Origin of the sequence: Mediterraneibacter sp. NSJ-151, assembly GCF_022487435.1 — a bacterium.
GTDB lineage: Bacteria > Bacillota > Clostridia > Lachnospirales > Lachnospiraceae > Schaedlerella > Schaedlerella hominis.
In genome coordinates, this window is record NZ_JAKVPP010000019.1 from 1 (window position 1) to 55,970 (window position 55,970).

Annotated in this window: 67 protein-coding genes, 14 tRNA genes and 1 pseudogene (1 of these 82 running past the window's edge); 6 read left to right on the forward strand and 76 right to left on the reverse strand. The window is 39.5% G+C overall.

From position 1 onward, the window contains the following. Positions 1 to 201 precede the first annotated feature (201 nt). The 20 genes from LQE94_RS14630 to LQE94_RS14725 form a co-directional block, all read right to left on the reverse strand. Entirely contained in the window at positions 202 to 1,626 is a 1,425-nt protein-coding gene (locus tag LQE94_RS14630; RefSeq protein WP_240578073.1) for a permease prefix domain 1-containing protein, read from the reverse strand. Positions 1,627 to 1,641: 15 nt separating this feature from the next. Then, positions 1,642 to 1,974 carry a PadR family transcriptional regulator gene (locus LQE94_RS14635; protein ID WP_240578042.1) on the reverse strand — a complete coding sequence of 111 codons (333 nt, stop codon included), beginning with the start codon at positions 1,972 to 1,974 and terminating at the stop codon, positions 1,642 to 1,644. Positions 1,975 to 2,226: 252 nt separating this feature from the next. After that, a tRNA-Lys gene (locus tag LQE94_RS14640) sits at positions 2,227 to 2,299 on the reverse strand. Between the two features lie 58 nt (positions 2,300 to 2,357). After that, positions 2,358 to 2,431: transfer RNA gene (locus LQE94_RS14645), tRNA-His, on the reverse strand. Between the two features lie 5 nt (positions 2,432 to 2,436). Next, positions 2,437 to 2,510 (reverse strand) — tRNA-Arg (locus LQE94_RS14650). A 49-nt stretch (positions 2,511 to 2,559) separates the two neighbouring features. Continuing rightward, positions 2,560 to 2,630 (reverse strand) — tRNA-Gly (locus LQE94_RS14655). A gap of 4 nt (positions 2,631 to 2,634) precedes the next feature. Next, positions 2,635 to 2,709, reverse strand: a tRNA-Pro gene (locus LQE94_RS14660). Positions 2,710 to 2,773: 64 nt separating this feature from the next. Further along, positions 2,774 to 2,854: transfer RNA gene (locus LQE94_RS14665), tRNA-Leu, on the reverse strand. 61 nt (positions 2,855 to 2,915) lie between these two features. Next, positions 2,916 to 2,988, reverse strand: a tRNA-Lys gene (locus LQE94_RS14670). 31 nt (positions 2,989 to 3,019) lie between these two features. Beyond that, a tRNA-Gln gene (locus tag LQE94_RS14675) sits at positions 3,020 to 3,091 on the reverse strand. Between the two features lie 59 nt (positions 3,092 to 3,150). After that, positions 3,151 to 3,224 (reverse strand) — tRNA-His (locus LQE94_RS14680). A gap of 5 nt (positions 3,225 to 3,229) precedes the next feature. Continuing rightward, a tRNA-Arg gene (locus LQE94_RS14685) sits at positions 3,230 to 3,303 on the reverse strand. A 48-nt stretch (positions 3,304 to 3,351) separates the two neighbouring features. Continuing rightward, positions 3,352 to 3,422, reverse strand: a tRNA-Gly gene (locus tag LQE94_RS14690). A 4-nt stretch (positions 3,423 to 3,426) separates the two neighbouring features. Then, positions 3,427 to 3,501: transfer RNA gene (locus LQE94_RS14695), tRNA-Pro, on the reverse strand. Between the two features lie 304 nt (positions 3,502 to 3,805). Then, complete coding sequence (locus tag LQE94_RS14700; protein ID WP_117990146.1) at positions 3,806 to 4,291, reverse strand: metallophosphoesterase family protein; 486 nt, start codon at positions 4,289 to 4,291, stop codon at positions 3,806 to 3,808. Beyond that, complete coding sequence (locus LQE94_RS14705) at positions 4,288 to 4,902, reverse strand: XTP/dITP diphosphatase (RefSeq protein WP_117990145.1); 615 nt, start codon at positions 4,900 to 4,902, stop codon at positions 4,288 to 4,290. Before LQE94_RS14705 ends, LQE94_RS14700 begins: the two co-directional genes overlap by 4 nt. A 2-nt stretch (positions 4,903 to 4,904) precedes the next feature. Further along, positions 4,905 to 6,071, reverse strand: a complete 1,167-nt coding sequence (locus LQE94_RS14710) for a THUMP domain-containing class I SAM-dependent RNA methyltransferase (RefSeq protein ID WP_022075044.1) — start codon at positions 6,069 to 6,071, stop codon at positions 4,905 to 4,907. Positions 6,072 to 6,318: 247 nt separating this feature from the next. Beyond that, positions 6,319 to 6,513, reverse strand: a complete 195-nt coding sequence (locus tag LQE94_RS14715; protein WP_118725070.1) for a hypothetical protein — start codon at positions 6,511 to 6,513, stop codon at positions 6,319 to 6,321. Between the two features lie 630 nt (positions 6,514 to 7,143). Continuing rightward, positions 7,144 to 7,608, reverse strand: a complete 465-nt coding sequence (locus tag LQE94_RS14720; protein WP_240578043.1) for a DUF1700 domain-containing protein — start codon at positions 7,606 to 7,608, stop codon at positions 7,144 to 7,146. Positions 7,609 to 7,715: 107 nt separating this feature from the next. Then, positions 7,716 to 8,495, reverse strand: coding sequence for a hypothetical protein (locus LQE94_RS14725; RefSeq protein WP_022074485.1), 780 nt, complete (start codon positions 8,493 to 8,495; stop codon positions 7,716 to 7,718). Positions 8,496 to 8,937: 442 nt separating this feature from the next. On the opposite strand from LQE94_RS14725, the gene LQE94_RS14730 reads away from it, so the two are divergent. Beyond that, positions 8,938 to 9,011: transfer RNA gene (locus LQE94_RS14730), tRNA-Arg, on the forward strand. A 150-nt stretch (positions 9,012 to 9,161) separates the two neighbouring features. Here LQE94_RS14730 and trpS read toward each other — a convergent pair. The 10 genes and pseudogenes from trpS to LQE94_RS14780 form a co-directional block, all read right to left on the reverse strand. Next, positions 9,162 to 10,247: a tryptophan--tRNA ligase gene (gene trpS, locus LQE94_RS14735; protein ID WP_240578044.1), complete on the reverse strand. Its 1,086-nt coding sequence runs from the start codon at positions 10,245 to 10,247 to the stop codon at positions 9,162 to 9,164. A gap of 26 nt (positions 10,248 to 10,273) precedes the next feature. After that, on the reverse strand, positions 10,274 to 10,951 hold the full coding sequence (locus LQE94_RS14740) for a phosphatase PAP2 family protein (protein ID WP_240578045.1): 678 nt from the start codon (positions 10,949 to 10,951) through the stop codon (positions 10,274 to 10,276). 120 nt (positions 10,952 to 11,071) lie between these two features. After that, on the reverse strand, positions 11,072 to 12,001 hold the full coding sequence (locus LQE94_RS14745) for a diacylglycerol/lipid kinase family protein (RefSeq protein WP_118737262.1): 930 nt from the start codon (positions 11,999 to 12,001) through the stop codon (positions 11,072 to 11,074). A 17-nt stretch (positions 12,002 to 12,018) separates the two neighbouring features. After that, the gene (locus LQE94_RS14750) at positions 12,019 to 12,621 is read right to left on the reverse strand and encodes a TetR/AcrR family transcriptional regulator (protein ID WP_186865308.1); all 603 of its coding nucleotides are present in this window, start codon (positions 12,619 to 12,621) and stop codon (positions 12,019 to 12,021) included. Positions 12,622 to 12,761: 140 nt separating this feature from the next. Beyond that, a pseudogene (mutY, locus tag LQE94_RS14755) lies at positions 12,762 to 13,817 on the reverse strand (A/G-specific adenine glycosylase); the annotation flags it as partial. 221 nt (positions 13,818 to 14,038) lie between these two features. Further along, entirely contained in the window at positions 14,039 to 14,785 is a 747-nt protein-coding gene (locus tag LQE94_RS14760) for an amino acid ABC transporter ATP-binding protein (protein WP_118725076.1), read from the reverse strand. Then, entirely contained in the window at positions 14,775 to 15,464 is a 690-nt protein-coding gene (locus LQE94_RS14765) for an amino acid ABC transporter permease (RefSeq protein WP_118725077.1), read from the reverse strand. The genes LQE94_RS14760 and LQE94_RS14765 overlap by 11 nt, the downstream gene beginning before the upstream one ends. A gap of 28 nt (positions 15,465 to 15,492) precedes the next feature. Beyond that, the gene (locus LQE94_RS14770) at positions 15,493 to 16,266 is read right to left on the reverse strand and encodes a basic amino acid ABC transporter substrate-binding protein (protein ID WP_240578046.1); all 774 of its coding nucleotides are present in this window, start codon (positions 16,264 to 16,266) and stop codon (positions 15,493 to 15,495) included. A 190-nt stretch (positions 16,267 to 16,456) separates the two neighbouring features. After that, positions 16,457 to 17,284 (reverse strand): undecaprenyl-diphosphate phosphatase, encoded by an 828-nt coding sequence (locus LQE94_RS14775; protein WP_022074476.1) that lies wholly within the window; start codon positions 17,282 to 17,284, stop codon positions 16,457 to 16,459. Beyond that, on the reverse strand, positions 17,278 to 18,117 hold the full coding sequence (locus LQE94_RS14780; protein WP_240578047.1) for a Cof-type HAD-IIB family hydrolase: 840 nt from the start codon (positions 18,115 to 18,117) through the stop codon (positions 17,278 to 17,280). Before LQE94_RS14780 ends, LQE94_RS14775 begins: the two co-directional genes overlap by 7 nt. 142 nt (positions 18,118 to 18,259) lie before the next feature. On the opposite strand from LQE94_RS14780, the gene LQE94_RS14785 reads away from it, so the two are divergent. Beyond that, positions 18,260 to 19,444, forward strand: coding sequence for a cell wall hydrolase (locus LQE94_RS14785; RefSeq protein WP_240578048.1), 1,185 nt, complete (start codon positions 18,260 to 18,262; stop codon positions 19,442 to 19,444). 92 nt (positions 19,445 to 19,536) lie between these two features. Here the strand turns inward: LQE94_RS14785 and LQE94_RS14790 are convergent, their stop codons facing one another. The 42 genes from LQE94_RS14790 to selA all read right to left on the reverse strand — a co-directional run bounded on the left by LQE94_RS14790 (position 19,537) and on the right by selA (position 47,710). After that, a complete protein-coding gene (locus LQE94_RS14790; protein ID WP_118725081.1) occupies positions 19,537 to 20,292 on the reverse strand; it encodes an aminoglycoside phosphotransferase family protein in 756 nt (251 codons plus the stop codon). Positions 20,293 to 20,696: 404 nt separating this feature from the next. Then, positions 20,697 to 23,315 (reverse strand): bifunctional acetaldehyde-CoA/alcohol dehydrogenase, encoded by a 2,619-nt coding sequence (gene adhE, locus LQE94_RS14795; RefSeq protein WP_240578049.1) that lies wholly within the window; start codon positions 23,313 to 23,315, stop codon positions 20,697 to 20,699. A 203-nt stretch (positions 23,316 to 23,518) separates the two neighbouring features. Continuing rightward, the gene (locus LQE94_RS14800; protein WP_022074471.1) at positions 23,519 to 24,055 is read right to left on the reverse strand and encodes a bL17 family ribosomal protein; all 537 of its coding nucleotides are present in this window, start codon (positions 24,053 to 24,055) and stop codon (positions 23,519 to 23,521) included. Positions 24,056 to 24,171: 116 nt separating this feature from the next. Continuing rightward, positions 24,172 to 25,131, reverse strand: a complete 960-nt coding sequence (locus LQE94_RS14805) for a DNA-directed RNA polymerase subunit alpha (RefSeq protein WP_022074470.1) — start codon at positions 25,129 to 25,131, stop codon at positions 24,172 to 24,174. Between the two features lie 59 nt (positions 25,132 to 25,190). Further along, the gene (gene rpsD, locus LQE94_RS14810) at positions 25,191 to 25,784 is read right to left on the reverse strand and encodes a 30S ribosomal protein S4 (RefSeq protein WP_022074469.1); all 594 of its coding nucleotides are present in this window, start codon (positions 25,782 to 25,784) and stop codon (positions 25,191 to 25,193) included. Between the two features lie 33 nt (positions 25,785 to 25,817). Then, positions 25,818 to 26,213: a 30S ribosomal protein S11 gene (gene rpsK / locus LQE94_RS14815; protein ID WP_022074468.1), complete on the reverse strand. Its 396-nt coding sequence runs from the start codon at positions 26,211 to 26,213 to the stop codon at positions 25,818 to 25,820. A gap of 36 nt (positions 26,214 to 26,249) precedes the next feature. Further along, positions 26,250 to 26,618, reverse strand: coding sequence for a 30S ribosomal protein S13 (rpsM, locus tag LQE94_RS14820; protein ID WP_022074467.1), 369 nt, complete (start codon positions 26,616 to 26,618; stop codon positions 26,250 to 26,252). A 362-nt stretch (positions 26,619 to 26,980) separates the two neighbouring features. Next, a complete protein-coding gene (gene rpmJ, locus LQE94_RS14825) occupies positions 26,981 to 27,094 on the reverse strand; it encodes a 50S ribosomal protein L36 (protein ID WP_003497809.1) in 114 nt (37 codons plus the stop codon). Positions 27,095 to 27,212: 118 nt separating this feature from the next. Continuing rightward, a complete protein-coding gene (gene infA, locus LQE94_RS14830) occupies positions 27,213 to 27,431 on the reverse strand; it encodes a translation initiation factor IF-1 (RefSeq protein ID WP_005613024.1) in 219 nt (72 codons plus the stop codon). Positions 27,432 to 27,507: 76 nt separating this feature from the next. Further along, positions 27,508 to 27,759, reverse strand: a complete 252-nt coding sequence (locus LQE94_RS14835) for a KOW domain-containing RNA-binding protein (RefSeq protein ID WP_022074466.1) — start codon at positions 27,757 to 27,759, stop codon at positions 27,508 to 27,510. Between the two features lie 3 nt (positions 27,760 to 27,762). Then, complete coding sequence (locus tag LQE94_RS14840; RefSeq protein ID WP_118737267.1) at positions 27,763 to 28,407, reverse strand: adenylate kinase; 645 nt, start codon at positions 28,405 to 28,407, stop codon at positions 27,763 to 27,765. A 108-nt stretch (positions 28,408 to 28,515) separates the two neighbouring features. Further along, positions 28,516 to 29,868 carry a preprotein translocase subunit SecY gene (gene secY / locus LQE94_RS14845; RefSeq protein ID WP_240578050.1) on the reverse strand — a complete coding sequence of 451 codons (1,353 nt, stop codon included), beginning with the start codon at positions 29,866 to 29,868 and terminating at the stop codon, positions 28,516 to 28,518. Continuing rightward, complete coding sequence (rplO, locus tag LQE94_RS14850; RefSeq protein ID WP_022074463.1) at positions 29,868 to 30,308, reverse strand: 50S ribosomal protein L15; 441 nt, start codon at positions 30,306 to 30,308, stop codon at positions 29,868 to 29,870. The genes secY and rplO overlap by 1 nt, the downstream gene beginning before the upstream one ends. 27 nt (positions 30,309 to 30,335) lie before the next feature. Continuing rightward, on the reverse strand, positions 30,336 to 30,518 hold the full coding sequence (rpmD, locus tag LQE94_RS14855) for a 50S ribosomal protein L30 (RefSeq protein ID WP_022074462.1): 183 nt from the start codon (positions 30,516 to 30,518) through the stop codon (positions 30,336 to 30,338). Positions 30,519 to 30,562: 44 nt separating this feature from the next. Beyond that, on the reverse strand, positions 30,563 to 31,072 hold the full coding sequence (gene rpsE / locus LQE94_RS14860) for a 30S ribosomal protein S5 (protein WP_022074461.1): 510 nt from the start codon (positions 31,070 to 31,072) through the stop codon (positions 30,563 to 30,565). Positions 31,073 to 31,087: 15 nt separating this feature from the next. Continuing rightward, positions 31,088 to 31,456 carry a 50S ribosomal protein L18 gene (rplR, locus tag LQE94_RS14865; RefSeq protein WP_022074460.1) on the reverse strand — a complete coding sequence of 123 codons (369 nt, stop codon included), beginning with the start codon at positions 31,454 to 31,456 and terminating at the stop codon, positions 31,088 to 31,090. Between the two features lie 18 nt (positions 31,457 to 31,474). Then, the gene (gene rplF, locus LQE94_RS14870) at positions 31,475 to 32,017 is read right to left on the reverse strand and encodes a 50S ribosomal protein L6 (RefSeq protein WP_022074459.1); all 543 of its coding nucleotides are present in this window, start codon (positions 32,015 to 32,017) and stop codon (positions 31,475 to 31,477) included. Between the two features lie 217 nt (positions 32,018 to 32,234). Continuing rightward, a complete protein-coding gene (rpsH, locus tag LQE94_RS14875; RefSeq protein ID WP_022074458.1) occupies positions 32,235 to 32,636 on the reverse strand; it encodes a 30S ribosomal protein S8 in 402 nt (133 codons plus the stop codon). An 18-nt stretch (positions 32,637 to 32,654) separates the two neighbouring features. After that, positions 32,655 to 32,840, reverse strand: a complete 186-nt coding sequence (locus LQE94_RS14880) for a type Z 30S ribosomal protein S14 (RefSeq protein WP_004074866.1) — start codon at positions 32,838 to 32,840, stop codon at positions 32,655 to 32,657. 13 nt (positions 32,841 to 32,853) lie between these two features. Beyond that, positions 32,854 to 33,393 (reverse strand): 50S ribosomal protein L5, encoded by a 540-nt coding sequence (rplE, locus tag LQE94_RS14885; protein WP_022074457.1) that lies wholly within the window; start codon positions 33,391 to 33,393, stop codon positions 32,854 to 32,856. Between the two features lie 23 nt (positions 33,394 to 33,416). Then, positions 33,417 to 33,728, reverse strand: coding sequence for a 50S ribosomal protein L24 (gene rplX, locus LQE94_RS14890; protein WP_022074456.1), 312 nt, complete (start codon positions 33,726 to 33,728; stop codon positions 33,417 to 33,419). A gap of 13 nt (positions 33,729 to 33,741) precedes the next feature. After that, complete coding sequence (gene rplN, locus LQE94_RS14895) at positions 33,742 to 34,110, reverse strand: 50S ribosomal protein L14 (protein ID WP_118725086.1); 369 nt, start codon at positions 34,108 to 34,110, stop codon at positions 33,742 to 33,744. 75 nt (positions 34,111 to 34,185) lie between these two features. Next, on the reverse strand, positions 34,186 to 34,443 hold the full coding sequence (gene rpsQ / locus LQE94_RS14900; protein WP_022076247.1) for a 30S ribosomal protein S17: 258 nt from the start codon (positions 34,441 to 34,443) through the stop codon (positions 34,186 to 34,188). 16 nt (positions 34,444 to 34,459) lie between these two features. Then, on the reverse strand, positions 34,460 to 34,660 hold the full coding sequence (rpmC, locus tag LQE94_RS14905; protein ID WP_022076246.1) for a 50S ribosomal protein L29: 201 nt from the start codon (positions 34,658 to 34,660) through the stop codon (positions 34,460 to 34,462). Continuing rightward, complete coding sequence (gene rplP / locus LQE94_RS14910; RefSeq protein WP_117990124.1) at positions 34,650 to 35,087, reverse strand: 50S ribosomal protein L16; 438 nt, start codon at positions 35,085 to 35,087, stop codon at positions 34,650 to 34,652. Before rplP ends, rpmC begins: the two co-directional genes overlap by 11 nt. Then, entirely contained in the window at positions 35,087 to 35,743 is a 657-nt protein-coding gene (gene rpsC / locus LQE94_RS14915) for a 30S ribosomal protein S3 (protein ID WP_117990123.1), read from the reverse strand. The genes rplP and rpsC overlap by 1 nt, the downstream gene beginning before the upstream one ends. Positions 35,744 to 35,754: 11 nt before the next feature. Then, positions 35,755 to 36,141, reverse strand: a complete 387-nt coding sequence (gene rplV, locus LQE94_RS14920; protein WP_005612994.1) for a 50S ribosomal protein L22 — start codon at positions 36,139 to 36,141, stop codon at positions 35,755 to 35,757. 33 nt (positions 36,142 to 36,174) lie between these two features. Further along, the gene (rpsS, locus tag LQE94_RS14925; protein ID WP_009267280.1) at positions 36,175 to 36,456 is read right to left on the reverse strand and encodes a 30S ribosomal protein S19; all 282 of its coding nucleotides are present in this window, start codon (positions 36,454 to 36,456) and stop codon (positions 36,175 to 36,177) included. A 25-nt stretch (positions 36,457 to 36,481) separates the two neighbouring features. Then, the gene (rplB, locus tag LQE94_RS14930; protein ID WP_117990122.1) at positions 36,482 to 37,324 is read right to left on the reverse strand and encodes a 50S ribosomal protein L2; all 843 of its coding nucleotides are present in this window, start codon (positions 37,322 to 37,324) and stop codon (positions 36,482 to 36,484) included. Between the two features lie 163 nt (positions 37,325 to 37,487). After that, the gene (gene rplW, locus LQE94_RS14935; protein WP_022075339.1) at positions 37,488 to 37,787 is read right to left on the reverse strand and encodes a 50S ribosomal protein L23; all 300 of its coding nucleotides are present in this window, start codon (positions 37,785 to 37,787) and stop codon (positions 37,488 to 37,490) included. After that, complete coding sequence (gene rplD / locus LQE94_RS14940) at positions 37,787 to 38,407, reverse strand: 50S ribosomal protein L4 (protein ID WP_022075338.1); 621 nt, start codon at positions 38,405 to 38,407, stop codon at positions 37,787 to 37,789. Before rplD ends, rplW begins: the two co-directional genes overlap by 1 nt. A gap of 29 nt (positions 38,408 to 38,436) precedes the next feature. Continuing rightward, positions 38,437 to 39,117: a 50S ribosomal protein L3 gene (gene rplC, locus LQE94_RS14945; protein WP_117990121.1), complete on the reverse strand. Its 681-nt coding sequence runs from the start codon at positions 39,115 to 39,117 to the stop codon at positions 38,437 to 38,439. Between the two features lie 94 nt (positions 39,118 to 39,211). Further along, positions 39,212 to 39,529, reverse strand: a complete 318-nt coding sequence (gene rpsJ / locus LQE94_RS14950) for a 30S ribosomal protein S10 (protein ID WP_022075336.1) — start codon at positions 39,527 to 39,529, stop codon at positions 39,212 to 39,214. A 1,039-nt stretch (positions 39,530 to 40,568) separates the two neighbouring features. Further along, positions 40,569 to 40,805 carry a DUF3343 domain-containing protein gene (locus tag LQE94_RS14955; RefSeq protein WP_022075334.1) on the reverse strand — a complete coding sequence of 79 codons (237 nt, stop codon included), beginning with the start codon at positions 40,803 to 40,805 and terminating at the stop codon, positions 40,569 to 40,571. A gap of 40 nt (positions 40,806 to 40,845) precedes the next feature. Beyond that, positions 40,846 to 41,049, reverse strand: a complete 204-nt coding sequence (locus tag LQE94_RS14960) for a sulfurtransferase TusA family protein (RefSeq protein WP_022075333.1) — start codon at positions 41,047 to 41,049, stop codon at positions 40,846 to 40,848. Positions 41,050 to 41,069: 20 nt separating this feature from the next. Then, positions 41,070 to 42,164: a YedE family putative selenium transporter gene (gene yedE / locus LQE94_RS14965; RefSeq protein WP_240578051.1), complete on the reverse strand. Its 1,095-nt coding sequence runs from the start codon at positions 42,162 to 42,164 to the stop codon at positions 41,070 to 41,072. A 17-nt stretch (positions 42,165 to 42,181) separates the two neighbouring features. Continuing rightward, a complete protein-coding gene (locus tag LQE94_RS14970; protein ID WP_240578052.1) occupies positions 42,182 to 43,330 on the reverse strand; it encodes an aminotransferase class V-fold PLP-dependent enzyme in 1,149 nt (382 codons plus the stop codon). A gap of 125 nt (positions 43,331 to 43,455) precedes the next feature. Continuing rightward, positions 43,456 to 44,505: a selenide, water dikinase SelD gene (gene selD, locus LQE94_RS14975; protein ID WP_240578053.1), complete on the reverse strand. Its 1,050-nt coding sequence runs from the start codon at positions 44,503 to 44,505 to the stop codon at positions 43,456 to 43,458. 19 nt (positions 44,506 to 44,524) lie between these two features. Beyond that, positions 44,525 to 45,133, reverse strand: a complete 609-nt coding sequence (yedF, locus tag LQE94_RS14980) for a sulfurtransferase-like selenium metabolism protein YedF (protein ID WP_118737271.1) — start codon at positions 45,131 to 45,133, stop codon at positions 44,525 to 44,527. A gap of 19 nt (positions 45,134 to 45,152) precedes the next feature. Next, positions 45,153 to 45,250 (reverse strand) — tRNA-Sec (locus LQE94_RS14985). Between the two features lie 104 nt (positions 45,251 to 45,354). Further along, positions 45,355 to 46,257: a selenium metabolism-associated LysR family transcriptional regulator gene (locus LQE94_RS14990; protein ID WP_118725090.1), complete on the reverse strand. Its 903-nt coding sequence runs from the start codon at positions 46,255 to 46,257 to the stop codon at positions 45,355 to 45,357. 43 nt (positions 46,258 to 46,300) lie between these two features. Then, positions 46,301 to 47,710, reverse strand: coding sequence for an L-seryl-tRNA(Sec) selenium transferase (gene selA, locus LQE94_RS14995; RefSeq protein WP_240578054.1), 1,410 nt, complete (start codon positions 47,708 to 47,710; stop codon positions 46,301 to 46,303). A gap of 204 nt (positions 47,711 to 47,914) precedes the next feature. Here selA and LQE94_RS15000 point away from each other — a divergent pair, with 204 nt between their 5' ends. The 4 genes from LQE94_RS15000 (at position 47,915) to hydF (ending at position 53,741) form a co-directional block, all read left to right on the forward strand. Continuing rightward, positions 47,915 to 48,775: a class I SAM-dependent methyltransferase gene (locus LQE94_RS15000; RefSeq protein WP_118725092.1), complete on the forward strand. Its 861-nt coding sequence runs from the start codon at positions 47,915 to 47,917 to the stop codon at positions 48,773 to 48,775. 26 nt (positions 48,776 to 48,801) lie between these two features. Further along, entirely contained in the window at positions 48,802 to 51,003 is a 2,202-nt protein-coding gene (locus LQE94_RS15005; RefSeq protein WP_240578055.1) for a DNA topoisomerase III, read from the forward strand. A 106-nt stretch (positions 51,004 to 51,109) separates the two neighbouring features. After that, entirely contained in the window at positions 51,110 to 52,531 is a 1,422-nt protein-coding gene (gene hydG, locus LQE94_RS15010) for a [FeFe] hydrogenase H-cluster radical SAM maturase HydG (RefSeq protein WP_240578056.1), read from the forward strand. Between the two features lie 10 nt (positions 52,532 to 52,541). Then, entirely contained in the window at positions 52,542 to 53,741 is a 1,200-nt protein-coding gene (gene hydF, locus LQE94_RS15015) for a [FeFe] hydrogenase H-cluster maturation GTPase HydF (RefSeq protein ID WP_240578057.1), read from the forward strand. A gap of 69 nt (positions 53,742 to 53,810) precedes the next feature. Here the strand turns inward: hydF and LQE94_RS15020 are convergent, their stop codons facing one another. The 4 genes from LQE94_RS15020 to LQE94_RS15035 all read right to left on the reverse strand — a co-directional run. Further along, complete coding sequence (locus tag LQE94_RS15020) at positions 53,811 to 54,020, reverse strand: helix-turn-helix domain-containing protein (RefSeq protein WP_240578058.1); 210 nt, start codon at positions 54,018 to 54,020, stop codon at positions 53,811 to 53,813. Between the two features lie 8 nt (positions 54,021 to 54,028). After that, the gene (locus tag LQE94_RS15025; RefSeq protein ID WP_240578059.1) at positions 54,029 to 54,256 is read right to left on the reverse strand and encodes an ATP-binding protein; all 228 of its coding nucleotides are present in this window, start codon (positions 54,254 to 54,256) and stop codon (positions 54,029 to 54,031) included. A 203-nt stretch (positions 54,257 to 54,459) separates the two neighbouring features. Beyond that, positions 54,460 to 55,032 (reverse strand): helix-turn-helix transcriptional regulator, encoded by a 573-nt coding sequence (locus LQE94_RS15030; RefSeq protein ID WP_240578060.1) that lies wholly within the window; start codon positions 55,030 to 55,032, stop codon positions 54,460 to 54,462. 154 nt (positions 55,033 to 55,186) lie between these two features. After that, positions 55,187 to 55,970 carry the 3' portion of a helix-turn-helix domain-containing protein gene (locus LQE94_RS15035; RefSeq protein WP_240578061.1) on the reverse strand. The gene runs 113 nt beyond the window's last position, so only the last 784 of its 897 coding nucleotides appear in the window; its start codon lies beyond the right edge, outside the window; the stop codon is at positions 55,187 to 55,189.

The following is a 55,970-nucleotide window of genomic DNA, read 5'->3' on the forward strand; positions in this document are numbered from 1 at the left end:
TTATACCTCTACAGGCACAAAAAATCAAGAGTTACACATGTTTTGTATAACATGCATAACCCCCGATAAAATCTGATCTTTTTATGTTTTTAAAAATCCTTCATGAAACAACCCTGCAGGGACGGGGATGAACCAATGGGGACGGGGATAAGTGGCTTTTTACTTACGTAAAAAGCCACTTATCCCCGTCCCCATTGGTTCTTATCCTCTTTCCTTCTCAAAAAATCTTTTTTTCCATCCAGGAACATTCTTTTTTCGGATTACCGGTTCCGGTGCTGTTTTCTGATACCTGCAGATACTAAGCAGTAATCCAAGCAAAATATAAGAAGCCAGGATTCCTGATCTTTCCGTCCCAAAAAATGGACAGTAGATTCCCATCTCACCAACTCCACCCAGATTCTCTAAGATAAAAACAATTGCCTGAATCAGGAACAACGCCGTGCATCCTGTTCCCATCACCATTCCAAGCTGGTTCTTCTGATTTAACGAAATCTTGGCAAACCGAAGAATCAGAACTACCAGACAAAGAACCAACAGAATACCTGCCAGGATTCCGTAAGCAGCTACCACACTGGCAAGCAGATGGACTCTTCCGTCTACGTATGTCAGAAGTTCTTTAAACTGCGGATTGCCATGAAATGCTGAGCTTCCGGAAATCATTTCCCGAATCACATTGACTCTTGGGAAATCTACTGCATAATCACCGATCGAGAAAATAGCCGCTATACGCTCTTTCTGGTAAGCCATGCCAAAACACCAGATGCCTCCTGCAAGCAGTACCGGTATCAGAACAACAACTACTCCGATTCCCGTAAGTACTGCTTTTTTACAAACCTGAAACCAGCCTTTGTAAACAGCCGCCGCCAAAACCACACAATAAACCACTTCCAGTATCATTGCCGCGATCAGGCTCTGGCATCTTATGATCAGAAAATAAGACGGAATGATCATCCAGAGGATTGCCTTTAAAATTCCTCGGTATCCCTGACCTCTGTAACTATATAATACCGCTGCAAACAACGGAATTGTCAGCCAGAGCAAATCAATCAGATTCAATACAATATTTCCGAAAGGCATTATGATATATCTTGTTGTCCCATACATTTTCGCACCGGCGACCTGCAGTCCAATGAAAAGTAACACCTGATATGCGATCAAGATTGGTTTTGCATAAACCGCAATCCTCGTATAATCCATATAGCAAATGCCGATCATCAGCACAAGTCCGAGTAAAAGTGCCGGCAGTTCCAGAGATGTATGCCAGCTCGATGACGCTCCTACCCAGAACAATTCTTCTGTTTTTCCCGCACTCTGCTCAATACCTAAAACGGTCTGATACATAACACTTCGTAAAAGATAGCCTGCAAGACTTAACCCAACAATCAGCGCAATCATTCCCCACGCCATTGTCGGCCGGTGGATTCTGTCCATCTCAAGCCCGACTTCTACCGGATCTCCCATCTCTCGAATCGCAGCTTCTTCCGCTTCTGTCTGACCCATTCCCTCACCTAGGAATTCTGCTTTCTGATCCTCAATGTGATCATTGATTTCCTGTTCTATCGTCCCTCTTGCCATCTTACAGCGAATCTGTTCTGTTAATATATGCAAATACTCCTCTCGTCTCATCAAACCTCACCCCTTCTAACAAACCGCTACATTTAACACATTCACTACAGCTGATGAATAAATTTCCCACTCTTCTTTCTTCTCTGCTAAAACTTTCCTCCCAGTTTTCGTAATACTGTAATACTTACGGACCTTGCCGCCAACCTCTTTCTCATAGACCGTCAGATATTTCTTATCTTCCATCCCATGAAGTAATGGATATAATGTTCCTGCCTTTAATTCAAATACGTTCTGTGATTTCTCCCTCAAGGTTTCAATCATCTCATAACCATACATATCCTTTTCAGATAAAAGCTTTAATAACAACATTGTTGTGCTTCCTGATACCAGACTTCTGTCAACTGCCATAATACTTCCTCCTTCTGATTTTACGTTAACTGTATACGTCTTAACATTCCCACTGCGAAATGAAACTCATCTTGCAGTAGATGTATCGGTTATCTATATATCTTAGCCTGATTATATATCGACTATCTATATATGTCAATAAAAGAATCCTCAATTCTTTACATTTTCAATATATAAAAAACAAACAGGCAGTAATTGTAAGCTAGCAACAAAAAAAGACCAATGAATACAATCATTGATCTTTTCCTACAGTGAGCGTGCGGGGATTCGAACCCCGGACAACTTGATTAAAAGTCAAGTGCTCTACCACCTGAGCTACACGCCCATATTAAATTATTTTGATTAACCGAACTTGTATAATCGGCAAATTTTCTTTTGAAAAGGGTGGGTAGTGGGACTCGAACCCACGATATCCGGAACCACAATCCGACGCGCTAACCAACTGCACCATACCCACCATACCGAGCCTGGGGGGATTCGAACCCTCGACCTACGGCTTAGAAGGCCGTTGCTCTATCCAGCTGAGCTACAGACTCATATCATATTCCCCTTTTCTCTGGTTTCCTACGAAAATTCCGTAAGAAAAGCGGGTGATGGGAATCGAACCCACGTATCCAGCTTGGAAGGCTGGTGTTCTACCATTGAACTACACCCGCAAAGTCGGGGTGACAGGATTCGAACCTGCGACCTCCTGGTCCCAAACCAGGCGCTCTAGCCAAGCTGAGCCACACCCCGATATTAACATTTTTATTCAGATTTGCATCATTCTTATGAACTCTATGCCACAAATCTGGCTTAGTGCGGATGACAGGACTTGAACCTGCACGTCGTAAACACTAGATCCTAAGTCTAGCGCGTCTGCCAATTCCGCCACATCCGCATATCTCCTCTAATATGTGATGGAGAAAAAAATAGAACAAACAGCACACTGCTTGTTCCAGTGAGCGTGCGGGGATTCGAACCCCGGACAACTTGATTAAAAGTCAAGTGCTCTACCACCTGAGCTACACGCCCTCATAAAACTATCCTAATTATTCAGGTAAAACTGGGCTAGCTGGATTCGAACCAGCGAATGCAGGAGTCAAAGTCCTGTGCCTTACCGCTTGGCGATAGCCCATCAAAGACTTCTATCGACACCGCTTATTTAACTGGTGTTTCATCCATTCTTAAGAAAAGGGTGGGTAGTGGGACTCGAACCCACGATATCCGGAACCACAATCCGACGCGCTAACCAACTGCACCATACCCACCATACCGAGCCTGGGGGGATTCGAACCCTCGACCTACGGCTTAGAAGGCCGTTGCTCTATCCAGCTGAGCTACAGACTCATATCATATTTCCCTTTTCTCTGGCTTCCTACGGAACTCCGTAAGAAAAGCGGGTGATGGGAATCGAACCCACGTATCCAGCTTGGAAGGCTGGTGTTCTACCATTGAACTACACCCGCAGAGTCGGGGTGACAGGATTCGAACCTGCGACCTCCTGGTCCCAAACCAGGCGCTCTAGCCAAGCTGAGCCACACCCCGATATTGTGCTTTGTTTCCGTCTCATCCGTAAGACAAGAGTTATTATATTGCAAGGAAAAGGAAAAGTCAACACCTTTTTTTATTTTTTTTATTTTTTCTTTTGTGGTGTACCATGGTTGAAATATATGGAACACCGAGAAAATTTACTTTCCTTCTATCTAATGTATCTATATCCTGCTCTTTCATTCATCAAGCACGCGATAACGTACTGTAAGAAAACATCAGATATGTATTTCCCGCTGACGGAGTCTGACAAAAATTCATATCTGATGTTTCTTATAAGACCTTATCGCTACTTAATACCCTAAATATCAAGATAACGCTCTTCAAAATTCATCTTCCCATCCGGTTTCACATCAAGAAGCATATAACTTCCCTTTCTTCCAATCTGTCTTGGGTACGACAGACTTCCCGGATTAAGAAGCGTAATTCCATCTTTCTGTTCAAAATACGGTTGATGCGTATGCCCGAACATTACAATATCCGCGCCTCGCACCTTTCCTTCTTCGAGAATCTGCTCTTTTGTCATAGATACAGAATAATTATGCCCATGCGTAATAAATGCTTTTTTCTTTCCTATATAGAACTCATCCTCTCGTGGCAGCTGTGAAAAAAAATCATTATTTCCTGCCACAATATGTTTTTCACATTCTACTACTGCTTCAATATAATCTTCTCCACCCTCTACATCACCAAGGTGGATAAACATATCAATTTTGCCTGCCTCTTCCAGTGCCCGATCAAGATTGTAATGTTTTCCATGTGTATCACTGACAATTAATACTCTCATTCTGTTACCTTTCCGTATTTCTTTTCAATCACTTCACGCATTTTACGAAGTGCTTTCCCTCTATGGCTCAATTCATTTTTCATCTCCGGATCCATCTGAGCTGTTGTACATTGACACTCCGGATAATAGAAAATCGGATCGTAACCGAATCCATTTTCACCCATAATTTCATGTGCAATTCTTCCCTCAATAGTTCCTCTGGCTGACTCTACTGCCCCATCAGGGAACACAGCACAAATAACACATACAAAACGTGCAGTACGCTTCTCATCCGGAACGCCTTTCAATTTGTCCAGCAACAGATTATTTTTAATATCATAAGAAGTATCTTCTCCCGCAAAACGAGCCGAATAAACACCGGGAGCTTTATCCAGATAATCAATTTCCAATCCAGAATCATCTGCCAGAATAATATCATTTGGCAAATGTTTCGCAATTGCTCTTGCTTTAATCTCTGCATTTGCTTCAAATGTCTCTCCGTCTTCTACGATATCTTCCTCAATTCCTAATTCCTTCATCGAATAGATTGGCATTCCCAAATCTTCCAGTATCATACGGATTTCTTTCATCTTATTTTGATTTCCTGTTGCAAAAACAATTCTTCTTTCCATGTTTACGCCTCTCCTTCGTTCTTTACAGTACGTTTCGGTGGTCTTGGTCCAATAAACTGATAAAAATATGTCTTCAACATACCGTTATAAATCTTTCTATTCTTATCTGCTTTTCTTCCAAAATATCGTTCTGTATCTTCATAGCTTGTAATCATATAGGCAGACCAGCTATCCAGCTTCTGAAAACTTTCCCCAAATTCACTGTATAACTTCGGAAGTGCCTCTTTTTCTTCAAGACGCTCTCCATAAGGTGGGTTCGTAATTACAAATCCATATTTTTTCGGATGCCTAAGCTCACTGACCGGTCTTTGCTGGAAATGTATCAAATGTGCAACACCTGCATCTTCTGCATTTTGTCTTGCAGCACGAATCACATCTGCATCAATATCATATCCCTGAATATCCACTTCGATATCATCATTTACCAATTCATTTGCCTCATCAATCGTATCATACCACAGCTTTTTCGGAATCAGATTCGTCCAGCTTTCTGCTGTAAATGAACGATTCATTCCCGGAGCGATATTGGCAGCCATCATTGCCGCCTCTATTGGAAATGTTCCACTTCCGCAAAATGGATCTACAAGAATTCTGTCTTTCTTCCATGGTGTAAGCATGATCAATGCTGCTGCCAGCGTCTCCGTAATCGGTGCTTTACTTGAAAGCTGACGATATCCTCTCTTATGCAGAGATACTCCCGATGTATCAAGACCGATTGTCACAACATCCTTCATTAAGAATACACGCACCGGATAAGATGCTCCTGTTTCCTCAAACCATTTTTTATGATATTGTATTTTCATTCTCTCAACCATCGCTTTTTTCATAATAGACTGAATGTCCGATGGACTGAACAATTTACTTTTTACCGAAGCGGCCTTTGTAACCCAGAATTTTCCATCCGCAGGAATATAATCCTCCCATGGCAGGCTCTTTGTTTTTTCAAATAATTCATCAAATGTTCTCGCTTCAAATTCGCCAACCTTCAGCAAAATTCTTTCCGCTGTTCTTAAAAATACATTTGCACGGCAAATTGCCTCAGCATCTCCTATAAATGTAACCCTTCCATCTTCTACTTTTGAAATCTCATATCCAAGATCTATGATTTCCCTTTTCAGAACTGATTCCAGGCCAAAATGACAAGGGGCAATTAATTCTACTCTCTTCATTCGTTCCTCCACATCTAAATACATGCTTTTTTATGTGTGTTTATTTTGTTACTGTTCACTCCCAATGAACTGTAAACCCATTTTACTATAAAAAAAGGACATAGTAAAGATTTCGCTTTATTCCTTCACAACCTTTACCATGCCCTTATTCATTTGTTACTGTGAACAGTAACATCCATTTTACATTTACTTATAGGAAATCACACGCCAAGTCTCACGGATGTTCGACTTGGATCTGATTCTCTACCTAATAGTTATCTCTTACATCATATGCATTTTTGCTCTGTGTATTTGATGCATTCTTATTTTTGGAATTTACACTATTTTTACTCTGTGTATTCGATGCATTCTTGTTCTTGGATGATGTGTTACTTGTATTTTTGTTCTGTCCATCTGAAACATCATTTCTACTTGTTTTTGGGTCACTATAATTTTTTGTCATTGTTTTTTCCTCCTAAAATATTGGTACATTGCTATTATGTCTTTTTCCGCAAATATTATTCTCAACTTTATATATATCTTTTATTTTTCACTCTTTTTCCTTTTTTTCCATATTTTGTCAAACTTTTCATGTTTTACTTGCATTTTTGAAAACTGTATATTATACTTAAACTCGTAGAAAGTTCACTTTCTACAACCCCTTATTAATTATTTATACTCCCCTCAAAAGACCGATGGCTCCCCCATCGGTCTTTTATCGTTTGAACAAAGAATGTGCAAAGCACATTCTTGCACCTGCGGCGGTTGCTTGCGACACCTACATTGTACGCCGCAGTGTGCATCCTTAGCGGAGCGGTTTTTTATATTAGGAAAGTACTTTCCTAATTTCAAGAATGCCTCTGCATTCTTGCTGCGAGATGCGCGTCATGCAATGCATGACATACTTCTTCTGCGCATCTCTGCAATCCTGCCGGAGGCTATATCAGATGGGGGATTGACTCCCACCACTGATACTGATTTGTTACTCGCCACCTACAGAGGTGGGAGTCATCTCACATCTGATATAAAAAGCCCGGTATCGCTTCTTTCAAAGAAATACCGAACTTTCATGTGTTTCACTTTATTCTATTGTTCACGATCGGAGCCTTCCTATCAATCGAATAATGATCATTGCAATCAACAATGGTATCAAAACCGGTGCCAGAAAACTTACAATTCCGCTGATAATTGCTACCACCAATACAACAATCATCACAATAAATAAAATCAATAATAATTTCTTCCACCATGTATCAATTCCAAAAACATGAACATTTTGTCTGACATAGGAATCCTCTTGTTCCGGTTCCGAATAATAACTTTTATGTCCGGACTCATATACGATTTCCTCATCCGTGCCATCCGATGCAGCAATAATAGTTTTTGCAAGAATCCATGGATCCCCTAGCATCTGAAGCACTTCTTCCTCAGTCTTTCCCTTCTGCAGTTCTTCAGATATATATTGATTATAATATGCCACATTTTCCTGAACTACATGCTCCTGCACATTTCCTTGCAAAGCACTTCGCAGCTGTTCTAAAAATTCTGCTCGCGTCATATTTTTTCGCCTCCTTCACTTTCGTTTAGAATAACATACTCTCGTATGCTTTCCAATAAAAGTTTTCTTAATTTTTCATAATATCGAAAATGTTTTTCCAAATCTTTTTATCGAAAGCCTTCTTCCTGCGGTTCATCATACAACACAGCATTTTTTTCTTCTCCCTTAATTGATTTTTCTTTCATCTGCAATATTAATTTATCTCTCTGCTGGCGAAATACATTTGCCTGAATTGTCATAAATGTCCCATATCCTATTAATGATAATGTTATAATTCCCATCACTGCATATTTTCTTACCTGCTGCCCGCTTCGTTCTTTTATAACCGGTATGTCCCTCTTCACCTGCGAAAAATCATCATACTGCCTTTGTGCATTTTCTCCGATGCACTTATCTATTATTTTTCCTATCTGATATGTTTCCTTTCTGGTCAACGCAGGTTTAATCTCCGTATTTGCCATAATAAACTGAACTGTCTTCCCATATCCATATGAATCCATAGACACCTGCACATTCTGTTTCATCCGCACGATTGGCTTTACAAAATGACTTCTTACCGCCCGCTTCTGCAAATTTTTCATAACAAAAGCATTGCTTTCTGCCTCCAGATCCAATAGAAGCAATTTATCTTCTGCTGTCACAAGCACACTATACGGATTTAAGTAGCGATAGCCTTTATTATTTCTGCATCTTTGATATTGCTCTAATTGTACAACCAATTCCTTCAACCAGGAAAATAACATTGCTTTCTCAATAACAGGCTCTCCCCGTAGTCTTTGTAACAATAATTGTCCTTTCACGCAATCCATTGTTGGCCAGCATCTTCCTCCATGCTCCACAAAACGAATCACCTCATAATTTGCCTCGATGTTAATCTCCCCTTTCATATTCTATATCAATTGTTCAAACTTGAAATTAGCTCGAATAATAAGCAAGATTACTGCATTCAGTAATAGATTTTTAAAATGTTTAGACTGTACTATTCACATCATCTTGTAAATAGTCTTTTAATCTCAGACGAAAAGACTGAGATTTACGCTCCGTGAGGATGCGCAGTGATTTTGATAGGAATCTGTCAGCTTCGCTGACCAGAATCACGCGCCAAGTCTCACGGACGTTCGACTTGAATTTATAATCAGAGTATTTGTATCATACTTTATTTGCATACCTTTTGCAATCTCTTTCTATAAATTCGCATAGAAAATATACAGTAAATTCTTCTCAAAATCCCACTCAAAAATTTTTTGTAATTTTTTTATTTTTTCTATTGACAAAATCATTCTTATGCACTATACTAGTTTTTGTTGTGAGCGACAAGTTCAACAGCATGTGCGATTAGCTCAGCTGGATAGAGCGTCTGGCTACGGACCAGAAGGTCGGGGGTTCGAATCCTCTATCGCACGTATTTAACCGTCTCTTCGGAGGCGGTTTTTTTGTTACCATTCATACAATTTCAAGTCGAACGTCCGCTATTACTCACCGCCTAAAGAAGTGGGAGTCTTCTCGACTGAAATAAATAAAGAATGTGCCAAGGCACATTCTTTATTAAAAACTTATTCACTAAATCTCTCTGCCTGACTCTGGATCAGCTCTGCATCATCAAAATAATTAATCTTCATTGCAGCCTTCACTTCACTCAATGTCTGAGCTGCACGAGCTTCTGCTTTTTCACTACCTTTTTTAAGAATCTCATATACATATGGAATATCTTTCTGATACTCTTTTCTACGATTGCGGATTGGCTCAAGCTCTGCCTGAATTACATTATTTAAGAAACGTTTTACCTTCATATCCCCAAGACCACCTCTGGTGTAATGATCTTTTAATTCCTGTAAGCATGCATACTCTGGCAGGAATTCTTCAAAATACTCTGGTCTGCAGAATGCATCCAAATATGTGAATACTGTATTTCCTTCCAATTTACCCGGATCTGATACTTTAATATGTGTAGGATCTGTAAACATGCTAAATACTTTTTTCTGAATCTCATCCGGCTCTTCTGACAAATAAATACAGTTTCCAAGTGATTTGCTCATCTTTGCCTTACCATCAATTCCCGGCAGACGCAGACATGCCTGATTCTCAGGAAGTAAAATATCTGGCTCGATCAAGGTATCCCCATATACAGAATTAAACTTTCTTACAATCTCTTTTGTCTGTTCAAGCATCGGAAGCTGATCTTCACCAACCGGAACTGTTGTAGCTTTAAACGCTGTAATATCTGCTGCCTGGCTGATTGGATATGTAAAGAATCCAACCGGGATACTCGCCTCAAAATTACGCATCTTAATCTCTGATTTTACTGTAGGATTTCTCTGTAATCTTGATACTGTTACAAGATTCATATAATAAAATGATAATTCACATAATTCTGGAATCTGTGATTGAATAAACAATGTCACTTTCTCAGGATCGAGTCCACATGCAAGATAATCTAATGCAACCTCGATAATGTTCTGACGCACTTTTTCCGGATTGTCCGCATTATCTGTCAATGCCTGTGCATCTGCAATCATGACAAACATATCGTCAAATCCTCCCTGATTCTGTAATTCCACTCTTCTTCTTAAGGAACCTACATAATGTCCCACATGTAATCTACCTGTAGGTCTGTCCCCTGTCAACATAATCTTTCCCATTATTCTTTAACTTCCTCCTAGTAACTTTATTTCACAAATAATGTCTGGCGTACCGGCTTTCTGACCCCATTCGCCTCTGGTGCATATACAAACTGATACAATGTATATGCCATCAAAAATCCTGCCATAACATCAAGCACTGAATGCTGTTTTAAAAACATTGTCGCCATAATGATCAATGCAGTCAAAATATATGCCCCCATGCATATCGCTTTATGCTCATTTAACTTCTTGCTATTCTTGATTGCTATACACGCAGCAAGAGAATTAAACACATGAAGACTTGGGAATACATTTGTCGGTGTATCTGTCTGATACAACATCTTTACCAGATCAACAAATATATTATCTCTCTCAAATACAACCGGACGGATTGCAAGTCCATTCGGCATAATTGTTGATATGATCAAAAATATGGTCATACCCGCAAAACTAATCTTGGCAAGCTTATAGAATCCATCTACATCTGTAAAAAAGAAATACGCAAAAACTACAGCTATAAAAACAAACCATAGTAAATAAGGTACAATGAAATATTCAATAAATGGTATCTTATCATCAATTGGTGAATATATAATATGATATCCGCTTGTCACATGTGTCTCTAAATAATAGAACCATGATCCATAAAGCAGTGCATAGCTAAAAACCCAAGCATGTTTATATTTCTTGAAAAAATCCCCTATTTTTCTTTTTATGTTCATAACGAACGCCCCTTTTTAATACACAAATGGATTAATCTGCTCTTTTACTGCTAAAGATTATAGCATGATTTTTGCCCAACAACAAGGCGATTCATAAAAGCTTAACAATTCTTTTATACTCTACTTATCATCTGGAATTATAATTTTTACCTGTTTGTCAAGCAGCCCCGCTTTCAACTCACTTCCAATTGCAATCGGCTCTCCGTCTGCATGTATCGGAAATTCTGCTTCCATGCTGATTTCAACATTTTTACAACGGAATATATCAATTCCTTTTATTCCTACATGCTTCCCTTTAAATGCCAGTGGAAGTAAGAAAACAACTTTCCATCTCGGTAGTCCTGATACAACAATAACATCTAAATATCCATCGTCAACCTTTGCTTCCGGACAAAAGAAAAATCCTCCGCCTTCATATGGATGATTCATAGCTGCTACAAAGTATGTATTTTCAAAACTCTTCGTTTCTCCTCCATCCAGACACACACAAGCTCTCGTATGTGCATCTCTGAACAATCTGCGAAGTGCTACTGCCAGATAACTCAACTGTCCCAGCTTTACTTTATTCAACATCACTTTCAATTTAGAGACTGCTACCTGATGACATACCGCTGCATCAAATCCAATTCCGCTGCTGACCGCAAACCGATGCGTCATCTCCTTACAAGACATTACACCAACATCCATCAACACTCTTTTTTTCGAATTCAAAATGTTATTCAATGCCTCCTTCGGATCCGTAGGCAGTTTCAACGCTCTCGTAAAATCATTTCCCGATCCGGTTGGGATATATCCAAGCGTAACCTTTGAACAATCTCGAATTCCATTGATTACTTCATCCATCGTCCCATCCCCGCCAAGGACTATAATCGTATATTCTTTCTCATCTTTCGTCAATTCCGAAGTAATCTTCGTTGCCTCTTTTTCATACTTTGTAAATCTCACCTGATACTGTATTCTTCGTTTTTTCAGTTCCGGCTCTACCTGATTCCAAATCAACCCCCCACGTCCTGATTTTGATTTTGGATTTACAATAAATGTATATTCCACCCTTTCACCTCCAGAGCTTATTTCATCGTACTATCCAGATATTTTCCAAGAGATCTTCTCATATTCCCCGCAAAATCTGCTTCTCCCTTTCGTAAACACCATTCAAATACATTTCCTATTACAATCATTCGAATATCTGTCGTAAACTCTTCCAGCTCTACATTTAAATGAACAATACCTGCTACAATTGCTTTCTCTATATAATTCCGTACCGTAACAATCGGATAAGGTCTTTCTGTACGGCTCACCGGATTCAATGCCTGGTTCTTCGGATCATAATATCCGCTCATAAATTCCACGCCCAGCTCCTCACAATACTCTACATAGTTCAGATAAACTCTGATAACCGCAATTTTCGCCTCTTCCACACTGTTTGGCATATCCAGTAAATCCGGATTGATACTTGGCTGTTCTTCTATGTAATAAGATAACAGATCATCTTTTGTTTTGAAATGATGATAAAAACTTCCATTCGATACACCTGCTTCTTCGCAAATGTTCTTAATCGATAATTCTTCGTATCCTTTTTTCTGTAATATATGCTTTGCCGCCCGAAAAATCCTCTCTTTTGTCTCTTTCGATTTCTGCTGTTGTTTTCCGAGTTCTATCTTTTCATCCATGTCTATAATTCCCTTCTGACGACCACTGCTTATTTCTTTATTATAGTAACACAAGCTGCACTTTTATTCAAGAAAACAGAGTGTACTCTACAACTTTCATTTCACCTAAAATGCCTGTTCATAAAGTCTTGACAATCGTCTTAGTTTTCCATGATTGAAAGTGCATATTGTGTGTATGCCGAAAATGCTGTCGGAATAGGATATTTTCCCATAACTTCTTTTTTATCAGCAAATATCATATCCGTACGACATGTTTTTTCCAATTCATCAACAATGATCTCATATCCTGTCATATGCCATTCTACATGGCTGAAAATGTGTTTTGCATTTTCCAGCTTTTTGATGCGGACCGGCATCATACCAATGGATTTTGCATATTCGATAAGCTGCTTTCTTGTCAAATGTCCCTCCAGATTTGGAAATTCATACAAACCTGCAAGAAGTCCTTTTTCCGGTCGTTTTTGAATCGCGATTTTTTCTTCGTCTTTAATGATCAATATCGTTCTCTTCTCAATCCTTCTGTCTTTTGCTTTCTTCTTCACCGGAAGCTCCATCTGTACCGACTTTTGATTTGCTTTACAAAGTTTTGCTATCGGACAGATATCACATTTTGGTTCTCCGTTTGGTACGCAGACGATAGCCCCTAGTTCAATCAGGCCTTGATTAAAATCACTGGCTGCATTTTCCGGGATAATGCCCTCTATCTCTTCTTCAATGTGTTTTCTTGTAGATGTTTTCATGATGTCTTCATAACTTGCATGAAATCTTGAAATAACACGCAAGACATTTCCATCTACCGCCGGTTTAGGAATCCCAAATGCAAAGGAACTGATGGCCCCCGCCGTATAATTCCCAATCCCGGACAATCCTTTTATCTGTTCATAATCCTGTGGCATCTGTCCATTATACAGCTCAACGATCTGTACAGCTGCTTTTTGCATATTTCTTACTCTGTTATAATATCCAAGCCCCTCCCACAGTTTTAACAGGCGTTCTTCTGGTGCGTTTGCCAGTTCTTCTATCGTTGGAAATGCTTTGAGAAATGCTTCGTAGTAAGACTTCACAGCTTCTACCCGTGTCTGCTGCAGCATAATCTCCGATACCCATATATGATAGGCGTTTGCCCCGTTTCTCCAAGGTAAATCTCTTTTATTATTCTGATACCATTCTACGATAAGCGGTACGGCTTTTTCTAAATTATTACTTTGAGAAAACTCTGCTTCTTTCACTTGATTTCGTTTCATTTTATTCTATGTCTCTTTCTATTTCGTTTATCTCCACATGCACACTGCTGTGAAACAAAAATGCCAAACATTTGACTTTAATGCATCTTAACACAGTTCCCGGTAAAATAGCAACAAGACAGTTCCTTTACCAGAAACTGCCTTGCAATATTTTTAAAAATATTTTATTTGATTTATAAAATTTTGGATAAGAATTCTTTTAATCTCTCATCTTTCGGATTTCCAAAAAACTCTTCCGGTGTTCCCTGCTCTTTTATCTGTCCTGCATCCATAAATATGACACGAGTTGCAACTTCCTTCGCGAATCCCATCTCATGTGTAACAACAGCCATCGTCATCCCTTCATGTGCCAAAGCCTTCATCAATTCCAGAACTTCTCCAACCATCTCCGGGTCAAGTGCTGATGTAGGTTCATCAAACAGCATTACATCCGGCTTCATTGCCAATGCTCTTACGATGGCAATACGCTGCTTCTGTCCACCGGATAAATGTGATGGATATGCGTTTGCTTTCTGTTCCAATCCAACCCTTTTGAGCAGATCCATTGCCTCTTTTTCAGCTTCTTCCTTGCTCTTCTTTAATAATTTAATAGGCGCAAGTGTGATATTTTCAAGAATCGTTTTATGTGGAAACAAGTTAAAATGCTGGAATACCATTCCCATCTTCTGACGATGTTTATTAATATCTGTCGCTTTGCTTGTAATGTCTACTCCTTCAAAATAAATATGTCCGCTTGTCGGAACCTCAAGCAAGTTTAAAGAACGCAGAAAAGTAGATTTTCCCGAACCGGATGGTCCGACAATAACAACTACTTCCCCTTTGCTGATTGTCTCAGACACACCGTTCAAAGCATGAAGATTATTTGCATACACTTTATGCACATTATCAACTTTAATTAATACATCTCCTTTAGTGGTCACTGTTTCTCAGCCTCCTTTCCAGCAAGTTCACACATTTTGTAAATACCATTACCATAACAAGATAGATCAATGCTACAGCAATCAATGGCATAAACGCATCATAAGTACGGCTTCGAATAATATCGCCACCCTTTGTCAGATCCTGCAATGCAATATATCCTGACACTGAAGTTTCTTTTAATAATACGATGAACTCATTTCCCAATGCCGGCAAAACATTCTTGAATGCCTGTGGCATAATAATGTAAAACATGGTCTGTGCATAGTTGAAACCAAGGCTGCGTCCTGCTTCCATCTGTCCATCGTCAATTGACATTATACCAGAACGGAAAATCTCAGCTACATAAGCGGCTGAGTTGATTCCGAATGCCATAATTGCAACCAACACTTTACTAATCTGTGTACTTCCAAAAATTACAAAATAAATGATCAATAACTGTACAACAACCGGAGTTCCTCGAATCACTGTCAGATAAATCTTACATATCAAGTTTAAAATTTTTAATTTACCTGTTTTATCATAAGTAGCTCTGATCATTGCAATTAAGAATCCAAATGCAATTCCTATCAGCACCGCAAAAAAGGTGACTTTTAAAGTAACCACCAGACCATCTGCCAGGTACTTCCAACGGTCATCTGTTATAAAATTCATTATGAATCTTGTTTTCAAATCTGCCATAAGCCCCAACCTTCTCTTTTATCGCTGATTATTCAGCATTTGCATTGATATATTTGTCAACGATTTTATCAAATGTTCCATCTTTCTTCAACTCTGCAATTGCATCATTTACTTTCTCAGTAAGGTCACTTCCCTTTTTGAAGCAGAATGCATAAGCTTCTTCTACGTACTCAGTATCCAGAATTTTAAGACCTTCATTCTCTTTTACAAATGTCTGTGCCGGCTGATCATCAATGATAACTGCATCGATCTTGCCCTGCTGAAGTGCCTGTACAGCCTCAACACCTTTGTTATAACGCTCTACATTTTCATCGCCATAATCATCTGATGAATAAAGATCTCCTGTTGTTCCAAGCTGAACTCCGATTTTCTTTCCTTCCAAATCTTCAGGCTTTGTAATGTCACTATTATCTGCTGAAACAATAATCACCTGACGTCCTGTGTAATAGCTATCTGAGAAATCAACCTGTGTTTTTCTCTCATCTGTAACTGTAATACCTGCTGCTGCAAAATCTGCTTTTCCACTCTGGACAGCCGGAATAATAGAATCAAATGCCATATCTTCAATCGATAATTCTGCTCCAAGTTTATCTGCGATTGCTTTCGCAAACTCAGCGTCAATACCTACAATCTCGTCTCCTTCATAGAATTCATATGGTGGGAACTCTGCATTTGTTGCCATTACAAGCTTATCCTTGCTTTCGCCTTCACTGCTGTCTGAACTTTTATTGCTTGAACCACACGCTGCCATAGAAACTACACACATTGCTGCTAATACAACACTTAATACTTTTTTCTTCATCTTTAACTTCCTCCTAGAATCTATTTCTTTTGCATAACCATACATAATATCTTACATATTCTATCATATTTATACAGGATTTCAAGTATATATACAAAATTATTCTCAATTAGTTGTATATTTTCAAAAAAAACAAGAGACTATTGAAATTTTATATCCCAATAGCCCTTTATAAATCATGTATTCACTTTTATGCAAGTAACGCGGAAACTGTAAAATATAAGAATACAATTACTCCAAGTACGATTCTATAATATCCAAATACTTTGAAATCATGTTTTTTAATATACTGCATCAAGAATTTAATTACAAAGATAGATACGACAAAAGAAACCACGCATCCTAACAATAGTAAAAGGAACTCCTGTCCTGTAAATGCAAAACCAAACTTAAGCATCTTCAGAAGACTCCATCCAAACATAACCGGAATCGCAAGAAAAAACGTAAATTCTGCTGCCACACTTCTGGATGCTCCAATGATCAATCCACCCAAAATTGTTGCACCGGATCTTGATGTTCCCGGAATCATCGCCAATACCTGGAACCCTCCGATTGCCAGAGCCATCGGGATCGTAAGCTGTGAAAGCTTTGTTGCCTGTGGTGTAACACCTTCATGCTTCTTCTCAATTACAATAAATAAAATACCATAAATGATCAGCATCGCTGCAACAACATACGCATTCATAAAATGCTCATCCACAAAATCATCAAACAACAATCCGATGACCATAGCCGGAAGCGTTGCAATAATTACCTTGATCCACAACTGAATTGTCATCATCTTCTGTTTTTCTGATTTCTTAGCCGAAAATGGATTCAATTTATTAAAATAAATCAATATAACTGCCAAAATCGCTCCAAACTGGATCACTACATTGAACATCTCTACAAATTCATGCCGTAAACTCAGCTTCACAAATTCTTCTACCAGAATCAAATGTCCCGTACTACTAATCGGAAGCCATTCTGTAATTCCCTCAACAATACCTAAAAATATAACCTTTAATGCTTCTAACATGCTTCTCCTCCCCCGAGAACATATTTCACAATCGCTCTGGCTGCACCATCTTCATCATTCGTTCCCGTCACATAATCTGCATTACACTTCACTGCTTCTTCCGCATTGCCCATCGCAACACCAACTCCAGCTTCTGTGATCATCTCTATATCATTATCGCCATCACCAATTGCCATAATCTCTTCCCGTTCAATTCCAAGCATCTTACCTAATGCAATCAAACCTTTTCCCTTATTTACACCGGCTGCGTTAATTTCTATATTGTATTTTAATGAACTGACGAGGTTCAAATCTTTACACTCGCTTAGTTCTTCCCAGGCCGCTTTCCTCTCTTCCATATCCGCAAATAATGCCTGTACTTTATCGAGATTCTCTTCTCTGGAATAAAATAATTCCCAAATATCAGGAACTGCAATTCTGGATGCACGTACATACTCCCACATGTTACAATCTTTGTGATATCTTTCTACATGAGCCAGTTTTTCATCCTTCGCATATCCCTGTCCGTCAAAATAGATCTCTTGTAGCGTATCATATTTCTCAGTGATTTCCAATGCTTTTTTTGCACTTTCTTTCGATAATAAATGTTCGATCAGTATTTCACCTGTCGCTGTATCCAGAATCCTTGCCCCATTCGCTGTAAGTGCATATCGCATCCCCGGAAATTCTCTCAATTCCAATGGTACACCTGTAAACGGCCGTCCTGTCGCTACCAGCACATGAACACCTTTGTTTATTGCCTTTGCGATTACTTCTTTTGTAAACGGAGTCAGTTCTTTTCTGGAATTTAATAATGTTCCGTCCAGATCCAGCCCCACCATCTTAATTTGCATCGTTCTATTTCCTTCCTTGTTCACTGCCCCTATTGTATCAAAATTTGCTTAATTCTGCAATTTATAGTATACTATACAGATGAAACTTTTTTGAACAAATTTTCATTGAACTTAGAAACAAAAACCAGAAAGGATTTTATTTATGAATTTGCATACAAAACGCAGGCTCAAGGCCGGTGTAGCTTTGCTTTGTTCCGCCACAATGACCTTCTCACTTGCAACTCCATATAGCTTTGCCGATGAGAAAGAAACTTTGGAAAATAAAACCTCTGATCTGCAATCACAGCTGGCAGGGATCAATCAAGATCTTCTCAAGATCAGCGATGAGATTTCTGATACCCAGATGCGCGTGACTATTGTAAACAGTGAAATTCTTCGAAGTGAAGATGAGCTTGCTATTTCTCAGCAGAACGAAGATCAGCAATATGAAAATATGAAATCACGTATAAAATATATGTATGAGAACGGGAACTCAAACATGCTAGAATTATTATTTTCTGCTGAAAGCATGAGTGACTTTCTGAACAAAGCTGATTTTATTCAAAATATCAGTCAGTATGATCGTGATATGTTAAGTGAACTTCAGAATATTCATGCAGACATTGAAAACCAGAAAATGGCTCTGCAGAACCAACAAGATTCTTTAAATAATTTAGAAAATGAATTACAACAACAGCAGGCCGCACTACAGCAAAAGGCTGATGAAACTTCTACCGACCTTGCTCAATTTCAGGCACAGCTCCAACAGATTCGTGAGCAGGAGGCTGCAAAAGCCGCTGCCGAAGCCGCAGCAAAAGCTCAGCAGGAAGCTGCTGCAAAAGCTCAACAACAAGCACAGGCATCTGCTAATGCTTCATCATCCGGCAATACTACGAATAACAGTGGCAGTGCTAATTCCGGAAACTCTAACTCAGGAAGTTCTAACTCCGGTAACAATGCTTCCGGCGGCTCAACAAACAATAGTGGAAGCAGTGCCAATAAATCGGATCTGGATTTATTAGCTGCCATTATTCAGTGTGAAGCATACCAGAACTATGACTCACTTTTAGCAGTTGCTACAGTGATTATGAATCGTGTATACGATTCACGATTCCCTAACAGTATCAGCGGTGTTGTTTATGCAGCAGGACAATTTGAACCTGCATTCTCCGGCCGTCTTGAATACGTTTTAAATGCCGGACCGACATCCCTTTCATATCAGGTTGCGCAGGATGCAATAAATGGTGCAAGGCTTGCAGAAGTTGCAGACTGCTATTACTTCTTATATGCAGGCACCGGTCATTCCGGAATTAATATCGGTGGAAATGTATTTTTCCCTAGCTGGTAATTTATACATAATCACAATTTAAATTAAATCTATTACTGACAAAAAAGGTTCCGCAGTTCATGTGAATTGCGGAACCTTTTTAATCTTTATTCCTACTGATAATCTACAACATCAATCCATTTCATAAGGAATTCTTTTTCTAATTCATTCTCCTTCGCCAGCTGAGCTGCTGCAACGATTGGAAGCCACTGTTCTACATACTGTCTTGCAGTATCACTCTTCTTACAATAAATCTTCATATACAGATCAGCTTTTTTCTGGTCTTTCAATGCAAATAATAAATATGTCATAGCGGCATCTGCACCTGCGTTACCCTGTGTTGCGTGTGCCCAGTCAACAATTGTCATCTTACCATTCTTTCCATAAATCACGTTCGATGGATTGAAATCCCCATGACAAAGCTTATCATGTTTCGGCATACTTTCCAGTCTGGTCATCAGTTCGTATCTTGTCGTTGCATCCAAATCTTTCAGTCCATTGATCTGGCTTGCCAGCTTATCTTTTAATTTATTTAATCGAGGCGACTTTTTGCTATGAACTTCCAACTGCAGATTTACAAAATCTTCCATATATTTCTGCAAATTCTCTTTATCAGATTCCATCATCTCTTCAAGAGTTGTTCCATTCTTGTATTCAATAAGCAGAGCCCACTTTCCATCCACTTCAGATACTTCTTTAATCTTTGGAATATCAAGTCCTGTTGCTTCTACTCGCGCTGTATTCAAAGCCTCATTAAACACATCTGCTTTCGGATGATCCTTCTCAAATATCTTAACAATTCCTTCATCACATTTATAAACCTCTTTGTAGGAACGTTTTACGATTAATTTTTTGTTTTCAAGTTTCATAAGCCATGCCTCCTATTTATAAATTGATTCCCTATAACTGTTCTGTATCTTTGCAGTTATATTTGGTTTTTTCTTAACTTGGTTTTATTATACTACAACTTTTCTGAAAACAAAAGACTTTTTAAATATTTTTTAACAATCTTTTTTCTCATTAAATAATTGTCTAATAATTAACAATAATTATGTTTTTGCTTTATTTTTAATTGAAACAAAGAATGTGCCTTAGCACATTCCTGCGCCTGCGGCGGTCGCTTGCGACACCTACATTGTACGCCACAGTGCGTATCCTAAGCGGAGCGTTTTTTTGTATATTAGGAAAGTACTTCCCAATATACAAAAAAGAAGTACAGCACTTATTGTGCTGTACTTCTCTTCGGAATATATAATCTGTCTAGGCAAAGATATTATTTACCATAATAGCATTTCAGATAGATTTCTTTCATTTCTTTCATCAATGGATATCTTGGGTTAGCTCCTGTACACTGGTCATTGAATGCCTGCTCTACCATGTCATCCAATGTATCAAGGAAGTATGTCTCATCAATACCATAATCTTTGATTGTTTTCTTAATACCAATCTTATCTTTGAGTGCTTCAAGTTTAGCAATGAAGTTTTCAAATACTTCTGCATCTGTATTTCCTGTACATCCTGCAAAACGTCCTAATTCAGCATATCTTGCAAGTGCGTGTGGATACTGATACTGTGAGAATGTTCCCATCTTAGTTGGTACTTCTGCTGCATTGTATCTCATAACTTCTGTCAGGATTACAGCGTTAGCAACACCGTGTGGTAAGTGGTGGAATGCTCCAAGTTTGTGAGCCATTGAATGGTTCAGTCCAAGGAATGCATTTGCAAATGCCATACCTGCCATACAAGAAGCGTTTGCCATTTCTTCACGAGCCTTAGGATCATTTGCTCCGTTATCGTATGCTGATGGAAGGTTTTCAAATACCATCTTAACAGCTTTCATAGCAAGACCATCTGTGTAATCTGTAGCCATGATAGAAACATAAGCCTCGATAGCATGTGTCATTACGTCGATACCTGATGCGCTTGTCAATCCCTTAGGCTGTGTCATCATATTGTCAACATCTACGATTGCCATGTTAGGAAGCAATGCATAGTCTGCGATTGGCCATTTTACACCTGTTTCTGCATCTGTGATGATTGCAAATGGTGTAACCTCTGAACCTGTTCCTGAAGATGTAGGAATTGCTACAAAGTAAGCTTTCTCTCCCATCTTAGGGAATGTAAATACTCTCTTACGGATATCCATGAAGTCCATAGCCATATCTTCAAAGTTTGCTTCTGGATGCTCATACATTACCCACATAATCTTAGCTGCATCCATTGCTGATCCACCACCAAGAGCGATGATTGTGTCAGGCTCGAATGCTCTCATCTGGTCTACACCTTTCTGAGCACACTGTAATGTTGGGTCTGGAGCAACTTCAAAGAAGCATGTATGCTGAATTCCCATTTCGTCTAATTTTTCTTCGATTGGAGCTACATAACCATTTTTGTATAAGAATGAGTCTGTTACGATGAATGCTTTCTTCTTGTTCATTACTGTTCCAAGTTCATCAAGTGCAACTGGCATACATCCTTTCTTGAAGTATACCTTTTCAGGTGTTCTGAACCAAAGCATATTTTCTCTCCTCTCAGCAACTGTCTTGATATTGATCAAATGTTTTACTCCAACGTTCTCAGATACAGAGTTTCCTCCCCAAGAACCACATCCCAGTGTAAGTGATGGTGTCAGTTTGAAGTTATAAAGATCTCCAATTCCTCCCTGTGAAGAAGGTGTGTTGATCAATACACGACATGTCTTCATTGCAGCTGCATGTTTTGCAATTTTTTCTTTCTCTGCCGGATGAACATACAGTGATGATGTATGACCATATCCACCGTCAGCTACAAGCTGTTCTGCCTTAGCAAGTGCTTCATCAAATGTTTTTGCTTTATACATAGCAAGTACTGGAGATAATTTTTCATGAGCGAACTCTTCTGAAATATCTACTGATTCAACTTCACCGATAAGGATCTTTGTACTTTCAGGAACTTTCACACCTGCAAGTTTTGCGATCTCGTATGCTGATTTTCCAGGAATCTTGCTGTTTAATGCTCCGTTAATAATGATTGTCTTACGAACTTTATCGAGTTCCTCACCTTTTTTAAGGAAGTAGCATCCACGATATTCAAATTCTTTCTTAGCTTCTTCGTAAACACTTTCAAGTACTGTTACTGACTGCTCTGAAGCACAGATCATACCATTATCAAATGTTTTTGAATGAATAATTGAGTTAACAGCCATTCTTACATCTGCTGTATCATCAATGATTACTGGTGTGTTACCAGCTCCAACACCAAGTGCAGGTTTTCCTGATGAATAAGCTGCTTTAACCATTCCAGGACCACCTGTTGCAAGGATGATATCTGCATCTTTCATAACTGTGTTTGTCAGTTCAAGTGATGGTGTATCGATCCATCCGATAATTCCTTCTGGAGCTCCAGCTTTTACAGCTGCCTCAAGAACAACTTTTGCTGCTGCAATTGTACATGCTTTTGCTGCTGGATGTGGGCTGATGATGATTGCGTTTCTTGTCTTCAAACAGATCAAAGTTTTGAAAATTGCTGTTGAAGTTGGGTTTGTTGTAGGAATTACTGCTGCTACCAATCCGATTGGTTCTGCAACTTTTTTAATTCCGAATGCTGGATCTTCTTCGATTACTCCGCATGTCTTTGTATTTTTATAAGCATTGTAAATATACTCTGCTGCATAATGATTCTTAATTACTTTATCTTCAACGATACCTCTCTGAGTCTCTTCTACTGCCATCTTAGCGAGTGGTATACGCTGTTTATTTGCTGCCATAGCAGCTTCATAAAAGATTTTATCTACCTGCTCCTGACTATAAGTTGCGAATACTTTCTGTGCTTCGCGCATTGCTTTCATTTTTGCTTCAAGTGTTTCTACACTATCTACGATCTCAGGTACTACAACTTCTTTTTTCTTTGCCATTTTGATTATTCCTCCGTAATTGAACGTCTCTTTCTTAATTACAAATACAGTATAACTTCTTGTTAAATATTTGTCAATGTATATTGTGTTAAATATTTAACGTTAATTTCTTAACTCTTTTTGTGCTAATTTCACAAATTTTCAAATTTAGAATAAAAAGAGGATAGAGATTATCATCTCTATCCTCTGAAAAAATATTCTAATTAAACTAACTCAATTAAAACTTCCATAGCTGCATCACCTTTACGCTGGCCAATCTTAACGATTCTTGTATAACCACCGTTACGGTCTGCATACTTAGGAGCGATCTCTGTAAACAATTTGTCTACAACATCAACCTTCTTAGTATTTTTCTTCTTTCCTGCAGCTGCTGTAGGAACTTCTGTTACAGAATACAGAACTTTAGCCATCTGTCTTCTTGCATGAAGTCTGCTAGGCATATCTTTTTTGATTGTCTTTTCAACTTCATCATAAACAGTAACTTTCTTTCCGTCTACAACTTCTTTTACTCTCTTGCCATTCTCGTCTTTACGAGCAACTTTAGCTGTTACTGTAACTTCTTCGAAGTTATCTTTCTCTTTTACAGCCAGAGCGATCAGCTTCTCAGCTTCTTTACGAATCTCTTTAGCTTTTGCTTCTGTTGTAATGATTTTACCATTGTTTAACAATGCTGTTACCTGGTTTCTGATTAAGGCTTTTCTCTGAGCAGAAGTTCTGCCGAGTTTTCTATATTTTGCCATTGTACTTATCCTCCATAATTTACATTTGGTTATGCGTCTTCGGGCTTATTAATCAAATGCTCTGTCCGCACACATCGGTCTTACCGGACAGAAATTTAAATATTAAGCAAATCTAATTATTCCTCACCGGAATTAAGCTCAAGTCCAAGTTCCTTAAGCTTAGCAAGTACTTCTTCCAAAGACTTACGTCCAAGGTTACGTACTTTCATCATATCTTCTGATGTTTTATTTGTAAGTTCTTCAACTGTATTGATTCCTGCTCTCTTCAGACAGTTGTAGGAACGTACTGACAATTCAAGTTCGTCGATGCTCATCTCAAGAACTTTTTCTTTCTCATCATCCTCTTTTTCGATCATAACTTCTGCAGCCTGAGCTACTTCTGAAAGATCGATGAAGAGTTTCAAATGTTCGCTGAGTACTTTCGCAGCAAGGCTGACAGCCTCGTCTGGAAGCAATGTACCTTTTGTCCATACATCCAATGTCAGTTTATCATAATCTGTAACCTGACCTACACGTGTATTCTGAACAGTCATATTGACACGTTCAACCGGAGTATAAACAGAATCAATCGGAATTACACCAATTGGTAAATCATCGCTCTTGTTCTTGTCTGCGCTCACGTATCCTCTGCCTTTTGTAATGGTCATTTCCATATACAATTTGCTGTCTTTACCACCACTTAATGTAGCAATGACCTGCTCAGGATTCATAATCTCAATATCAGAGTCTGCCTGGATATCAGCACCTGTTACAACGCCTTCTCCTTCAAATTCGATATAAGCAGTTTTCACTTCATCAGATTCAGATGAATTTTTGATTGCAAGAGATTTCAAGTTCATGATAATCTCTGCTACATCTTCCTTTACACCTGGAATGGAACTGAATTCATGTAAAACGCCATCAATCTTTACAGAACTGATAGCAGCTCCCGGAAGAGAAGAAAGCATAATTCTTCTCATGGAGTTACCTAATGTGATTCCATAACCTCTTTCAAGTGGTTCTACAACGAATCTTCCATATTTCTTATCTTCTGAAATATCAGTAATTTCAATATTCGGTTTATTAAAATCAAACACTACACAGACCCTCCTTATGGGTTTAAAAATGTTGAGGGATACGATATTAATTCCAATTATTATTTAGAATATAACTCGACGATCAACATCTCATCAACAGGAACATCGATTGCTTCTCTCTTAGGAAGTTCTTTTACTTCACCTTTGAGGTTTTCAGCATCAACTTCCAACCAATCAGGAACCATGTTTCCAGCTGTTACTTCAAGAATGTCTTTGTATCTCTGAGAACCTTTGTTTTTCTCTTTGATTTCGATAACATCACCAGCTTTTACAAGGTAAGAAGGAATGTTCACCTGTTTACCATTAACAAGTACATGTTTGTGGTCAACAATCTGTCTAGCTTCTTTTCTTGTTCTAGCAAATCCCATACGGAACATTACGTTGTCCAGTCTGGATTCAAGAAGAACCATAAGGTTATCACCTGTCATTCCTTCCTGCTGTTTTGCTTTTGCATAGTAGTTTCTGAAAGGTTTTTCCAGAACACCATAGATAAATTTAGCTTTCTGTTTTTCACGTAACTGAAGACCATACTCGCTCATTTTTCTATTAGATCTTTTTAACTGTCTGTTAGATTTTTTATTAATTCCTAAATAGATTGGGTCCATACCTAATGAACGGCATCTTTTAAGAACTGGAACTCTATTTACTGCCATTTTCGCTTCCTCCTAATTAATCGCGTTTAATCACTAGACTCTTCTACGTTTCGGTGGACGGCATCCGTTATGTGGTACCGGAGTAACGTCTTTGATACTTACAACATCGATTCCGCAAGCCTGCAATGCACGGATTGCTGCTTCTCTACCTGATCCTGGTCCTTTAACGAAAACATCTACTGTCTTCAATCCATGGATCAATGCTGCTTTAGCTGCTGTCTCAGCTGCCATCTGTGCTGCATATGGAGTAGATTTTCTTGAACCTTTAAATCCCAGACCGCCTGCACTTGCCCATGAAAGAGCATTTCCCTGTGCATCTGTTAATGTAACGATTGTATTGTTAAAAGATGCCTGAATATGAGCCTGTCCTCGTTCAACGTTTTTCTTGACACGTTTCTTTGTCACTTTTTTTGTAACTTTTTTAGCCATTATAAACTAACCTACTTTCTTCGAATCTTTAATTAATTATTTTTTCTTGTTTGCTACAGTTCTCTTAGGACCTTTACATGTTCTTGCATTAGTCTTAGTTTTCTGTCCACGTACTGGAAGTCCTTTTCTGTGACGGATTCCACGATAGCATCCGATTTCTTTTAATCTCTTGATATTCAGCTGAATCTCTCTTCTAAGATCTCCTTCTACAACCTGAGTTGCATCGATTACTTCACTGATTTTCTTTACATCTTCACTTGTTAAATCTCTTACACGAGTGCTTGGATCAATTCCTGCCTCTGCTAAGATACGGTTTGAACTTGTTCTTCCAATTCCATAGATATAAGTTAAACCGATTTCTACACGTTTGTCTCTTGGTAAGTCTACACCTGCAATACGAGCCATGTGTCTTTCCTCCATTTTGAATCATTTTTAATATTGTCTTTAACTGGAACAATAATCCTGTCGGACTATCATTCAGGCCGATGATATTCATCTGCCCTTTCCCGGTACGTCAATCCTTACGCAATAGTCCGGGTATTAGAAGCAATATACAATCGCACTCTGACAGTTCTGTAATCGAACCGGACTTCCTGCTGTGAACGACATTCCATCCCTCGGCCAGATGCTTCGAACACCGCTCTATCGGTACCTGTATGATAGAGGACCGGTGTATCCTTACTGTATATTAAACAAGTTCACACACATCCTGGTGTGTCCCTCGTCAGCCGCCTAATTAATAAAACACTATTGAGAATTGGTATGAATTAACCCTGTCTCTGTTTGTGTTTCGGATTTTCGCAGATTACTCTGATACTTCCTTTTCTCTTAATAATCTTGCATTTTTCACAAATTGGTTTTACTGATGATCTAACCTTCATGTTAAATCCTCCTTCCATCCTTTGCTAAAACTTTGGTTACTTCATTTTTGGACATACATATCCAAAAACGACCATTTCATAGTATAGCACCAAGTCATCCTAAAAGTCAACACTTTTTTTATTTATCTCTCCAAACAATTCTTCCTTTGCTCAGATCATATGGTGACATCTCTAATGTAACCTTGTCACCCGGTAAAATCTTAATGAAATTCATACGAAGTTTTCCACTGATATGTGCAAGTACAATATGTCCATTTTCAAGCTCTACCTTAAACATTGCGTTTGGCAATTTTTCAACTACGACTCCTTCGATCTCGATTACGTCAGTTTTTGACATATTAAATCCTCCCGTGCTCATGCACTTTACAATTCCTGTTATATTTATTTCAATTATTCCTTACATTATATATACGTCAGCATCCGTATGCTTTTTGTATATAGCTTTGTATCGTTTCTCGGATTGCTGCATCATCTGTGCAGTCTTCACATTGCATCTTATATATAATCTGCACATGTCGTCTGTTTTTTTTCTTTAAATTACTGACAGAGCGTTTCACCCCGTCAGCCAGATATACATATTCATCATTGACAGAAATTATGACATATATACAATCTTTATCCCGCCCTGCCTTAGATCTGGCAAGCATTCCAGGTTCCATGAACATAAATTACTCTCCCAGAATCTTAACGATCGCAGCAAATACATCATTGATATCGATTGTTCCGTCTACTTCTTTCAAAGTTCCGGATTTTGTATAATAATCAATCAATGGCTGTGTCTGCTCATGATAAACACCAAGACGTTTTGTAACTGTCTCCGGCTTATCATCATCACGCAGAATTAATGTGCCGCCACATTTATCACAAATATTTTCTACCTTTGTAGGAGCATATACGATATGATATGTTGCTCCACAATCTACACACGCACGTCTTCCTGACATACGATTTACAATATTTTCATCCGGAACTTCCACATTGATAGCATAATCAACTTTCTGACCCAGCTTAGCAAGAGCTGCATCTAAAGCTTCTGCCTGTGGAATTGTTCTCGGGAAACCATCAAGAACATAACCGTTTGCACAGTCATCCTGATTTACTCGGTCTACAACAAGATCTACAACCAATTCATCTGGTACAAGAAGTCCCTGGTCCATGTAAGTTTTTGCTTTTTTTCCAAGCTCTGTTCCATTTTTGATGTTTGCTCTGAAAATATCACCTGTAGAAATGTGTGGAATCTGATATTTTTCAGAAATCTTCTTTGCCTGAGTTCCTTTTCCTGCACCCGGTGCACCTAACATAATAATTTTCATAATATGCCTCCTTTGTTTTTACCGAAAATTTTATAATTCTCTGAATAGCACATTAACCCGCCGCACTCCACCCTCTAAGGATAAAGTACAACGAGCTAAATATTATCATTAATATCCAAGAAAACTATTCTTCATAGAACCGCCCTTGGTATTCAAAAATCCTGTGTAGTTACGTACTAACATCTGGGATTCAATCTGCTTTAATGTCTCAAGAACAACACCAACAATAATGATGATTGATGTTCCACCAAAAGAAACATTTGCTCCGAATACACCATTAAAGAAGTACGGAATCACCTGAATGATCACAAGACCGCATGCTCCAACAAAGATAATATAATTTAAAATCTTTGTCAAATATTCTACTGTCGACTTACCAGGACGGATTCCCGGGATAAAGCCTCCGCTCTTCTTCATATTATTTGCAATCTCTAACGGATTAAAAGTAATCGATGTATAGAAATATGCAAAGAAAATTGTAAGTACGATATAAACAACCAGACCGATTGAATATATTAAATTATCTGGATCACACCAGTTATTTGAGTTCATACACTTCAGAATCTGACTTCCGATTCCAGTGCCATTTCCTTTTCCAAGGAACTGAGCAATAACAATCGGGAACTGCATCAGTGATGATGCAAAAATTACCGGTATAACGCCTGCTGTATTTACCTTTAACGGAATATGTGAAGACTGACCACCATAAGTCTTTCTTCCCTGAACTTTCTGTGAATACTGTACTGCAATTCTTCTTTCTCCGTCCTGCAAAATCACTACAAGAAGGATAACAACGAGTATTACTGCGAGAATGATCACTGCTGAGAGTAAACCTTTTGCAAGAGTCTTGCCTTTGATAAACTGTTCAAACAGAGTCACAAAATCACTTGGTACACGTGAAATAATATTGATCAACAGTACAATGGAAATACCATTTCCAACACCTTTTTCCGTAATACGCTCACCGATCCACATTAAGAATGCAGAACCGGCAGTTAATGTACATACAACAATTGCAGCATTTACAAAATTATATTCAACAAGCAGTCCCTGACGACCGAATCCGACAGCCATAGCTGTAGACTGGATCAATGCAAGTGCTACGGTTACATAACGTGTAATTGCTGCGAGCTTCTTTCTACCATCCGGACCATCTTTCTGCATTTCTTCCAGTTTTGGAATTGCAATTGTCAACAGCTGTATGATGATAGAAGATGTGATGTACGGTGTTATGCTCAATGCAAACACCGACATCTGTGTAAAGGAGCCTCCGGTAAATGCATCAAAGAAATTGAATGCATCTCCGCTCTGACTCGCGAAAAAATTCTGAATATAAGTTGGATCCACACCCGGTGTAGGCAGTTCGGAACCAAGTCTAACAACGATAAGCATCATGAATGTATAGAAGAGTCTCTTGCGTACATCTTCTATTTTAAATGCTCTTCGCACTGTATCTAGCATTAGATCACCTCTGCTTTTCCACCAAGGGACTCAATCTTCTCAGCTGCTTTTGCACTGAATGCATTAGCCTGAACTGTGAGTTTCTTAGTAAACTCTCCATTTCCAAGAATTTTTACACCATCTTTTGGATTTTTAACGATTCCGTTTTCGATTAATGTCTCAACGGATACTGTAGCGCCATCTTCAAAAATTTCTAATGCGCTCAGGTTGATGCCAACGATCTCTTTAGAGTTTCTGCATTTGAAACCTCTCTTTGGCAATCTTCTGTATAAAGGCATCTGACCACCTTCAAAGCCTGGTCTTGTAGCTCCTGAACGAGCTTTCTGACCTTTGTGACCCTTACCAGCTGTCTTACCATTTCCAGAACCGTGTCCACGGCCTCTTCTGAAATTATCACTATGTTTAGAACCGTCTGCCGGTCTCAAGTTTGATAAGTCCATGATATTACCTCCTTATCGATTTATACTTTACGCTTCTTCTTCAACTTTCACTAAGTGTCTTACCTGCTGTACCATACCTCTTGTTGCTGCATTATCTGGTAATACAACTGTTTTGTTCAGCTTTTTCAGTCCCAAAGCTTCTACAGTTTTTCTATGCTTTGGTATAGCACCGATAGTAGACTTAACCAGTGTAACTTTTAAATTTGCCATTTAACCTTACCTCCTATTATGTGACAGAGCACAAGCCCTATCTCTTAGCCTACGATCTCTTCTACTGATTTACCACGAAGTCTAGCAACAGTCTCTGGAGTTTTAACTCCTCTAAGACCTTCGATAGTAGCAAGTACTACGTTCTGTTTATTGTTAGAACCTAATGATTTTGTACGGATATTTTTGATTCCTGCTAACTCGATAACCGCACGCGCTGGACCACCAGCGATTACTCCAGTACCTTCTGGAGCTTTCTTTAACAATACAGAAGCGCTTCCAAATTTTCCGATAACATCATGCTGTACACTGTCGTTCTCATCAAGTGAAACCTCAATCAGTTTCTTTGTTGCATCTTCTTTACCTTTACGGATAGCTTCCGGGATTTCAGTAGCTTTTCCTAAACCTGCACCAACATGGCCTTTTCCGTCGCCTACAACTACTAAAGCTGTGAATCTCATGTTACGACCACCTTTTACGACCTTGGTAACACGTTTAATTGATACCACTTTTTCTTCTAACTCTAACTGACTAGCATCAATACGTTCCTGTCTCATATGTGTTCTCCCTTCCTAGAAATTCAGTCCAGCTTCTCTAGCTGCGTCTGCTAATGCTTTAATTTTTCCCTGGTAGATAAAGCCGCCTCTATCAAAGACAACTTCTGTAATACCTTTTGCCATTGCTTTTTCAGCAATTACTTTTCCAAGATATGCTGCTGCATCAACGTTGTTAGTTTTCTCAAGTTCAGCTTTCACGTCTTTCTGAAGAGTGGAAGCGGATACCAGAGTATTTCCAACTGTATCGTCAATAATCTGTGCATACATGTGATTATTACTTCTAAACACTGCCAAACGTGGTCTCTCAGCTGTTCCGCTGAAACGGTTACGCAATTTCATGTGTTTTTTTCTACGAACTTCAACTCTTGATTTCTTACTAACCATTATTCACACCCTCCTTAATTATTTCTTACCAGTCTTACCAACTTTACGTCTGATAACTTCATCAGCATATTTAATACCTTTACCTTTGTAAGGTTCTGGTCTTCTCTTATCTCTGATTTCAGCTGCGTACTGGCCAACTTTTTCTTTGCTGATACCTTTTACAGTAATCTTATTCTGACCTTCCAGAACTGTTTCAATACCTTCTGGATCTGTCATTTCTACTGGATGTGAATATCCAAGATTCAATGTAAGTTTATTTCCAGACTTAGAAGCTCTGTATCCAACACCGTTTACTTCCAGAACTTTTTCGTATCCGTTAGTTACACCGATTACCATGTTGTTGATCAGTGTTCTTGTAAGACCGTGAAGGGATTTCATTCTCTTCAGATCGTTTGGTCTTGTAACGATTACTTCTTCGCCTTCCTGTTTGATTTCCATTTCTACTGGAAGCTCTTTTGTAAGAGTTCCTTTAGGACCTGTTACAGTCACTACATTATTCTCAGCAATTTCAACTTTTACTCCAGCTGGAATTGTGATTGGCAGTCTTCCTATACGTGACATACCTTTATCCTCCTATAACTTAAATTTTCGGAGCAGATCCTTTGTCCGCTCTGTTTTCAGTTGCACCACGCACTTGGCGAGGTTTCCCTTGCCCGATGCGTTTTTTTACAAAGAAGTTCTTTTCGCTAAGCTCGATAAGGCCTCGCTAAGCTCAAAGAACGCCTTCGCACTAAGTTCAGATTTCGTCTGCGACTCGTCTTCACTAAGTGCTTTCAGGCTACCAAACGAAGCAGAGTACTTCTCCACCAACGCCTAATTTTCTAGCTTCTTTATCTGTGATAACACCTTTGTTTGTAGAAACGATAGCTGTTCCAAGTCCGCCAAGTACTTTTGGCATCTCTTCGCTGTTAGCATACACACGAAGTCCTGGTTTAGAAATTCTCTTCAGACCAGAAATAACTTTTTCATTCTTGTCTGCGCCATATTTCAATGTGATATGCATTGTCTTGAAGTTTCCATCTTCTACGATATCATATTTTGCAATGTATCCTTCATCCAAAAGAATATCAGCAATCGCGATTTTCATCTTTGATGCAGGTACATCAACTGTATCATGTTTAGCAGTATTTGCATTACGGATTCTTGTAAGCATATCTGCGATTGGATCACTCATAGTCATGGTGTAAAATCCTCCTTCTTACCAACTTGCTTTCTTAACTCCCGGAATCTCACCTTTATATGCCAGTTCACGGAAGCAGATACGGCAGATACCATATTTTCTTAAATATGCATGTGGACGACCACAAATTCTGCAACGGCTATATTCTCTTGTCGAGAATTTTGGTTTGCGCTGCTGTTTAATTTTCATAGATGTCTTAGCCATGAAATTCTCCTCCTTATTTAGTAAATGGCATATTGAACTGAGTCAATAATTCACGTGCTTCTTCGTCAGTTTTAGCAGTTGTAACGAAAATTACATCCATACCTCTGACTTTATCAATTTTATCATACTCGATCTCTGGGAAAATTAACTGCTCTTTAATTCCAAGTGCATAGTTTCCTCTTCCATCAAATGCGTTAGGATTTACACCTCTAAAGTCACGTACACGAGGAAGTGCAAGGTTGATCAGACGATCAACGAACTCATACATCTTTTCTCCTCTTAATGTAACTTTACATCCGATTGGCATACCTTCTCTGATTTTGAAGTTAGCTACAGAATTTTTTGCTCTTGTCAGAACTGCTTTCTGTCCAGTGATTTTTTCCATATCAGCTACAGCAGATTCTAAAACTTTTGCATTGTCTTTTGCCTCGCCTACACCCATGTTAATAACAACTTTGTCAAGCTTAGGCACTTCCATAATATTTTTATATCCGAATTTTTTGATCATTGCATCAACGATCTCATTCTGATACTGATCTTTCAGTCTACTCAACGTTTAAGTCCTCCTTCCTTGAATTAGTCAATTACTTCGCCTGTTGATTTAGCAACACGAACTTTTTTGTCGCCATCCATTTTGAAACCAACTCTTGTAGCTTTTCCTTTGTGAACATACATCACGTTAGAAATATCGATTGGTCCCTCCTGGTGGATGATTCCGCCATTCTGATTAGCAACGCTTGGTTTTGTGTGCTTTGTCAGCATGTTGACACCTTCAACCAGAACTTTTCCGTCTTTCTGATTAACGGCAATAACTTTGCCTTCTTTGTCTTTATCTTTACCAGCGATAACTTTAACTGTATCACCTTTTTTAATTTTCATAGTTGACATTCTCGGCACCTCCCTACAGTACTTCCGGAGCCAGAGAAACGATCTTCATGAAATGTTTCTCTCTAAGCTCTCTGGCTACTGGTCCAAAAATACGTGTTCCACGTGGGTTCATATCGTCTTTTATAATTACAGCAGCATTTTCATCGAATCTGATATAAGATCCGTCTTTACGACGAGCACCTTTTACAGTACGAACAACTACAGCTTTCACAACGTCACCTTTTTTAACAACGCCGCCTGGTGTTGCATCTTTAACAGTCGCAACGATAACATCTCCGATATTGGCATATCTTCTTGTAGAACCGCCAAGTACACGGATACACAGTAATTCTTTAGCACCTGTGTTGTCTGCTACTTTAAGTCTACTTTCCTGTTGTATCATGCAGGTAAACCTCCTTCAATATACATTCGTTGAACTTCTAGTTCAATTATACTCTTGTAATATGCGAAACCAATATTATTTTGCTTTCTCCATAATCTCAACAAGTCTCCATCTTTTGTTTTTAGACAGTGGTCTTGTTTCCATAACTTTTACTGTATCTCCAATGTTGCATTCGTTGTTCTCATCGTGAGCCTGCAGTTTATAAGTTCTCTTAACGATTTTCTTATAAAGTGGGTGTTTCACGTGGTCCTCAACTGCTACAACGATAGTTTTATCCATTTTGTCGCTGACAACTTTGCCAACACGAACTTTTCTCAAATTTCTCTCTTCCACAGTTGCTACTCCTTTCCTATCGGCCTGCCTCTGTAATCAGAGTCTGAATACGTGCGATATTCTTTCTTACTTCTTTGATTCTGCTTGTATTGTCAAGCTGATTTGTTGCGTTCTGGAATCTTAAGTTAAAAAGCTCTTTCTTAGCAGCTACTAATTCTTCATTCAATTCCTCTACGGATTTTCCTCTTAATTCGTTTACAAATGTATTAATTTTCACTGTTGTCACCGCCTTCTAATTCTGCGCGAGAAACGATTTTGCATTTGCAAGGTAATTTGTGCATTGCAAGACGAAGTGCCTCTCTTGCGATTTCTTCTGAAACACCTGCGATCTCGAACATTACACGACCTGGTTTAACTACTGCTACCCAGTACTCTAATGCACCTTTACCACTACCCATACGAGTTTCTGCTGGTTTTGCTGTTACCGGTTTATCTGGGAATATTTTGATCCAAACTTTACCACCACGTTTGATGTAACGAGTCATAGCGACACGGGCTGCTTCGATCTGGTTAGAACGAATCCAGCATGGTTCTGTTGCGACAATACCATATTCACCATATGAAATCGTGTTACCTCTGAGGGCTTTACCCTTCATAGTTCCACGGAACTGTTTACGACGTTTTACTCTTTTTGGCATTAACATTATTTATCGCTCCCTTCCTTTTCAGCCTTAGTTGGAAGAACTTCGCCTTTGTAAATCCAAACCTTTACACCGACTTTTCCGTAAGTTGTATCAGCTTCTGCGAATCCATAATCAATGTCAGCTCTTAATGTCTGAAGTGGAATAGTTCCTTCGCTGTAGAACTCTGTACGAGCCATATCAGCTCCACCAAGACGTCCTGATACAGATGTCTTAACACCAAGTGCTCCTGATTTCATTGTTCTTGACATGCAAGATTTCATAGCACGTCTGAATGAAATACGGTTCTCAAGCTGCTGTGCAATATTTTCAGCTACAAGCTGTGCGTCTTTATCTGGTCTCTTAACTTCTTTGATATCAACGATAAGCTTTTTGTCTGTGAACTGTGCAAGCTCTGCTTTCACTTTCTCAATTTCTGCTCCACCTTTACCGATTACTACACCAGGTTTTGCTGTATATACGATGATCTTAACACGATCAGATGCTCTTTCAATTTCAATTTTTGAAATTCCAGCGCTGTATAATCTCTTCTTTAAGAATGTTCTGATTTCATGGTCTTCTACCAGATTATCAGCGAAATCCTTTTCAGCATACCACTTGGAATCCCAGTCTTTAATAACTCCGACTCTTAAGCCATGAGGATTAACTTTCTGTCCCATTGTGTTCCTCCTTATCTTTCATTCAGCACGATAGTGATGTGGCTCATTCTCTTTTCGATTCTGTAAGCTCTACCCTGTGCTCTTGGTCTGATTCTCTTCATTGTTGGTCCTTTATTTGCGTAACACTCTTCAATATAAAGGTTCTCAACACTCATACCGTTGTTGTTCTCAGCATTAGCAATTGCTGATTTTAATAATTTTTCTATAACACTTGAAGCATATCTTGGATTGTAAGCCAAAATACCAAGTGCTGTCTGTACATCCTTACCTCTGATGGCATCTAATACGAAACATGCTTTCTGAACAGATACTCTAGCGTAAGAAATCTTAGCTGATGGTCTTGTATCTTTCTGTGCATTTCTTTCTCTCTTGATTTGGGATCTATGTCCTTTAGCCATGGATGAACCCTCCTTTCGAAATATGTTGATCTATTATCTAACTCTTGACTTCTTCTCGTCTTTTCCATGTCCTCTGTATGTTCTTGTTGCAACGAACTCTCCGAGTTTGTGTCCAACCATATCTTCTGTAACATATACAGGCACATGTTTTCTTCCATCATGTACGGCAAATGTATGCCCTACGAATGATGGGAAGATTGTAGAACGACGTGACCATGTCTTAATAACTGATTTATCACCTGCAGCATTCATAGCGTCTACTTTTTTAAGTAAGCTTTCGTCTGCAAATGGTCCTTTTTTAAGTGAGCGAGCCATAGGTTCTAACCTCCTTGTAAACTAATTATTTGATACCTTTACCGTCTCTTCTTCTTACGATTAACTTGTTAGAAGATTTGTTTTTCTTACGTGTCTTAAGACCAAGTGCCGGTTTACCCCATGGAGTACATGGACCTGGACGACCGATGCTTGTCTTACCTTCACCACCACCGTGTGGATGGTCATTCGGGTTCATAACAGAACCACGAACTGTAGGTCTGATACCCATGTGACGTTTACGTCCTGCTTTACCGATGTTGATCAGGTTGTGCTCTCCATTTCCAACAACACCAACAGATGCTCTACAAATGATTGGCACCATTCTCATCTCTCCTGACGGAAGTCTGAGTGTAGCATATTTTCCTTCTTTAGCCATCAACTGAGCGCTGTTTCCTGCTGAACGAACAAGCTGTCCGCCTTTTCCTGGATAAAGCTCGATGTTGTGGATCTGTGTACCAACTGGGATGTTAGCAAGTGGTAAGCAGTTTCCTACTCTAACCTCTGCGTTCTCACCATTCATAACTGTCATTCCATCTTTTAATCCTTCTGGAGCAAGGATGTAAGCTTTCTCACCATCTGCGTAGCAGATCAATGCGATATTAGCTGTTCTGTTTGGATCGTATTCGATACCAACAACTTTTGCTGGAATTCCGTCTTTATTTCTCTTAAAGTCGATAATTCTATATTTCTTTTTAGCTCCGCCTCCGCGGTGTCTTACTGTAATTTTACCCTGACTGTTACGACCAGCTGTTCTCTTCTTAGAATCTAATAAAGATTTTTCAGGAGTTGTTTTTGTGATTTCAGAGAAATCAGAGCCAGTCATCTGTCTTCTGGAAGGTGTATATGGGTTATATGTTTTGATTCCCATTACTTTTTCTCCTTTCGCAATACCTAATTATTCGTTTCACGGATTTGCACCGTCTATGCTGTTCACACTTGACGAGGTCTTCTCGAGTTTAGTGTGAACGTACACCTTGGCACTTGACGAGGTTTTCTCGAGCCTAGTGACAATGGTGATTCATCAGCGCGATTTACAGACCTTCAAAAATCTCGATATCTGCGCTTTCTTCTGTAAGCTGTACGATAGCTTTCTTTGTCTTAGCAGTTTTTCCGATTGTCATTCCACGTCTCTTGTTTTTTCCATCAAGATTCATCGTGTTAACGCTTTTAACTTTTGTTCCAGCGAACATTTTCTCAACTGCTTCTTTGATCTGAGATTTTGTAGCCTCTGTGTGTACAAGGAATGTGTATTTCTTGTCAGCCATAAGCTCCATGCTCTTCTCTGTGATCACTGGTTTAAGGATTACATCATAATACTGAATGTTTGCCATTATGCGTACACCTCCTCAATAGTTGCAACAGCAGCTTTTGTAGCGATTACTGTGTTGTATTTTAAGATGTCGTATACATTGATTGTATTTGTTTTTGCTGTTTTTACTCCAGCAATGTTTCTAGCTGAAATCTCAACGTTTGTATTTCCATCTTCAAGAACTACCAATGCTTTGTTTACATTCAGGTTGTTCAGAACTTCCTGGAATTTCTTTGTTTTGATTTCATCAAAGTTTAACTCATCAACAACGATGAATTTGTTTTCTTCTACTCTTGAAGTAAGTGCTGACTGAAGTGCAGCTCTCTTCTCTTTCTTATTCATCTTGAATGAATAATCTCTCGGAACTGGTGCGAATACAACTCCGCCGCCTGTCCACTGTGGAGCTCTTGTAGAACCCTGTCTTGCATGACCTGTTCCTTTTTGTCTCCATGGTTTTCTTCCGCCTCCAGAAACTTCTGAGCGAGTTTTCGCTTTCTGTGTTCCCTGACGATTATTTGCAAGCTGGCTTACAACTGCCATGTGTACAAGATGTTCGTTAACCTCAACACCAAATACAGCATCGTTCAAATCGATTGTACCAACTTCTTTACCTTCGATATTATAAACAGATACGTTTGCCATCTGTGTGTTCCTCCTTTCCTGTTGTCAGACTAGTTTGCCTTTACTGTTTCTTTGATTGTTACCAGACTCTTCTTCGGTCCCGGTACAGAGCCTTTAACTAACAACAGGTTGTTATCAGCGTCAACTCTTACGATCTCAAGATTCTGAACAGTAATCTGTTTGTTACCCATCTGACCTGGCATCTTCTTTCCTTTGAATACTTTACTAGGATCGGATGCAGAACCATTAGAACCTGCGTGACGGTGGAATTTAGAACCATGAGTCATAGGTCCTCTGCTCTGTCCGTGACGCTTGATTGCTCCCTGGAAACCTTTACCTTTTGAAATTGCAGTAGCATCAATTTTGTCTCCTGCTTCAAAGATATCAGCTTTAATTTCCTGAGCTAATGTATATTCTTCAGCATTTTCAAATCTGAATTCTTTTACATATCTCTTACCAGAAACGCCGGCTTTATCGAAATGTCCTTTCTCAGCTCTTGTGATACCGTTTCTGTGTGCGATTTCTTTTTTGCCGTTTCCATCTTTTGTGACAATCTTTTCTTTCTTGTCTACAAAACCAACCTGGACTGCGCTGTAACCGTCGTTCTCAACTGTTTTAACCTGTGTTACTACACAAGGACCAGCCTGAAGTACAGTTACCGGAATCAATGTTCCATCTTCGTTGAAGATTTGAGTCATTCCGACTTTAGTAGCTAAAATAGCTTTCTTCATTATAATTACCTCCTGTGATTTACAGCGGAACACCACTTGGGTGCTCATCCTAAATTATAGGAATTACTGTTTCTTAATTCTTTGTGCTGTCAGCTTATTTGTTTTTCATCTTGATGTCGATGAATACACCAGCTGGCATTTCCAATCTTGACAGTGCATCAACTGTTTTCTGTGTTGGTGCAGCAATGTCGATGAGTCTCTTATGAGTTCTCTGCTCGAACTGCTCTCTAGAGTCTTTATATTTGTGTACGGCTCTCAGAATTGTAACTACTTCCTTCTTAGTTGGAAGCGGTACCGGTCCGCTCACCTGTGCTCCGTTTTTCTTAACAGTTTCGATGATTTTTTTAGCAGATGCATCAACTAACTGATGATCATACGCTTTCAATGTGATTCTCATTACTTGACTTGCCATAAAAAAAGTCGCCTCCTTTTCGTACTTTTAAACCCAGTACGACAAGCGGTGACTGTACACTCTCCCGTGTGTGTCATGCAGACTTACACGTTGTTTCATACTTTTACCTTTAGTGGTAAGTTGTAATCAGTTATGATTCGTACAGTGACTTGTCGCCAGTTTCCTAACTTGACATTCGCTCCACGGAAAACCTGCCATCATGTATTTACATGTTAGCAGCAACCTCTCGCTTCACAGCTATCATGCCACAGCTCTCTTAGTATAACCAATCAGCGTCCATATTGCAAGTACTTTTTTATATTTTTTTATATTTTATGATTTTTGTTATTTATTTCAATTTCCAACCAATTCTTCTGTGCCATTTGCACAACACCCATCTATCATATACACTCAACATATTTTTATCTCAGTCGAGAAGACTCCCACCTCTTTCAGGTGGTGAGTAACAGCAAATTTGTCTCAGTGGGAGTCCAATCTCCGACTGAGATAAACGCTCCGCGAGGATGCGCAGTGATTCTGTAAAGAATGTGTCAGCTTACGCTGACCAGAATCACGCGCCAAGTCTCGCGGCTGCTCGACTTGAATATATAATAGGAAGAAACTCTTTTTTCAAGCACATTAAATAATTCTTTTTTCACCTCTTGACATTACCGCGCTAAAGTAGTATATTAAAAAAGACTTATAGATAAATGAAACCAAGGGCGGTTTTCCAAGAGGGGGAGACTGTCTTTTTTGTATTTGAGGCTCATCATTTATCGCAGAATTATTAAAAATACATTTTTCGTTGTTTATAAGTCAAGTCCTATCAACATAGGACCCCCAACCATTTTTGTTGCTCTTGCAGTTACATTGACGCCGTTCATTTCCCCCAAAGATGATCCTGCGCCGATGAACTCCAATTAATATATACGCCCTGTTTATCAGGGTTTTCCCCAGATTTGTATACATTATTGACTGCGGAGCAGCGAGAAGTTAACCTCTCAATGACATACCAAAAAAGACAAAGGACACAGCGAAAACTGTGTCCTTTGTTTTTGCATTAAACCATAACCTGATGCAATGCTTCTTCTTCAATTCCAACTTTTTTCATTTCTTCTCTTATTGCGTCTTCTTCCCCCGGCAACGCACACCAGGAAAGTCCGCACCCTGCGGATATAGACCGTGGAACCGGTATCAGTCTTCCCGGTATCTGATCTGCTTTACAGGCTTTTTCCATCGCCATAGCATCTGCCGTTGTATGAAATGTTACAACAAGCTTTAATTCTTTCTTTCTCATAATCCAAATTCTTCTCTTTATCCGATCCGCTCAGTTGAATTTACTCAATTGTCACTTCAAATCCATCATCAGTCTGTACTGATGTTGCTTTCTTTCCATGATTCTGAGCATATTTTTCTACATTTGTCTTTTGATGTGGCTCTGTCACCAGCACCTTTACTGCTCCATCCATATTTTTCATAGCTTCGGCAGTTAACATTAATGGTTCCGGACAAGATAAACCTCTCGCATCTACTGTTTTCATATGAATCCCTCTTTTCTATTTTAAGCTGTTTTACGACGATTTGTAAATGCAATTACAAAACAAGCAACAATACATATAATAACTGCGATTTTACCATTTGCTGTCACTGCACCTGCAACCACTTCTTTTGTTTCTGGATTCAAAGCTGTTCCGCTTGATGCGAGTCCAAGATTATGGCACAATGCTGCTCCAACAAACATTCCTACAACTGTAACGGCTGAATCAGATGATCCCTGTCCTGCAAGAACAAGCTGACGCAGCGGGCATCCTCCTGCAAGAACTGCTGCGAAACCAACCGCATACATACCAAGGATATTCCACAAATGTTCTGAATGTGCAATTACACCGGGTGTATTAAAGCTAAGTGCAAAGTTTCCTGTTACCAGATTGTAAATAAGCATAACTACAAAGAATCCACCGATCACTGATACTAACTCAAAATTTCTCATTAAAATAATATCACGGACACTTCCTGCGAAGCACATTCTTGATTTCTGTGCAAATGCTCCGAACAAAAGCCCTCCAATCAGAGAAATTACAACGGGTGCATGCATACTTCCAGGACCTGCTTCACTGGATTTTAATAATGTTGTAAATAAAGCTAATAATAAAATTCCTACTGCAATCACAGAAATGATCATTCCTGAAGATTTCTTTGCCGGATAAGCTCTTCCAAGCGAATATCCCTGTTTTAAAACAATTACACCTGTTCCTACTCCAAGAACAAATCCAATCAGTGCAACCCATGCATTCAAGTCACCTGCTGACATACGAATTACCATACGCAGTGGGCATCCTAAAAATACAAGTGCTCCGATTGTAAGAATCATACCTAATATAAAACGTGTCATTGTAGCCGAACCGGCTGTCGCACAATATTCCTTTGTAGCCAGTGAAATTATCAATGATCCAAGTATAATTCCAACTATCTCCGGTCTCGCATACTGTACAACTGCTGCCTGATGCATTCCAAGCGCACCTGCTGTATCACGGATGAAACATGCAACACAGATTGCCATGTTTGCCGGATTTCCAAAATATGCCAGACATGCTGCAACTAATCCACAAAGCACTCCAGCTAATGCCATTTTCTTCTTTGAACCTGCAAAATTCATACTGAACCTCCCATTTCTCACTCCTCGGACAATTCACGTACTGCCCGAATCGCAATTTCTACTTCTTCCTTTGTGTTGAAATGAGAAAAACTAAAGCGAACCGCCCCCTGCTCTGCATTTTGTAGGGATTCATGCATCAGTGGAGCGCAGTGTCCTCCCGCTCTTGTAGAAATACCATACGACATCAAAAGTTCATCACTAACCTCTGCCGAATCATAATCATACAAATTAAATGAGACAATCGGACATCTCTCTCTTTTAGAAAAATCTCCATATATGGTCACTCCCGGGATTTCCTTGATACCATCATAAAACTGCCAGGCTCTCTGCAATGCAATCTCTCTAATTGCGTCAATCCCTTTTTCTTCCACATACTTTAACGCTGCATTGAGTCCTGCGATCCCATGGCCATTTAAAGTTCCTGCCTCCAGTGCTGTCGGCATCTGTTCCGGATGATTGTGATTGTAAGTATCAACCCCGCTCCCACCTCGTTTCAGCGGTCTGATCCTTATGCCATCCCTCACATAGATTCCGCCAGTTCCTTGCGGACCATACAAACTCTTATGCCCGGTAAAACAAAGCACATCAATCCCCATCTTCTGTGCATCTATCGGAAATACACCTGCTGTTTGAGATGCATCTACAATAAATAACAGCTTATGCGCTTTCGCAATCTTCCCGATTCGTTCAATATCATTGAGATTTCCCGTAAGATTCGAACCATGCGTGCAAATAATTGCTTTTGTCTCTTGTCTCACCGCCGCTTCCAGCATATCATATGAAATATTACCAGCCTCGTCAGCCGGCAAAATCGTTAATGTCGCTCCCGCCTGCTGTCGTTCATATAATGGTCTGAGAACCGAATTATGTTCCATCACCGTTGTGATCACATGATCTCCGGGATTGATCAGCCCTTGGATCGCAATGTTCAGACTTTCCGTTGCATTGCTTGTAAAGGCAATCTGCTTTGGATTCTCTGCATGAAACATTCTTCCAAGGCGTTCCCTCGTATCATAAATAACTCTCGCTGCATCCAACGACGCCTCCGTACTTCCTCTTCCTGCATTACCAAGATGATTTATTGCCTGTACGATCGCTTCTGCCACTTCCGGTGGCTTAGGCAGTGTGGTTGCTGCATTGTCCATATAAATCGTATGTTTTTCCATTGTTTATCCTCTTGTTTTTCTCTAAAAATATTATACTACCTAAAATTTTTTCAGTCTAATTGAAACCTATAATAAATGAAAGAACTTATAGATTTTTTCTATAAGTTCTTTCGCGTTTTTCGATACTATTTTTTTAGATATATCCACTTTTCGTCTGCTTCCCTCACCGTACCGATTCGCGAAGCTCTCGTTTCCAGACCATGTGCTTCAAATGCATTCATAATATCATCTGCATACTCCGGTGCCACACTAATCAGCAGACCTCCTGAAGTCTGCGGGTCATAGAGAAGATCAATATCCGTCTCTGTTGCATCACCTGTATCTACCATATAACCGGAATATTCCCTATTCTTATAAGAACCTGCCGGCACGAGTCCCATCTGCGCAAGCTCCACGGCTCCGTCAATATATGCTACATCATCCACATAAATGTCAAAGCTCACCTCACTTGCCGATGCCATCTCCGCACAATGTCCCAGCAAACCAAAACCGGTTACATCCGTACAGGCTGATATTGGATACTTTTCAATCACTTCTTTTGCCTTTTTATTTAAAGAAGACATTACTTTAATTGCTTCCTGCATCGAATTTTCCGAAGCCATCTCTGCTTTCACTGCTGTGTTTACTACTCCGCTTCCGATTGGCTTGGTCAAAATCAATGCATCCCCCGGTCTGCAACCATAATTTTTAAATATTTTTTTCGGATGCACAAACCCGGAAACACACAATCCATACTTCGGTTCATTATCCTGAACAGAATGTCCTCCTACAAGAACAGCTCCCGCTTCTTTTACCTTGTCTGCACCACCTCTTAATATATCTGCAAGGATAGACGGATCAAGGCAATTTGGAAATCCAACGACATTCAAAGCAATCTTTGGCTCTCCGCCCATTGCGTAGACATCACTAAGTGAGTTTGCTGCTGCGATCTGGCCAAACGTATACGGATCATCTACTACCGGTGTAAAAAAATCCACCGTCTGTATCATTGCGATTTCATCTGTAATTTTATAAATTGCGGCATCATCCGATGTCTCAATTCCTACCAGGAGATTCTCATCCTGGAATTTTGGCAGCTTACCCAGAACCTGGGCAAGGGTCTCAGGACCGATTTTAGCCGCTCATCCGGCGGTATTCGTCATCTGAGTGAGTCTGATCTCATCTCTCGTTTTCATTCCATTTCCTCCCCTCTGCTTATGGACGAAGAATTTTGTCTGCATTATTCATAGTTTCTACAATACTATACATATTTGTCACAGTTCCAACCTGGAGTTTTTCTTTCAGTCCATAGTAGTCAAGGCAAGTTCCACATGTCATAATCTCAACGCCCTGTGCTTCCAAGGTTTTCAAATCTTCCAACGATTCAGAACCCTCTGTTGTGATTTTTGCACCACCATTATAAAATAAAATTGTCTTTGGAAGTTCTTCTAGCTGTGTCAGTGCAAAAATAAATCCTTTAATTAAAACTTTGCCAAGATCTTCTTTCCCTTCACCCATATGATCTGCTGCAATCACAACAACTGTATTTCTTCTGCTGTCAGGTATGCATGTAACCGGTGCAGCTTCTGTATCCTTCGCAACTGCGCCGCTAAGCTGAATCGTAACCTTAAATTCTTTTTCAGCTAATTTTTCCGATGTTACTGTTCCCCCTGAACTCTGTGCCATCTTTGTCACATTCTGAACCGCAATCTCATTATCAACCAATACTTCAATTGTCTCTGCACCGGTTACTTTCTGTATTGCTTTTTTTGTTTTTATAACTGGAATCGGGCATGCATCGCCCATTGCATTTACTGTAATCATATCATTTTCTCCCTTCTTTTGGCGGATACGTGTGGGAATCGAACCCACCCAAGACGTTCCACACGCCTCACACTGGTTTTGAAGACCAGGGGACACACCAGCTGCCCAGCCGCACCCAGATTAAAGCAATTCGTTCAACTTGAATATATCGAATGCACTATCTCTTAGTATATACTGTTTTCTGTGAAAATTCTAGTTACTGTTCACAGTAAGTGTGACCATCAACACATTCTATTGAATGTTTCCGCTATTTTCATCATCTTTTTCACAGCCTTTGTGCGAGGATATTCTTTATTATATACGACATACAATTTTCGAACCCTCTTTTTTTCTCCCAGCGGATATGCCAGAACATTCTCCCATTTCAAATCCTCCGCTGCTGCAAGCTTTGAAATGATTGTTACACCAATTCCTTTTTTTACAGATTGTTTTATCACCTCCGTATTTTCCATATTTGCAACTACGTTTAGTTTTCGAATATCAATCCCTTCCCGCTTTAATTGCTTTTCTGCCTCTTTTCTTGTTCCGGAACCTTGCTCCCTCATTATAATTGGAACTCGTTCCAGCCACTCTATCCCGGTTTCTGTCTCCTTTATCTGACGATATTTCTCGTTGTTTGGCATGACAATAATCAATTCATCATCAAAAAACGGAACATATTCACAAGATTTCTTATCTAATATCGTTCCCGTAAATCCAATATCTACCGTACGCTCCGAAACAGCCCTTATCACCCCGGCACTATCCGACTCAACCAATTCAAACTGTTCCTTCGGATACATACTACTGTAACGACTTAATATGTCCGGCAAGAGATACTGTGCCGGAATCGTGGAAGCAGCAATCTTAATACATGAATTAGAAGCTACATCACTGTCAAAAGCCTCATATATCAATTGTTCCAGATTCAACATCTGTCTTGCATATTGATATAGCTTTTCCCCCTCATCTGTAAGACCTACTTCTCTTGTATTTCGCAAAAACAATTTGATATTCAATTCTTTCTCCAGTGCGGAAACATGCGCACTGACCGTTGGCTGCGTCAGATACAGTTCTCGCGCTGCTTTTGAAAAGCTGCGCTTTTCTGCCACATTCACAAACGCCTCTAACTGTTTTAAATTCATTTCTGCTTCTTATCCTTTTCCTTTATCTTTTTCTGTCATTGCTTCAAATCCTGCAACTGTTCAGCATATCTTGTATACTGCCTACAATATAAGGAATCTGTTCTTCCTCTATCGTCCGCATATCCATAGCCCAGATACCGTTTATCATTCTCCCGATAATCGGTGTCGGCAAAGCTCGCATTCTCTTTTCCATCTCTGATGCCGAACATATTTCCGAACGTATTGCAACTGCTGTACTGGAAATCTTTTCAAGCGGAAGCGCCCCTCCGCCAATCTGCGACTCACAATCTTCTAACACGATCTGAGCAGGAAGCTTGTGCTGTTCTAACTGAGATTTCAACTTTTGTGCGCGCTGTTTCACAGTATCTGGCATCTCAGATATCATCTTTAAGACAGGTATCCTCTGCATCGCTCTCTCTTCCGATAAATATTCCTCGAGTGTCATCTCCAATGCAGCTGTAGTAAATTTATCCACGCGCAATGCACGTGTCAGTGGAGCCTTCTTCATCTTATCGATATAACATTTTCTGCCGACTATGATTCCTGCCTGCGGACCGCCCAACAACTTATCACCACTAAAGCAAACAACATCTGCACCGCCGCAGATTGCCTCCTGTACCATCGGCTCATGAGAAATACCATACTTACTTAAATCAACCAATGCTCCACTTCCCAAATCTTCGATTATCGGAATCTCATGCTCTTTCGCAATTGCTTTCAACTCTGGTACCGCAACAGATTCCGTAAAGCCGACAATCTGATAATTGCTTGTATGGACCTTGAGAATAGCCTTTGTCTCTTCCGTGATTGCTTTCTCATAATCTGACAGATGTGTTTTATTTGTCGTACCGACCTCAACCAAAACCGCACCGCTTTGCTCCATCACATCCGGTATGCGGAACTTTCCGCCAATCTCCACCAGTTCTCCTCGCGACACGATCACCTCGCCTGATTTTGCAAGCGTACTCAGACACAAAAGAACTGCCGCCGCATTATTATTTACAACAAGGGCTGCCTCTGCACCTGTCAGACGGCAAAGCAAGGATTCAAAATGTGCATTCCTCTCTCCTCTCTCTCCTCGTTGCAGATCATACTCCAGATTGGAATATTCCGCTGCGATCACAGCCAGTCTTTCTGCATGTTCTCGATTAAGTGGCGCTCGCCCCAGGTTCGTGTGTAAAATAGTACCTGTTCCATTAATAACACTTCGTATATTCGGTGTATACAGCAGTTCCATGCTTTTACTGATACTATCCGGCAACTGCTCAACCGCCTTTAACACGTCTGTCTCATCCACAGATTCTCCAATCAGGATACGAACTCGTTCCAGTTCATCCTGTACAACACGCTTGACACAGGATCTGCCATATCGTTCTTCTAATTTTCGAATCCCATCCTCTTCTAACAAAACATCTACCTTCGGGATTCTGCGATACAGCTGATTCTTATCCATAATTTTCGAATATCCTCCTTGTGTCTTTTTATTTATCTTATATAGTATCAACTTTTCACATAAAAAGAAAGGACATATGGGAATATCTTACAGAAAATTTCCAAGCTTTCAATATGAACTAGTTCTTTTCTCTCGGTCATGCTATAATAAGTCCACGATAATATTTTAGATTTTATTTCAATAAATTCAGAAAGGATTATATTTATGTGGATTGCAGATAATTGGAAAGATTATGAAGTGATAGATTGTTCAAAGGGTGAAAAATTAGAGAGATGGGGCGACTATATTTTGGTTCGTCCAGACCCACAGGTCATCTGGGACACTCCGAAAAATGATTACGGATGGAAGCACCGCAACGGACATTATCATCGCAGTAAAAAAGGTGGCGGAGAGTGGGAATTCTTTGATCTTCCACAACAATGGCAGATTCATTACGGTTCTCTGACATTTAACCTGAAGCCATTCAACTTTAAACATACAGGACTTTTCCCTGAACAGGCAGCAAACTGGGACTGGTTTTCTGATATCATTAAAAAAGCAAACCGTCCTGTAAAGGTATTAAACCTTTTTGCATACACAGGAGGAGCTACACTTGCCGCTGCCGCTGCAGGAGCTCAGGTTACTCATGTTGACGCTTCAAAAGGTATGGTCGGATGGGCTAAAGAGAATGCTGTATCTTCAGGACTTGGCGATGCTCCTATCCGTTGGCTTGTAGACGACTGTGTCAAATTTGTAGAACGTGAGATCCGCCGTGGCAATACTTACGATGCCATCATTATGGACCCGCCTTCTTATGGACGTGGCCCAAAAGGCGAGATTTGGAAGATTGAAGACATGATTCATCCATTGATCAAGCTTTGTACTAAAATCTTATCAAAGGATGCCATTTTCTTCCTTGTGAATTCATATACAACCGGTCTTGCTCCTGCCGTATTAACTTACATGATCGCAACAGAACTCAAGGCATGGAACGGACACGTAGAATCTCAGGAAATCGGACTCCCGGTTAAAAACACCGGTCTGGTACTTCCTTGCGGAGCATCCGGACGCTGGCAGAGAGATTAAATACTATTTATTCAGGAGATTTACTCATGAGCAAACACTTAGTAATTGCAGAAAAACCTTCAGTAGCGCGGGACATTGCCCGCGTTCTTCACTGTAATAAAAAAACCACTAATTATATTGAAGGAAATGATTATGTTGTAACCTGGGCACTCGGCCATCTTGTCACATTGGCAGACCCGGAAGAATATGGAAAAGAATATCAAACATGGAGTATGGATACTTTGCCGATGCTCCCGGAGTACTGGAAACTGGTAGTCATCAAGCAGACCGGAAAACAGTATCATGCAATCAAGGATCTCATTTACCGAAAAGATATCAGCGATATCATTATCGCTACAGATGCCGGACGTGAAGGTGAACTTGTTGCCCGCTGGATTCTTGAGAAAGCAAACAATAAAAAACCACTAAAGAGACTCTGGATTTCTTCCGTTACAGATAAGGCCATTCTGGATGGATTTGCCCACCTTAAACCAGGAAAAAGCTACGAGCCTCTTTATCATGCAGCTGTCGCACGTGCCGAATCCGACTGGATCGTTGGCATCAATGCCACACGTGCACTGACATGTAAATATAATGCCCAGCTCTCCTGCGGCCGCGTCCAGACACCTACACTCGCCATGATTGCTGCCAGAGAACAGGAGATCCGCTCTTTCAAGCAAAAATCCTACTACGGATTAAAAGCCATTGCAGACGGAATCACATTTACATGGACGGATAAAAAGTCGCATTCTCCTCGCACTTTTGACAAGGAAAGATTACAGAAACTCCAATCTTCCGGGAAAAATGATTTCGTGATTACAGATATTCAGAAAAAGGAAAAACATTCTTTCTCACCGGCACTTTATGACCTGACTGCATTACAGCAAGAGGCGAATCAGCGCTATGGTTATTCCGCAAAGCAAACGCTGAATATCATGCAGCGGCTCTACGAGAATCACAAGGTTCTTACTTATCCAAGAACAGATTCCCGTTACCTGACCGAAGATATGGTTGGCACATTAAAAGAGCGTCTTCAGTCCTGTGCTGTCGGACCTTACAAACGCGTTGCTTTAAAGCTCGCAAGCAAACCGATCAAGGCAAACAAATCTTTTGTAAATAATAAAAAAGTAAGTGACCATCATGCGATCATTCCAACTGAACAATTTGTACAGCTGGAAAATATGAGCAACGAAGAGCGTAAAATTTATGATATGGTCGTGCGTCGTTTCCTTGCCGTTCTTTGCCCGGCTTCCGAATACGAAGACACCACCGTCACCGCTTCATACAATAATGAAACATTTCTCGCAAAAGGAACTATTTACAAGACTCCTGGCTGGCGCGAGGTTTATGAAGACAGCAATTATTCTGATGTCGACTGTGATGAAGAGGAACTTCCTATGCAGGCTGCCTCGGATTCCTTAATGAAATTAAAATCCGGCATGCAGCTTTGTGTAAAAACATTTACCATTACAGAAGGAAAAACAAAGCCACCGGCATATTTTACAGAAGGTACTTTAATCGCTGCAATGGAAAACCCGGTGAAATATCTCGCAAACCGAGATAAAACAATCGTAAAAACGCTCGGTGAGACCGGTGGACTTGGAACAGTTGCAACCAGAGCCGATATCATCGAAAAACTATTTAACAGTTTTCTCATGGAGAAGAAGGGAAATGAAATCCACATCACTTCTAAAGGAAAACAGCTTTTGGAACTTGTACCGGAAGATTTGAAGAAACCTGAGCTTACAGCATCCTGGGAATTACGCCTTCAGGCCATAGCCAAAGGAACGCAGTCTGACAAACAATTTATGGATGAAATCCAGAATTATACAAAACAGTTGATTTCCGAGATCAAATCTGCCAACGGAACCTTCCGCCACGATAATATGACTCGTACAAAATGTCCTGACTGTGGGAAATTTATGCTGGAGGTAAATGGAAAACACGGTAAGATGCTCGTGTGTCAGGATCGTGAATGTGGCCACCGCGAAACCATTTCCCGGCATACAAACGCCCGATGTCCTGTATGCCATAAGAAAATGGATTTAATTGGAAAAGGAGATGGGCAGCGATTTGTCTGTGTATGCGGTCACAAAGAAAAGCTAAGTGCCTTTGAAGAACGCAAAAAGAAAGAGGGAAAAGGTGCCAACAAACGAGATGTAAATCAGTATTTAAAAAAGCAGGCAAAAGAAGCAAAAGAGCCAATCAATAACGCATTTGCGGAAGCATTTGCAAAATTGAAGCTGTGATATTGACTACATTTTATCAATTGTTGACTTTGCCAAATTCAGTCCATATAATCAAATTTAAGAGACATTTTTACAATAACGTCGCGACTACTAAGGGGGCTATACTATGTATGACGTAAATTCAAAACATGCTGATGACTTTATCAATCACGAGGAGATTTTAGACACACTTGCCTATGCAGACGAGAACAAGCACAACGAGGCTATGATTAACTCTTTGATTGAGAAGGCAAAGCTTAGAAAAGGACTGTCACACCGAGAAGCGTCTGTTCTTCTTGCTTGTGATATTGAAGAAAAAAATCAGGAGATTTATAAACTGGCTGAACAGATCAAGAAAGATTTTTATGGAAATCGTATCGTTATGTTTGCGCCGCTTTATTTATCAAATTATTGTGTCAATGGCTGCACCTACTGTCCATATCATATGAAGAACAAGCATATTGCAAGAAAGAAGCTTACTCAGGATGAGATCCGCAAGGAAGTGATCGCTCTACAGGATATGGGACACAAACGTCTGGCTTTAGAAGCCGGAGAAGATCCGGTACATAACACAATGGATTATTATCTGGAATGTATTAAGACTATCTATAGCATTAAGCATAAGAATGGTGCTATCCGTCGTGTCAATATCAATATTGCGGCAACAACTGTTGACAATTACCGCTTGTTGAAAGAAGCCGGCATCGGAACTTATATCTTATTCCAGGAAACTTATCATAAAGAAAGCTATCTGGAATTGCATCCGACAGGACCAAAACATGATTATGACTACCACACAGAGGCTATGGATCGTGCTATGGAAGGTGGCATTGACGATGTCGGAATCGGTGTACTCTTTGGTCTGGACAAATATCGTTACGAATTTGCAGGTCTTTTGATGCATGCTGAACACCTTGAAGCAGCATTTGGGGTTGGACCTCATACGATCAGTGTTCCTCGACTCCGTCATGCAGATGATATTGATGCAGATTCTTTTGATAACGGAATTGATGACGATACATTTGCCAAGATCGTTGCCTGCATCCGAATTGCCGTACCTTACACAGGTATGATTATTTCTACAAGAGAAAGTCAGAAGACAAGAGAACGTGTTCTTCATCTCGGTGTCTCTCAGATCAGTGGCGGTTCTAGGACAAGTGTCGGCGGCTATGCTGAGCCGGAACCGGACGATGCCAAATCAGAACAGTTTGACGTCATCGATACACGTACATTGGACGAAGTTGTCAAATGGCTGATGGAACTTGGTTATATTCCAAGCTTCTGTACTGCATGTTATCGCGAAGGACGTACCGGTGACCGTTTTATGTCACTGTGCAAGAGTGGACAGATTCAGAACTGCTGCCATCCGAATGCATTGATGACATTGAAAGAATATTTAATGGATTACGCAAGTCCTGCCACCAAAGCAATCGGTGATAAACTCATCGAAAGAGAAGTGTTCAATGTACCAAACGAAAAGGCTCGTGCAGTTGTGCGTGAAAATCTCCGATTGATTGAAGAAAATAATCGCCGCGATTTCCGTTTTTAGGAGAATTATTATGAGTTTAAATGCAACACCTTCTTCCAACCGTATCCATATTGGAATTTTTGGCAGACGCAACGCTGGAAAATCCAGCATTATCAATGCAATCACAGGACAGAATCTGGCCATCGTATCAGATGTAAAAGGTACTACTACAGATCCTGTCCTCAAGGCTATGGAACTGTTACCTCTCGGTCCTGTGGTTATTATCGATACTCCCGGACTTGATGATATCGGGGAACTCGGAGAACTTCGAATCCAAAAAGCATATCAGATGCTAAACAAAACCGATATCGCTGTTCTTGTTATCGACAGCACTCTCGGTGCCACAGTTGAAGATTTAAATATTCTTACTCGTATTATAGATAAACATATACCCTATATCGTTGTATGGAATAAGTGTGATATATCCAAAACTGATGTGCCATCCTCACTGCCAGATACCGTTTCTCCGAAACAATGTATCTCTGTCAGTGCGAAAACAAATACGAATATCCACGAACTAAAAGAATTAATTGCCGCACAGCTTCCTCAAACTATAAATGAGAAACACATCGTCGGTGATTTAATAAAACCTCTGGATACTGTGGTTCTGGTTATCCCGATTGATTCCTCTGCTCCTAAGGGAAGATTAATTCTCCCACAGCAGCAAACCATTCGCGACCTGCTAGAATCCAATGCAATTTCTATCGTAGTAAAAGAAACTGAATTAGAGGACACACTCAAAAAATTGCCAGCTCCTCCACAGCTTGTCATAACAGATAGCCAGGCATTCAAAAAAGTAGCTGCAATCGTACCTAAAGATGTACCTCTCACTTCATTTTCAATTTTGTTTGCACGATATAAAGGCAATTTAAAAACAGTTGTAAACGGAGCACACACTTTAGATTCTCTGCAAGATGAAGACATCCTTCTCATATCAGAAGGATGCACACATCACAGACAATGCGAAGATATCGGTACGGTCAAACTGCCAAACTGGATTCGAAGCTATACCGGCAAAGATATTCAATTTGAATTCACAAGTGGAACAGAATTTCCAACAGATTTAAGTAAATATCGTATGATCATTCATTGTGGTGGATGTACACTAAATGAAAGAGAAATGAAATACCGGCTGCAATGTGCCGAAGATCAGAATATTCCTATTACCAATTACGGAACAGCGATTGCACATATGAATGGGATATTAGAGCGAAGTATTGAAATTTTTTGAGGTTAGGGATGCCAATGGCATCAACCCCCGTCCCAAAGCCAGAAAACTCCGTCCCCAATGGCCTCCTTTTCACTCCTGTAGTTCTTTATCTACAATTTCCCAGTATCCATTCTTTGGCGAGCCATATCTTATAAGTATACCATACTCTTTTAATTTCTTAATATTGTTCTCAATATTTCGACTGGCAACCCCGATCTTTTCAGCTAACTTAACTGCTGATAATTGATGATCTTCTAAAAGCAACTTGATAATCTTTTGCTGTGTATCATTGAGGTCCATTCTCCACTCTACCTCCGATGTTCCTCCGATGCTTCTCCGATGTTTTCTTTTTCATTTGTCATCGGAAATGAACTACGGAACAACTCTACCCGAAACATGTTATCAAATTCCTGAAATCTCGGTTTCGGAAGTCCATACTCTTCTGCCGCATTAAAGATTCTTTTTATTCCGCTTCCCCATGCCTCTACAAGTCCCATCTGGCTGAATATATTGGCAAAAGCTACAATTGTTTTCATGTACTTTTCACTCTTATCAAATAAGGATACCTTGTACTCAATATTTTTTGATTCCCCGGAAAACTGCAAAAACATAGTATCTTCACTTTTTTCTCCTTTTTTCCTACTTTTAGATTTCTTTCTTGAAAAAAACATAAAAAAATAGAGCATATAGATGGATTTTTCTACATGCTCTAACGCTTTTTACAAATACTTGAAAATTTTTACTTCCCTTCCAATTTTTTTGCCAGCACAAAATTAAACAAAAATGCTACTGTCACTATTAAAATACATATTATCGTAATCCACGCTGGTACTTTCATATCAAATTGAACTCTTAGCAACAAAGAAATTGCTAAAAATATACCTCCTATAATCTCTATAAAATCTAGGATCCTTTTTTGCATCATCTGAATTTTTTCCCTTTCTTTTACCCTATCAAACTTCCATATTCCATATTTTGATTGGATATCTGTGATATCTTCATCAGATATAAGTTCATCCAAAGTGACTCCAAGCTCCATTGCTAACTTTTTTGCTGTAATTAGATCTGGACATCTTGAACCGTTCTCCCATCGGCATATAGTTTGTCGTGATACGTACAGTTTATCGGCAAGTTGTTGTTGTGTATATTTTTTTTCTTCTCTGATTTTTTTAATGTTATCATTTAAAGCCATACTTCTTACCTCTCTTTCATTCATATCATATAATGATACCATTAAAAAAGAAAGAACCAGCATGGTTTTCCTATGTTTCCACTTTGGTAACATAGAAATTTTCTTAATTAATGATTTCAATTTGTCTTATTTCATCCTCTGTTACATCAATCCGAAACATCTCAAACTCTGTATCTTTTGAAAATGTCAGATTATGATTCAGACCAAATAGGGACGGAGTTTTCTGGCTTTTTTGCTCGCAAAAAAAGCCAGAAAACTCCGTCCCTAACTGACACTATTTACAAAACTCAAATGCTACATAATACACATAATCATTTTTTGAAAGAAAATCTGTTTGACTGTTTATAAAGTCATCTAAAGTTGGAACACTCATTTCGTCATCATCATAAACAAAAGCAATAAGCGGCTGTTGCTTATTGTATCTGATGTCTATAACATTTTTTATTTCAGTTGCTGCTCTGCCATAATATTCTCGATTCTCTACATTTTCTAAAATAGGAATTTCAGTTGACAACTTACTTCCATCTCCGGAAACAATTAATTTAATTACGTAATTATCGAAATCCGGCACCATTACAATTTCACCACTTTTTGGCGAAGCAATATCTTCAAACCCCATTTCAACTTTATCCTGATTACTTAATTTTCCTGATTCGTATTGATAAATATATACTCTGAGTTTTTTATATTCATCCGTTGTGATAAATTTGTAAACAAATGCTCCATCTGGTCCAGCAAGTAATTCTGCCGTCTGCATTTCTATGCTATCCTTTGCAATAGGAGAAATATAATTCTGTGGTTTTTTCAACTGGTATATGATAAATCCGATTACTGATACCGCACAAATAGATATAACTAATAATATACATTTCATAATCTTTAGACATTTCTGTTTATTTATATTGTCTCTGATTATTTCAATAATATTTGTTTCTGACTTCTGAATTATATTCTCTTGGGCTATATCTTCTCCAGCCAGAAACTCATTGAGGCTAATACCAAGAATTGAACAAAGTTCCTTATAAACAGATACATCCGGAAGGCAAACTCCTCGCTCC

Bases quoted from the DNA above. Each gene is read 5' to 3' on its own strand.
- LQE94_RS14630 (WP_240578073.1), bottom strand. From the start codon at position 1,626: ATGAGACGAGAGGAGTATTTGCATATATTAACAGAACAGATTCGCTGT.
- LQE94_RS14635 (WP_240578042.1), bottom strand. From the start codon at position 1,974: ATGGCAGTTGACAGAAGTCTGGTATCAGGAAGCACAACAATGTTGTTA.
- LQE94_RS14700 (WP_117990146.1), bottom strand. From the start codon at position 4,291: ATGAGAGTATTAATTGTCAGTGATACACATGGAAAACATTACAATCTT.
- LQE94_RS14705 (WP_117990145.1), bottom strand. From the start codon at position 4,902: ATGGAAAGAAGAATTGTTTTTGCAACAGGAAATCAAAATAAGATGAAA.
- LQE94_RS14710 (WP_022075044.1), bottom strand. From the start codon at position 6,071: ATGAAGAGAGTAGAATTAATTGCCCCTTGTCATTTTGGCCTGGAATCA.
- LQE94_RS14715 (WP_118725070.1), bottom strand. From the start codon at position 6,513: ATGACAAAAAATTATAGTGACCCAAAAACAAGTAGAAATGATGTTTCA.
- LQE94_RS14720 (WP_240578043.1), bottom strand. From the start codon at position 7,608: ATGACGCGAGCAGAATTTTTAGAACAGCTGCGAAGTGCTTTGCAAGGA.
- LQE94_RS14725 (WP_022074485.1), bottom strand. From the start codon at position 8,495: ATGAAAGGGGAGATTAACATCGAGGCAAATTATGAGGTGATTCGTTTT.
- trpS (WP_240578044.1), bottom strand. From the start codon at position 10,247: ATGGGAAAGATTATGTTGACAGGGGACAGACCTACAGGTAGATTACAT.
- LQE94_RS14740 (WP_240578045.1), bottom strand. From the start codon at position 10,951: ATGAACATAAAAAGAAAAATAGGGGATTTTTTCAAGAAATATAAACAT.
- LQE94_RS14750 (WP_186865308.1), bottom strand. From the start codon at position 12,621: ATGGATGAAAAGATAGAACTCGGAAAACAACAGCAGAAATCGAAAGAG.
- LQE94_RS14765 (WP_118725077.1), bottom strand. From the start codon at position 15,464: ATGGCAGATTTGAAAACAAGATTCATAATGAATTTTATAACAGATGAC.
- LQE94_RS14770 (WP_240578046.1), bottom strand. From the start codon at position 16,266: ATGAAGAAAAAAGTATTAAGTGTTGTATTAGCAGCAATGTGTGTAGTT.
- LQE94_RS14775 (WP_022074476.1), bottom strand. From the start codon at position 17,284: ATGTTAGAAGCATTAAAGGTTATATTTTTAGGTATTGTTGAGGGAATT.
- LQE94_RS14780 (WP_240578047.1), bottom strand. From the start codon at position 18,117: ATGCAAATTAAGATGGTGGGGCTGGATCTGGACGGAACATTATTAAAT.
- LQE94_RS14785 (WP_240578048.1), top strand. From the start codon at position 18,260: ATGAATTTGCATACAAAACGCAGGCTCAAGGCCGGTGTAGCTTTGCTT.
- LQE94_RS14790 (WP_118725081.1), bottom strand. From the start codon at position 20,292: ATGAAACTTGAAAACAAAAAATTAATCGTAAAACGTTCCTACAAAGAG.
- adhE (WP_240578049.1), bottom strand. From the start codon at position 23,315: ATGGCAAAGAAAAAAGAAGTTGTAGTACCTGAGATCGTAGATAGTGTA.
- LQE94_RS14800 (WP_022074471.1), bottom strand. From the start codon at position 24,055: ATGGCAAAATATAGAAAACTCGGCAGAACTTCTGCTCAGAGAAAAGCC.
- rpsD (WP_022074469.1), bottom strand. From the start codon at position 25,784: ATGGCAGTAAATAGAGTTCCAGTTCTTAAAAGATGCCGTTCATTAGGT.
- rpsK (WP_022074468.1), bottom strand. From the start codon at position 26,213: ATGGCTAAAAAAGTTACAAAAAAAGTGACAAAGAAACGTGTCAAGAAA.
- rpsM (WP_022074467.1), bottom strand. From the start codon at position 26,618: ATGGCTCGTATTGCAGGTGTAGACTTACCAAGAGACAAACGTGTAGAA.
- rpmJ (WP_003497809.1), bottom strand. From the start codon at position 27,094: ATGAAGGTTAGATCATCAGTAAAACCAATTTGTGAAAAATGCAAGATT.
- infA (WP_005613024.1), bottom strand. From the start codon at position 27,431: ATGTCAAAAACTGACGTAATCGAGATCGAAGGAGTCGTAGTTGAAAAA.
- LQE94_RS14835 (WP_022074466.1), bottom strand. From the start codon at position 27,759: ATGTTCATGGAACCTGGAATGCTTGCCAGATCTAAGGCAGGGCGGGAT.
- LQE94_RS14840 (WP_118737267.1), bottom strand. From the start codon at position 28,407: ATGAAAATTATTATGTTAGGTGCACCGGGTGCAGGAAAAGGAACTCAG.
- secY (WP_240578050.1), bottom strand. From the start codon at position 29,868: ATGCTAGATACAGTGCGAAGAGCATTTAAAATAGAAGATGTACGCAAG.
- rplO (WP_022074463.1), bottom strand. From the start codon at position 30,308: ATGGACTTATCAAACTTGAGACCGGCAGACGGTTCTAAACATAGTGAT.
- rpmD (WP_022074462.1), bottom strand. From the start codon at position 30,518: ATGGCAAATTTAAAAGTTACACTGGTTAAGTCTACTATCGGTGCTATA.
- rpsE (WP_022074461.1), bottom strand. From the start codon at position 31,072: ATGAGACAGGAACGTATTGATGCTAGTCAGTTAGAGTTAGAAGAAAAA.
- rplR (WP_022074460.1), bottom strand. From the start codon at position 31,456: ATGGTTAGTAAGAAATCAAGAGTTGAAGTTCGTAGAAAAAAACACATG.
- rplF (WP_022074459.1), bottom strand. From the start codon at position 32,017: ATGTCACGTATAGGAAGACTGCCAATCACAATTCCAGCTGGAGTAAAA.
- rpsH (WP_022074458.1), bottom strand. From the start codon at position 32,636: ATGACTATGAGTGATCCAATCGCAGATATGCTTACAAGAATCCGTAAT.
- LQE94_RS14880 (WP_004074866.1), bottom strand. From the start codon at position 32,840: ATGGCTAAGACATCTATGAAAATTAAACAGCAGCGCAAACCAAAATTC.
- rplX (WP_022074456.1), bottom strand. From the start codon at position 33,728: ATGTCAACTATGAAAATTAAAAAAGGTGATACAGTTAAAGTTATCGCT.
- rplN (WP_118725086.1), bottom strand. From the start codon at position 34,110: ATGATACAACAGGAAAGTAGACTTAAAGTAGCAGACAACACAGGTGCT.
- rplP (WP_117990124.1), bottom strand. From the start codon at position 35,087: ATGTTAATGCCAAAAAGAGTAAAACGTCGTAAACAGTTCCGTGGAACT.
- rpsC (WP_117990123.1), bottom strand. From the start codon at position 35,743: ATGGGACAGAAAGTTAATCCTCATGGCTTAAGAGTCGGAGTTATTAAA.
- rplV (WP_005612994.1), bottom strand. From the start codon at position 36,141: ATGGCTAAAGGACATAGATCCCAAATCAAGAGAGAAAGAAATGCACAG.
- rpsS (WP_009267280.1), bottom strand. From the start codon at position 36,456: ATGGCTCGCTCACTTAAAAAAGGACCATTTGCAGACGAAAGCTTACTT.
- rplB (WP_117990122.1), bottom strand. From the start codon at position 37,324: ATGGGAATCAAAACATATAACCCATATACACCTTCCAGAAGACAGATG.
- rplW (WP_022075339.1), bottom strand. From the start codon at position 37,787: ATGGCAAACATTCAGTATTATGATGTAATCCTTAAACCAGTGATCACA.
- rplD (WP_022075338.1), bottom strand. From the start codon at position 38,407: ATGGCAAACGTATCTGTTTATAATATCGAAGGTAAAGAAGTTGGTACA.
- rplC (WP_117990121.1), bottom strand. From the start codon at position 39,117: ATGAAGAAAGCTATTTTAGCTACTAAAGTCGGAATGACTCAAATCTTC.
- rpsJ (WP_022075336.1), bottom strand. From the start codon at position 39,529: ATGGCAAGTCAAGTAATGAGAATCACATTGAAAGCGTATGATCATCAG.
- LQE94_RS14955 (WP_022075334.1), bottom strand. From the start codon at position 40,805: ATGAGAAAGAAAGAATTAAAGCTTGTTGTAACATTTCATACAACGGCA.
- LQE94_RS14960 (WP_022075333.1), bottom strand. From the start codon at position 41,049: ATGAAAACAGTAGATGCGAGAGGTTTATCTTGTCCGGAACCATTAATG.
- yedE (WP_240578051.1), bottom strand. From the start codon at position 42,164: ATGAATTTTGCAGGTTCAAAGAAGAAAATGGCATTAGCTGGAGTGCTT.
- LQE94_RS14970 (WP_240578052.1), bottom strand. From the start codon at position 43,330: ATGGAAAAACATACGATTTATATGGACAATGCAGCAACCACACTGCCT.
- yedF (WP_118737271.1), bottom strand. From the start codon at position 45,133: ATGATTACAGTAAATGCAATGGGCGATGCATGCCCGATTCCAGTTATA.
- LQE94_RS14990 (WP_118725090.1), bottom strand. From the start codon at position 46,257: ATGAATTTAAAACAGTTAGAGGCGTTTGTGAATGTGGCAGAAAAGCGC.
- selA (WP_240578054.1), bottom strand. From the start codon at position 47,710: ATGGATAAGAATCAGCTGTATCGCAGAATCCCGAAGGTAGATGTTTTG.
- LQE94_RS15000 (WP_118725092.1), top strand. From the start codon at position 47,915: ATGTGGATTGCAGATAATTGGAAAGATTATGAAGTGATAGATTGTTCA.
- LQE94_RS15005 (WP_240578055.1), top strand. From the start codon at position 48,802: ATGAGCAAACACTTAGTAATTGCAGAAAAACCTTCAGTAGCGCGGGAC.
- hydG (WP_240578056.1), top strand. From the start codon at position 51,110: ATGTATGACGTAAATTCAAAACATGCTGATGACTTTATCAATCACGAG.
- hydF (WP_240578057.1), top strand. From the start codon at position 52,542: ATGAGTTTAAATGCAACACCTTCTTCCAACCGTATCCATATTGGAATT.
- LQE94_RS15020 (WP_240578058.1), bottom strand. From the start codon at position 54,020: ATGGACCTCAATGATACACAGCAAAAGATTATCAAGTTGCTTTTAGAA.
- LQE94_RS15025 (WP_240578059.1), bottom strand. From the start codon at position 54,256: ATGAAAACAATTGTAGCTTTTGCCAATATATTCAGCCAGATGGGACTT.